Genomic DNA, 57671 nt, shown 5'->3' on the forward strand with positions numbered 1-57671 from the left:
CGTCACACCAGAGTCTCTCGTGTAAGGCATCTCTCGTCCCGAGCGTGGTCGGGTGGCTATCTGCGCCGGGATAATTGACAGAATGTCATTAACGATTTCTGCGCTGGCCCGTGGTGCAGTACCTGCTGTTATCGCGCTGGCATGCTCAGCTGTCCCCGCAAGCGCCGACCCCGGAACAGTGGTGCCGATGCGAAGCATCCTGCGCGCGTGCGATTTCACTCCGATCCCCGATCGGGCCTCGACGGATCGTGCCACGGCGTCCGCCGTCATCCACGCCGCCGGCGGGACAGTGACCGCGGAGGTGCACCTCGCAGAGCCCGGCCAGCCCAACACCCACTACGACGTCAGCCTGATCCAGGCGCCCCGGGCGTCGAACGCGCCTTGCGATGTCGCGGGGCTGGGCGTCGCGGTGGCCGGTCTGGACAGCGACGGCGCGGGAGTGGCGAACACCACGGTGCGGGACGGCCTTCGCTCCGGCACGACGGGGGTCTGGGTCTTCATCCGCCGGCCGGCCCAGTTCGCACAGAGCCCGGCCGAGTTCTACACCTCGGATTTCCCGGCGTCGGTCTAAATCGGCGTCAGACCGTGCTTGCGCTGGGTACGCCAGTGAATCTGCTTGTCGCGCAAAAGGTTCAATGACTTACGCAGTAGCAGCCTGGTCTCGTGCGGTTGGATGACGCCGTCGATGAACCCGCGCTCAGCCGCGATCCACGGGATCGCCATGTTCAGGTTATAGCCCTCGATGAAGTCCTTCTTGATCTTCTGCGCATCCGGGGTGGTCGGGTCGGGGAACCGCTTCATCAGCAGCTGTGCGGCCCCCTCGGCCCCGATCACGGCGATGCGCGCGGTGGGCCAGGCGAAGTTCAGGTCGGCGGTCAGCTGCTTGGACCCCATCACCGCGTAAGCCCCGCCGTAGGATTTGCGGATCGTGATGGTCACCTTCGGCACGTCAGCCTCCACGACGACGTTGAAGAACCGGCCGCCGCGTTTGATGATGCCGCCCTTCTCCTGCTCGACGCCCGGGAGAAAGCCCGGGGTGTCGACGACGAAAACCAGCGGCAGATTGTAGGAGTCGCAGAACCGGATGAAGCCGGCCGCCTTGTCCGACGCCTCGTTGTCGATCGCCCCCGACATGTACATCGGCTGGTTGGCGATCACCCCGACCGGCCGGCCGTCCACCCGGGCGAACGCTGTGATCATCGCCTGACCGCGCTGCGCGGCGACGTCGAAGACGTCGCCGTCGTCGAAGATCCGCAGCAGGATCTCGTGCATGTCGTAGGCCATGTTGTCGCTGTCCGGCACGATGGCATCCAGCTCGAGGTCGTCCGGTGTGATCTCCGGTTCCAAACCAGGATTGACCACGGGTGCGTCATCGAACGTGTTGGCCGGCAGGAAGCTCAGGTAGTCCCGCACGTACTGGAAGGCCGCGGCCTCGTCCTCGACAACCTGGTGGATGTTGCCGTAGCGGGCCTGGTAGTCGGCGCCGCCGAGCTCGTCGAGGCTGACGTCCTCGCCGGTGGCCGCCTTGATCACGTCCGGGCCGGTAGCGAACATATAGCCCTGGTCGCGCACCGCCACCACCAGGTCGGTCTGAATCGGTGAATAGACCGCTCCCCCAGCGCATTTGCCCAGGATGATGGAAACCTCTGGCACCAGGCCGCGCAGCAGCTCGTGGCGGCGGCCCAACTCGGCGTACCAGGCCAGCGAGGTGACCGCATCTTGGATTCGGGCACCGGCAGAGTCGTTGATGCCGATGATCGGGCAACCGACCATCGCGACCCACTCCATCAGCTTGGCCACCTTGCGGCCGAACATCTCGCCCACCGAGCCCTGGAACACGGTCTGGTCGTGACTGAAAACCGCGACCGGGCGGCCGTTGATTCTGCCGTGCCCGGTGACCACGCCGTCGCCGAACAGCGCGTCCGGGTCACCCGGTGTGCGCGCCAATGCGCCGATCTCCAGAAAGCTGCCCGGGTCGAGCAGCGCGTGAATGCGGGCACGAGCGCTCGGGAGGCCCTTTTTGTCCCGCCGCGCGATCGCCTTCGGATCACCGGGTTCCTTGGCGGTCTCCAGCTTTTCGCGCAGTTCGGCCAGCAGCTCAGCGGTGGTCTTGGTGGTCACTCGGCTTCTTTCTGCTCGGCGTGAATCTTGTTGAGCGCCTGAGTCATATGCGCACCGATTTTGGCGATGATCGGCTCGTCGATGGCCTGGATGTGCTCGCCACCGATCGGCACGACCTCCAAGTCGGCGACGTAGTCGCCCCAGCCGCCGTCGGGTTTGCGGATGGCGTAGGCGGGCTCGAAGGTGATCGCGTCGTCGTGGTAGCGGTCGGCCATGTACAGCGTGACGTGGCCGTCGTACGGCTGGTACTCGGCGGTGTCGATCGCCCGCTGGTCCAGATATGACGTGCGCTGGTGTTCGATGATCCCACCCGGGATCTGCACGCCGCTCTGCCGCACGGCCTCCAGCACGAACCTGATCTGGCCCTCGTCGTCGAGCTGTTCGAGCTGCTCGTAAGGGATTTCGGGGACCTCGACATTGAAGGTCCGCTCGGCGAAGCGCGCGTAACGGTCCCAGCGCTTGCGGGTCTCTTCCTTGGTCTGCAGGATCGGCTCCCCGGGCATCACCGCGTCGATCAACCCGACGAACGGCACGTCGCAACCTTGCTGCTTCAGCCCGATCGCACAGGCATAGGCCAACGCGCCGCCCAGTGACCAGCCGGCCAGAATGAACGGCCCGTCCCCGCCCAGCTCGCGCAGCTTCGGAACGTATTGCGCCGCACGCTCTTCTATGCTGCCCTCGACGCGTTCGAATCCGTACATCGGGGTGTCCGGCGGCAGGCGATTCAGCAACGGCTCGTAGACCACCGTCGACCCGCCGGCGGCGTGGAACACGAAAACGGCCGGCTTGGTGGAGCCTTCGGGCCTGGCCCGAATCGTGCGGACGAAACCGTCGATCTGGCCGGCCTCCAGGTACTCGCGCACGGTGCTGGCGAGTTCCTCGATGGTCCCGGCGGCCTTGACGTCGTCCACGGTGATCGTGCCCTCCGCGCGCTCCGACAGCCGCTCCGCCATCTTGGTGGCGGCGGCGTCGTCGAGTGTGCGCAGCTCGTTGAAAATGCCGCCCGGTGACTTTCCGGTGACGATCGCCCACGTCGCGAAGGTGACCCGCTCGGCTGCGTCGCGTGGCGGAATGTCGGAGTTGAGCACCGCGGCGACGGCCTGCTGGTTGAGTGCCTGCCCGGCGGCCGTCAGGTTGGGTTGTGCGGCAGCGGCCACCGGACCCGAAGGATCCGTCGGCGGCGGCGGAACCGGTGTGTCCGACTGTGTCTCGGGCTCGGCCTGGGTATCGGGCGCGGGTGCGGTCAGCGACGACGGGGTGGCCCCGGACAGCATGGCGGCCTGCTCGGCGGCGATCTCCTCGGCGGTCTGCGTCTTCTGCCGCTCGTGCAGATCCTGCACCTCGTCGCGGTGCTCGATCGCGTACTCGATCAGCTTCTCGACGTTGTAGAGGTTGGCGTCGCGGACCGCCTGCAGCTGAATCGGCGGCATGTCGAAGTCGTACTCGACGCGGTTCTTGATCCGCACGGCCATCATCGAGTCCAGGCCGAGCTCGACCAGCGGGACCTCCCAGGGCAGGTCCTCGGGCTCATAACCCATCGCCATCGACACGATGGACGCCAGCCGATCACGCACCGTCTCACCGGAATCCGGCGACCAGCGGGCCAAGGCGCCCACCTGACGGGCAGTCAGGCTGTCGGTCACGGCGCCAGCCGGGTCCGGCTCGTCGGCTGCCGGCTCGGCCACGGGCGCGGTGGTCGACGGGGCGATGCCTGCCCCGACGGCTGTCGGCAAAACCGAGGCTTGAGCCGCCCGCGACACCAGCGCGTCGTAGACCAAAGTGAAGGACTCGTCGATGCGCGCATGGATCTGCACCGCCGCCCCGCCGGGATGGCGGGTCAGCGTCGTCACCAGCCGGGCGTTGGAGGCCGGGACGGCGCGCTGCTCGGATGCCGTCAGCACCGCATCCGGAAGCACTTGGGTGGCAGCGGCTTTCACCAGGCCGGCCAGATCTGCCGCGCCGCGCGGCGCGTACTCCCACACATGCCTGCCGTCGGGCATCGCCACGTGCGTACCGGGCATCAGCACCGAGCCGTCGCCGGAGAAGTGCGCATCCAGCCAGTGCTCCTTGCGGCGGAACTTGGTTGGCGGAATGTTGGCAAAGTCTTCCGGGCCGGTCGCGCGGCTGAACAGCGTGCGGATGTCCAGGTCATGGCCGAACACGAACAACTGCGCCATCGCCGAGATCATCGATTCGAGGTCGTCCTGCTTGCGGGCCAGCGTCGGAATCAGTTGCGCGTCCGGCAATCCCGCGGCCGCAGTGGTCAGACCGATCTGCATCAGCGCGACCGGGTTCGGCGCCAGCTCCAAGAAGGTGGTGTAGCCGTTGTCGACGGCGTTGCGCACGCCGTGGGTGAAGTACACCGAATGCCGCATGCCCTTGAGCCAGTAGGCGACGTCGTGGATCGGCTCGCCACCCGGCCGGATGTACGTCCCCTCGTGCACCGTCGAGAAGATGCCGACCTTCGGGCTCGTCGGTGAAATCCCTTGCAGCTCAGCGGAGAACTCGCCCAGCAACGGATCCATCTGCGACGTGTGGCCGGCGCCCTTGGTCTGCAGTTTGCGGGCGAAGCGTCCCTCCGCCTCGGCGCGGGCGACGATCGCGTCGATCTCCTCGGGCGGGCCGCCGATGACGGTCTGGCTGGGAGCGGCGTAGACGCACACCTCCAGGCCGGAGAAGTCGGCGAACACCGTCTTGAGTTCGTCGGCGGAGTATTCGACCAGCGCCATGAACCGGATGTACTCACCGAACAGCATCGATTCGCCCTCGCCCATCAGGTGCGAGCGCGAGCAGATCACCCGGGTGGCGTCGGCGAGCGATAGCCCGCCGGCAAAGTAGGCGGCGGCGGGTTCGCCCAGTGACTGGCCGATCACCGCAGCGGGTTTCGCGCCGTGCTGGCGCAGCACCTCACCCAGCGCGATCTGGATCGCGAAGATGACGACGTTGCTGGTCTCGATGCCGTAGTCGACCGAGTCGTCGAGGATCAGCTCGAGCACCGAGTAGCCCCGCTCGTCCTGGATCAGCGCGTCGACCTTGTCGATCCACTCGGCGAAGACCTCGTGGCGCAGATACAGGTTCTTGCCCATCTTGCGGTGCTGCGCACCGAAACCGGCCATCGCCCACACCGGACCATTGGTCGCCGGCCCGTCGGTGCTGAACACGTAGGGCTTCTGCTTGCCATCGGCGATCGCGCGCAGACCCTTGATGGCTTCGTCGTGGTCGTGTGCCAACACCACTGCGCGGGAACGGCCGTGGTTGCGTCGGGACAACGCCCGGCCGATCGATTCCAGCGACGACGCCTGGCCCTCCGGGGATTCCATCCAGTCAGCGAGCTCGGCCGCAGCCACCTTCTTGCGCGACGTCAGGAAAGCCGATACCGCCAGGGGCGCCACCGGAGTCGGAACCTCTTCAGCCGCAAGCTCTTCCAGCGCCACCTCTTTGAGCCGAATGGCTTCATCGGTGATGCCGGGCAACTCGTACTCGGCTTCCGCCGGCGCAGTGTCGTCTTCGATGAACTCGCCGTACTCGTCGAAGCGCATTCCCCCAACGTGCTCGACATGCTCCTCGGCGGCGGGTGCCGCGGGAGCAGCCCCGGGCTGCTGTTCGGGCTCGCGCTCGACGACGTCGCGGGGCAGCACCTCGCGCAGCACCAGGTGCGCGTTGGCGCCGCCGAACCCGAAGCCGGACACCCCCGCAACGGCGTACCCGCCGTAGCGGGGCCAGTCGCCGACGGTGTCCAGGACGCGCAGATGCGCGGCGTCGAAGTCGATGTAGGGGTTGGGGCCGGCGTAGTTGATCGACGGCGGCAGCTTGTCGTGCTGGAGCGACAGCACCATCTTGACCAGGCTGGCCGCACCGGCCGCCGACTCCATATGTCCGACATTGGTTTTCACCGCGCCGAGCAGCGCAGGCTTGTCGGCGGGACGGCCGCGACCGATCACCCGACCCAGCGCCTGGGCCTCGATCGGGTCGCCCAACACGGTGCCGGTGCCATGCGCCTCGACGTAATCGACGGTGCGCGGGTTGATGCCGGCGTCCTTGTAGGCCCGGCGCAGCACGTCGGCCTGCGCGTCTGGATTGGGCGCGATCAGACCGTTCGACCGGCCGTCGTGGTTGACTGCGCTACCGGCGATCACCGCGAGGATCTGATCGCCGTCGCGGCGTGCGTCGTCGACCCGCTTCAGCACCAGCATCGCGCCGCCCTCGGAGCGGGTGTAGCCGTCGGCGTCGGCCGAGAACGACTTGATCCGGCCGTCCGGCGAGAGCACTTGGCCGATCTCGTCGAAACCGAGTGTCACCGCGGGCGTGATCAGCGCATTGACCCCACCGGCCACCGCCACTTCGCATTCACCGCTGCGCAACGCCTGCACGGCCTGATGGGTGGCGACCAGCGAGCTCGAGCAGGCGGTGTCCACCGCGACCGACGGGCCGTGGAAGTCGAAGAAGTACGAAACCCGGTTGGCCACAATCGAACTCGCGGTGCCGGTGATCGCATACGGGTGGGCGACGGTGGGGTCGGACATCGCCAGGTAGCTGTAGTCCATCACCGAGGTGCCGACGTACACGCCGACGGACTCGCCGCGCAGGCTGGACGCCGGGATGCGGGCGTGTTCGAACGCCTCCCAGGTCAGCTCCAGCGTCATCCGCTGCTGCGGGTCGATGTTATCGGCCTCGGTCTTGGACAGCGCGAAGAACTCGGAGTCGAAGCCCTTGATGTCGCTGACGTAACCGCCGCGGGTACGGGCGTTCTTGATGCGCTCGGCCAGCCGCGGCTCTTCCATGAACTCCGACCAACGCCCCTCGGGCAGATCGGTGATCGCGTCTCGACCCTCCAGCAGTGCCTGCCAAGTCTCGTCGGGAGTGTTCATGTCGCCGGGCAACCGGGTCGCCAGGCCCACCACGGCGATGTCGACCCGCTCGATCGGCCCGCTACGCGTCCAGTCGGTCTCATCGTCGGCGGTGTCGAGCTCGGGGTCGCCCTCCACGATCCAGGTGGCCAGCGATTCGATCGTCGGATGCTCGAAAGCGGCCGCGATCGACATGGTGACCCCGGTACGGTCCTCGATATCGGCGGCCATCGCCACGGCGTCGCGCGAGGACAGACCCAGTTCCACCATCGGCGTGGCCTCGTCAACCGCGTCGGGCGATCGCCCGGTGGCATCGGCGACCCAGTTGCGCAGCCACTGCCGCACCTCGGCGATGGTCATGTCGGTGCGAGCAGGGTTGCTGATGGGCTCAGCGGTCTGCGGGGAATCGAGGTCTGCGTCAGTCATGTTCGCGGTCAATCCGCTTGGTCGGGGAAGGAATTCGGGGACGCGGTGCCGCTGCGCAGGCTGCCGTCGATATAGGCGGCGCGGCACGCGCGGCGGCCGATCTTGCCGCTGGAGGTCCGGGGCACCGATCCGGCCTGCACCAGCAGGACGTCCCGCACCGTCACCCCGTGCCGGATGGCGATGGCGGTCCGGATGTCGTCGGCGATCGGCTGGTAGTCGAGCTTGTGCGCGCCGGGGGCACGCTCACCAACGATCACCAGCTGCTCGGAGGTGTCGTCCGGGTCGTACTTCAGTCCGGCGTGCGAGTTGTCGAACACTTCGGCGGGCAGCTGGTTGGCCGGCACCGAGAAGGCTGCCACATAGCCTGGGCGCAGCGCTCGGCTGGCTTCCTGCGCCGAGTACTCCAGGTCCTGCGGATAGTGATTGCGCCCGTCGACGATGACCAGGTCCTTGACCCGGCCGGTGACATAGAGGTGACCGTTGTGGTAGGTGCCGTAGTCACCGGTGCGTACCCACGTCCCGTCGTCGGGAGCGCCTTCGGCGCGGGACGGGTTGGTGCGCGACTTCAGAATGTTCTTGAACGTCTCGACCGTCTCTTCTTCTCGGTTCCAGTACCCGGCTCCCATGTTCTGGCCGTGCAGCCAGATTTCGCCGACCTGCCCGTCGGGCAATTCGCTGGCCGACTCGGCGTCGACGATGACGGCACGTTGGTCGACACCGATCACGCCGGCGGAAGCCTGCGCGACGGCGGTCGGTGCGTCGGCGGCCACCTCGACGAACTGCCTGTTGTTCAACGCCTCCCGGTCGACATGAATGATCGTGGGCGCCTCGTCCATCGGGGTGGTCGAGACGAACAGGGTGGCCTCGGCCAGACCGTAGGACGGCTTGATCGCCTCCTCCCGGAAGCCGTATGGCCCAAACGCCTCGTTGAACTTGCGGATCGATGCCGCCGACACCGGCTCACTGCCGTTGAGGATCGCCTTGACATTGCTCAGGTCCAGCGGCGGCTCACCGTCTTTGGGCAGGCCGCGCAGCGCTGCATGTTCGAAAGCGAAGTTCGGTGCGGCGGAGAGGGTCTGGCCGGTTTCGCCCTCCTTACGCGCGAGCTCGCGTATCCACCTGCTGGGCCGGCGCACGAAGGCGGCGGGCGTCATGAAGGTGAAGCGGTAGCCGACCACCGTCGACAACAAGGTGGTGATCAGGCCCATGTCGTGGAAGAACGGCAGCCAGCTCACACCGCGGTCGCCGTCCTGGCCTTCCATGGCGTGAATCACCTGGACCACATTCGTCGGCAGGTTCAGATGCGTGATCTCGACGCCCGTCGGGGTGCGGGTGGATCCAGAGGTGTATTGCAGATAGGCGACGGTGTCGTGATTGGCCAGCACGGGCTCCCAGGTGGTGGCGACGTCGTTGGGCACTGCGTCCACGGCGATGACGCGTGGTCGCTCCTTGGCCGGCCGGCTGCGGAAGAACTTGCGGACCCCCTCGGCGGAGTCGCTGGTGGTCAGGATCGCCGACGGGGCGCAGTCGTCGAGTACAGCGTGCAGCCGGCCGACGTGTCCCGGCTCGGCCGGATCGAACAGCGGCACCGCGATCCGGGCGGCGTACAGCGTGCCGAAGAACGCGACCAGGTAGTCCAGGCTCTGCGGGCAGAGGATCGCGACGCGGTCACCCGGCTGGGTGACCTGCTGCAGCCGGGCGCCGACCGCACGGTTACGGGCACCGAACTCGGCCCATGAGATGTCCTTCGCGACACCGTCGCGTTCGGTGGAGAAGTCCAGGAAGCGATAGGCCAGTTGGTCCCCGCGCACCTTGGCCCACTTCTCAACATGACGAACAAGGTCGGTGTTGTCCGGAAACGTGATCTTGCCGTTCACGATGAACGGGTTGTGGTAGGCCATGCCGCTCTCTCCTTCACCACGCTGCTCGGGCTAAGTCTGGGTGAGCCTCACCGACGGTGTCATCGGACTCTGGCCGACCTGCGGGGGTACCACCCTTCGCCTGCGAGAGGCTGTCGCGAAACGGCAAACCTCCCAGAGGCTACCGAGGCGCATCGAGTGCGCCGCAACGCGTGGACGCGATAGGCCGACCATAGCTGCTCTTAAAACTCTCTTAATGTTAGTGGGCGGTTCGCCGCGCACCAAATCCGAAGGTACCGCTTGTCGAAACTGTGACCTGTGACGCTGGGCCGGTCGTGTTGCATGTCCCGGTCACCCGTGTTTGGGATGGGGCGCATTTTCGATCGTGCTGTGCGTCCAATTCAACGTCCACTCGGTTGACGGCTGGCCATCCAGGCTCCAGAACTGGGTGGTGGCATACAGCGCATGCACCGGCTGGCCGGCACCACCGGCCAGAATGTCCAGCGTCCTGGGCAGATTCGCGAGGCTGAACGCCTCCGGCGGAGCCGCGCAGATCAGGTCGCCGGCCCCGCAGATCTCGTTGGTCTTGCCGTTCAGCGCACCGAAACCGCCCGGCCGCGCGCCCGTCATCGTCAAGCCGAGAGTGGACAGTACCGGCACCTCGTGCAGGATGATCTCGGCGCCCTCGCCCGGCGGATTGGGCCCGATTTCCTGACCCACGCCCTGCTGGCGGCGGCCATCGGCGATCAACGTCACACCGAGCACCAGGTCGTCGTCCACCGGTCCGCGCCCGTTGCCGACATCGCTGGCGATGTCGCCGGCGATCACCGCGCCCTGCGAGAATCCCACCAACACGTAGCCGGTCAGCGGGCATTTGACGTTCATGTCCGTCATCGCCTTGACCGCCGCTCGAGTGCCCTCGGCCCGGCTGTCGTTGTAGGAGATCTGCGGGTCGCCGCTGAGCGGGTTGTGGAACTGAGCGGTGTAGGGGACGGTGTAGGTCTCGACCCGGCTGGAGTTGAACTGCTCGCGGATCGGCCGGGTGACGTTGAGCAACAACGCCTTCGGGAACTGAACCGGGTTGAGCGGATCGTCCTGCAGCGACGATTCCCAAGTCCCGGGAATCGCGATCAGTTGCACGTCGGGGCAGCTGGAATCCTGCGAGGCCGGCCGCGGCTTGTGTGGGCGAGCCGAACCATTGCTGGCCGGCGGCACGATGCTGGGCGGCACCGCGCTCGGTGCGGTCTGGCGTTGCCGCAGCACACCGACCACCGCCAGGATGACCAGCCCCACCACCAATGCCACTGCGGCGGCGGCGATCAACGCCAGAATGCGACGGCGGCGTTTGCGCCGGGAATTCACAGCCATGGTCTCCTGCTAGCAGAGTCGGTCGATTGCACAGCCGAACTGCCGTCGAGCGGCCGTCGTGCTTGCTTCACGGTACCGGCTTGCGGCACCGCGCCCGCCCGACGAGCTAGCGGATCGCGCCGACGATGTCGCCGGACATCGCGCCCAGCTGCGAGCTCCACGAACCCCAGTCGTTGCCGCCGCCGCCCGGGAAGTCGAAGTGCCCGTTGTGCCCACCGACGTTGCGGTATTCCTGGTAGAAGAACCGGGCGTTACCCATCGCTTCGCCGGACTGGCCGATCATGGCGGCGGCGTCGCCACCCATGTTCATCGGGCTCCAGACCCAGATCCGGGAGTTGTTCTGCGCCAGCAGCGACGCGTGCACGTTCGGGTCGTGCCACTTCCACCGGCCCAGCTGCGGGGCTCCCCACATCCCGTTGCCGTCGACTCCGCCGAACTGCTGCAGCCCCGCGATGATCGCGCCGTTGGTGGTGGTGTTCGACGGGTACAGGAATCCCGACAGCGAACCGGCGAAGCCGAAGCGGTCGGGGTGGAACGTGGCCAGCGCCATCGCCCCATACCCGCCCTGGGAGGCGCCGACGGCCGCGTGCCCGCCGGGAGCCAGGCCCTTGTTGGCGGCCAGCCAGTCCGGCAGCTCACTGGACAGGAACGTGTCCCACTGCTTGCTGCCGTCCTGCTCCCAGTTGGTGTACATGCTGAACGCGCCACCGGCCGGCGCGGCCACCGAGATCCCTTTGCCGGCCAACGTGTTCATCGCGTTACCCGCGGTCACCCAGTTGCTGACGTCCGGCGCGGCATTGAAGGCGTCCAGCAGATACACCGCGTGCGGGCCGCCGGCCAGGAAAGCCACCGGGATGTCCCGGCCCATCGATGCCGACGGCACCATCAGCGTCTCGTAGCCGGCCGCGCGGGCCGAGCCGTTATGCGCTCCGACGAAGACCCCGGCCGTCAATACAGCGGCGCACACCAGCCGTAGCAGCATCGACAGACTTCTCATGACTGACCTCGCTTGTCGCTCGACCACCAATTGAGGGACACCAGATCGCCCCCGGTTCCGCAAGGTAGCTAATCACACCCCATTGGGCCGGACGCCAGAAACGGCGAACGGCGACGACCTCGCTAGGTCGTCGCCGTCAGCCGTGCTGTTCTCAGCTCAGGTGTGCTGGCCGGCCGCCGTGGCAGCCGGAGCACCCGGGCCCGGGCCACCGCCCGGCGTCGCACCGAGGTGCTGCTGCAGGTCGGGCAGCATGGCGTGCAGCTGCGAACCCCAGTACGGCCAGTCGTGCGTGCCGTTGGCGTCGAAGTTGAACACCGCGTTGTGGCCACCGGCCGCGTTGTAGGCGTCCTGCCACTTGATGTTGCTGGTACGCACGAAGCCCTCGAGGAACTTGGCCGGCAGGTTGTCGCCACCGAGGTCCGACGGCTTGCCGTTACCGCAGTACATCCACACGCGGGTGTTGTTGGCGACGGTCTTGCCGACGTTCAGCAGCGGGTCGTTACGAGACCAGGCCGGGTCCTCCTTGGGGCCCCACATGTCGGCGGGCTTGTAGCCACCGGCGTCACCCATCGCAAAGCCGATCAGCGTCGGGCCCATGCCCTGGGAGGGGTCCATCAGACCAGAGAACGAGCCGACCTCGATGAACTGGTCGGGGTGGTAGTTCGCCAGGTTCAGCGACGAGGCACCGGCCATCGACAGACCGACAGCCGCGCCACCGGTCGGCTTCACCTGCTTGTTGGCGTTCAAGTACTGCGGCAGCTCGCTGGTGAGGAAGGTCTCCCACTTGTAGGTCTGGCAACCCGCCTTACCGCACGCCGGCTTGTACCAGTCGGTGTACCAGCTGGACTGTCCACCCACCGGCATAACGAGCGACAGACCGGACTGCAGGTACCACTCGAAGGCCGGCGTGTTGATGTCCCAGCCGCTGAAGTCGTCCTGCGCCCGAAGACCGTCGAGCAGGTACACGGCGGGCGAGTTGGCGCCGCCACTTTGGAACTGGACCTTGATGTCGCGACCCATGGCAGCCGACGGCACCTGCAGGTACTCGACGGGCAGTCCCGGCCGGGAGAACGCGCCGGCGTCGGCGGTCTGACCCACGACACCGATCAGGCCCGGCAGCAGCGCTGCCACGGCAGCCCCTAGCGCGAGCCGACGCGGCAACGTCCCAGCCGCGCCGCGAAACCTGTCAACAAGCCTCATTCTTGCTTCCTCATTCATTGTCGGGCCCAACGGTGTGGGTCGGACTGCATCGCCCTAAATTGCTCAGCTTCTGCGCGAACCGCTTCTTGGCCCGCATCGTTGCTGAGCTCGCCGGCCTGGTTGTCCGGATCTCCGCTATCCATTCGGAGCCGCATCAATGCCGGACGGGCGCAGCTGTGCTTCCGTAGTCAACCACATCTTGCGGTGTGGACTCTCATCGGCGTTGGGCCGAAACCGGGTGCCGCGCGGCGTCCGGACCAGCTCAACTCGACTGCGAATCACCGCGCTGTGACTGTGCCGCCGAGCGGTCGTTGGCCGGTAAGAATGCATTTTTCGTGTTGCTGGGCGACGTTCCGACCTGCCGGCCGGGCGCCGACCAAATGGCCGGCAAAAATTCTTCTGCCGATAACCGTTCCCGGCCGGCGGTCCACCCCGGCGTTAGGGCCCGGTGGCGGGCAGACCGGTGTACGGAGCGCCGCCTGACTCCGGCACAGCCAGGCCACACCTGATCAGTTCGTAGCGCGGAACGCGGTCGATTCGGTAGCGGGTGAACTCAGCAGAGTGCAGCAGATTCGACAGGAACCGGTGGAAACTCATCGGGCCGCGTACCGAAGTCAGCATCTGCTGGGTGCCCGGGCATTGCAGCGCCGCCTCGGCCTGCTGGACGAACTTTGCATCGAGGTAGGCCGGCACACCCGGATACCACTTCACCCACGGTCCGTCGGCGATCACCCAGTCCGGGAACAGGTTCTTGTCGTGACCGATGCGGCCGTGCTGCAGCCGGGCGGTGTGCGCCGCGATCGGGTTGGCCAACCCGATCTGGTCGATCACCCGGACGTCCAGACCGACGTTCATACCCACCATGCCGAGGTTGGTGAAAAACACTGTGTGCGGGCCCTTCTGGGGCGCAGGAGGCGGGGCGGGCGGCTGCTGCGGCGGAATCGGCGGGACGAGATCCCACTGGTCGTAGTTGCCGGACGGCAGCAACAGCGCCCCGTCCGGGGTGTTGTTGAGTGCCACCAGCACCGCACGCATTCGGGGGTAGTCGAGATAGTCGGCGGCCGTCAACGGGTGCGCGTGGCCCGTCGCCTGCGCGTAGAAACGGCGCTCGTCGACGATGCCCGAGTAAGTGACCCGGGTAGCGGCGGCGCCCATCCCGGGCGAATTGGCTGCCCACAGCGCCCAACCCGCGACGGCCATCCACAGCACGCTCACCGCGCCGGCCAGCCAGTAGCCGGCCTCGCGGGAAAGCCCGGTGCCGTCGGGGAACACCACCGGCACCACCGCCACCGGCGCGAGCAGACACAGCAGCGGGACCAGCAATACCCGGCCGTGCATGAAATCTCCGCCCTGCCGGATCCAGTACAGCGCCTGCAGCAACCCGCTGACCAGGATGAATACCACGACGGCGGACGGGCTCTGCATCGACCGGGCCAGCGGCCCACCGCCTGCCGGCGCCGGAAAAGTCCCCTGGTGACCCTTGTGACCCTTGTGGCCCTTGTGGCCCGTGTGTCGATGGGCTGATGCCCACCGGACCAGGCCCAACCCGGCCAGCAACAGCGCCGGCACCCACAACGCGTATGGCTGGTTGAAGTTCGACAGATAGATCAGTCCTTGCGACCACTTGTCGCCCGCCGCGTCCTTGGCCAGCGCGGTCCCGGGAAACAGCAGCCCGTAGTAGCCCATCCGGAAGATCTGGTAGCCCACCGGCAACAGCCCGCCGGCCACCACGATCGCCGTCCGGCGCCGCCAGCCCCGCGCGACGATCAGCATCATGATCAGCGCCAGACCGCCGATCAGGGCCAACTCCGGCCGTACCAGCACGCTGCATCCGGCGACGAAAGCCAGCGCGATGATGAAAACCCGCCCGGCGGGCCGCCCCCGCCTGGTCTGTGACCAGCAGACCATCATCCACCACAGCAGCCCGAGGTAGGCCATCACCAGGCCGCTCTCCAGCCCGGAGGTGGCGAAGTCACGTGCCGGCGGCACCGCGATGTAGGCCAGCGCGCCGGCCGGCAGGATGATCGCGCGGCGGCCCAGCAGGCTGGGTGCGAACAGTCGCCCGGTGCCCAGCATCAGCAGCGCCAGGCCCAGCAGGCTCAGGCCGAGGGCCAACACCAAGGCGACATACTCCAGGCGCATCGGCCAGGTGAGCGAGCCGCCGGCGTACATCAGATACGTCCACACCACCGAGGTGTTGGCCTCGACCCGTTCGCCCTGGTTGAACACCGGGCCGTTGCCTGCCAACAGATTTCGGACGGTCCGCAGCACGATCAGCCCGTCGTCGGCGATCCAGCGGCGCTGCCAGGCGCCCCAACCGAACAGCACCGAGACCACGGCCACGCTTATCCAGAGACTGGCCCGAACCGTGATGTCGTAAGGGAACGAAGCCCGCTCCAGCACCGGCCAGCGCGACGGGGCCGGGGCCCTCGGGGCCGCCTCAGCCGAGGCCGCGTCAGCCGAAGAAGGCGGCAACACCAATGGTTCCGATCAACGCCAGGAACAGCACCTGCAGCACCCGGTCGCGCAGCGCGATGTCCTCGGGTTCGCCGGCCAGGCCACCGTCGACGTCCACCGCGTACCGCAGGATCGCGATCGTGAACGGCACCATCGACACCGCGAACCAGCCGGCCCTGCCGTGGTCGCGCTCGAATGCCCACAGGCCGTAGCAGACCACCACCGCGGTGGCCGACATCGTCCAGACGAATCGCAGATAGGTGCTGGTATAGCTCTCCAGCGACTTGCGGATGCTGGCCCCGGTGCGCTCGGCCAGTTGTAGCTCGGCGTAACGCTTGCCGGCCACCATGAACAGCGATGCAAACGCGGCCGTGAGCAAAAACCATTGGGACAGATGGATACCGGTGGCTGCCCCGCCGGCGATGGCGCGGAGCAAATACGCCGACGAGACGATGCAGATGTCAATGACCGCTTGGTGTTTGAGCCCGAAGCAGTAGGCCAGCTGCATGCTGATGTACACGGCCATCACCAGCGCCAGATTTCGGTTGACCTCCCACGCGATGGCCAGCGACGCCACCCCGAGCACCACCGCCAGCGCGTAGGCCAGCCACTCGGGCACGATGCCGGCGGCGATCGGGCGGAATCGCTTGGTGGGGTGTTCGCGGTCGGCCTCGACGTCGCGGACGTCGTTGACCAAGTAGATGGACGAGGCCGCCAGGCAGAACACCACAAACGCGAGGGCCACCTGGATCAGTACCTTGGTCCAGTCGTGGTGAACGTCGGTGCCCAACGCGGCCAACGGTGCCGCCGCCACCAGGATGTTCTTCACCCACTGCCGCGGACGCATCGCCTTGACCACGCCCGCGATCAGGTTCGGCCGGACGGTTGCAGGCCCGGTCGCCGGCGCGTTGTTCTCGAGGTTTTCCAGGTCTTCACTCATTGCCTGCTCCACGGGCTCGTGCTGGCCCACCGTCAATGCGGGCCGCGACAGCAGCGACGACGGCGCCGACCGCCACGCCGGTGGCCACGTCGCTGGGATAGTGCACGCCGAGCAGCACCCGGGACAGCGCCATCGGCGGCACCAGCATGACAGGCAGCGGCAAGCCGGTCGCCCGCGCCAGCAGTATGGCCGCCGCGGTGGTCGAGGTGGCGTGCGCCGACGGGAAACTCAGGCTGCTCGGGGTGCCGACGTTGACCGCGACCGCCGGGTGATGCGGTCGTGGCCGCCGCACCAGCCGCTTGATCAGCACGGCCGTCGCGTGCGCGGCGAACGCCCCGGCACCGGCCACCAGCCAACTGCGGCGGCGGGCCGGAGCCACCAGCGCGCCGATGGCCGACACCGCCACCCAGCCGAGGCTGTGCTCGCCGAAATGGGACAGCGCCCGCGCGACCGCCAGGGCTCCGGGGCGGTGCGCCAGCGCCGATTGCACCGCGACCAGGACCGCCACCTCGCCGCTCGGCGATGCCGAATCAGCCGCGATGTCGGCCATTGCCCGACGCATTGTCGTGGGCCGGTAGCAGCACCGTCTCCCATTTCTCCTTGCTGGACAACACCGGTAGCGCCGCACGGTAGACGCGGCGCATCTCGTCGAATCGGCGCACCAGCTGCCGTTGGCGCCGCACCGACTGCCACAGCAGCGCGAACATCTTGGCCCGGTCGCGCTGACGGTAGACAGCACCGCGCCCGTCTGCGGTGGTGACGGTGGCACCGTCCAAGGTGGCCAGCCGGAACCACCGGGCGTCGGAAGTCGGCACATTGAGCTGCGGGCGCTGATGGTGTTCTGGCTGGGCCTGTTTGAGCTGATGCAGTGTCCCGCGAATCAGCCGGTACCCGATGGACAGCGGGTTCACCGGCGGTTTCATCTCGTAGTTGCGCTGCGACGGCGACGGCAACTCATCCGACGACGGCAGCACCACCGCATCCGGGTACTGCTTGCGCATCCGATGTACTTCCGGCAGTGCGGATTCCAGTATCGAGAAGATGTGCTCCGGCCCGGCGAGGAAGTCGTCGATCGCCCTGTTCTGAATGGCGACCGTCGAATACTCAAGGCAGGAAAGGTGTTTGAGTGTCGCCTTGAAGTGGCTGCGGACCAGACCGGCGACGTCGCCGTCCCAGTGCATGGCCGCCACCACCAGCCGGTTGCGCAGGTGGAAATAGGCCTGCCAGTCGATCGCGTCGTCTTTGTCGCTCCACGCCATGTGCCAGATAGCCGCACCGGGCAGGGTCGCGGTCGGATAGCCGTGTTCGGCGGCGCGCAACCCGTAATCGGCATCGTCCCATTTGATGAACAGCGGCAACGGCTGGCCGAGCTCCTCGGCGACGTGGCGCGGGATCATGCACGTCCACCAGCCGTTGTAGTCGACGTCGATGCGCCGGTGCAGCAGCTGACTGCGAGGGTTGTTGTCGCTCAACGGGTATTCGGCGAAATCGTGATCGTATTCGGTGAACGGCGCAGCGGTCCACATGAAGTTCGCCCGGTCGACCATCTCGCCCATTATGTGCAGGTGCGACGGCTCCTGCAGGTTGAGCATTTGACCGCCCACCAGCATCGGCGTCTTGGCGAACCGGTGCATCGCCAGGATCCGCAGGATGGTGTCCGACTGCAGCTGAATGTCGTCGTCCATGAACAGGATCTGCTGGCAGTCGGTGTTTTTCAGCGCCTCGTACATCACCCGGCTGTATCCGCCGGAGCCGCCGAGGTTGGGCTGATCGTGGATCGAGAGCCGATCGCCCAGCGGCTCAGCGGCTGCCGCGAAATCGGGGTGGTCACGTACCTTCGATGTGCCTTGATCGGGAACGATCACAGCGCCGATGACCTTGTCCACCAACGGATCTGCGGTGAGCTCCCGCAAGGCGTTCACGCAGTCATCCGGCCGGTTGAACGTCGGGATCCCGATCGCGACGTTGGCGACACCCGGGGCGGGCTGATCCGCATACCATCCGGCACTGCGCAACGTCACGTCCGTGTGGGTGGTGACGTCGAACCAGATCCACCCGCCGTCTTCGAAAGGCTGGAGCCCCACCTGGAATTCGAGAGCCTCGGGTTCGCTGCCCGTCGCGGCGAAATCGCGGCCGTCGACGAAGATCCGGGCCCCGGTGGCCTTGGTGCGGTAGACGTCGACGCGCCCCTTGCCGGTCAGCTCGGTGCGCAGCACCACCGACGTGCAGGTGGTCCACCGACGCCAGTAGCTGGCCGGGAACGCATTGAAGTAGGTGGCGAACGACACTTCGGATTCGGCAGCGATCTGCAGCGAGGTCCGGTTGCTCGCATGCGCGCGCCGCGAATTTGTCGCCGACTCCTCCAGGTAAAGCTTGCGGACGTCGAGCGGCTCGCCCGGCCGCGGCAAGATCACCCGCGCCAACAGGCTCACCGCCTTGCTGGATTGCTGTGTCGCGGCTGGGTTTACATTGTCGACCGTGGTCTTACTCATCCCCGGTTGCTTCCTCTGCTGTTCTCGTCTCGAGCCTGAAGCGAAGCGCCGTCACGCAGGTGCGGCGCCAGCACGTTGTCGTACATGCTCAGTGCGCTGGCGATGGCCATGTGCATGTCGAGATATTGGTAGGTGCCCAGACGTCCACCGAAAAGCACCTTCGCCGAGCCGGTTTCGTTCGTGGCTCTGGCCCGGTAGGCGGCCAGCACCGCGCGGTCGGCCCCGGTGTTGATCGGGTAATAGGGCTCGTCATCGTGCTCGGCGAAGCGGGAGTACTCCCGCATGATCACTGTCTTGTCGGTCGGATAGTCCCGCTCCGGGTGGAAGTGACGGAACTCGTGGATGCGGGTGTAGGGCACGTCGGCGTCGTTGTAGTTCATCACCGGAGTGCCCTGAAAGTCGCCGGTCGGCAGCACGTCAAGCTCGAAATCTAAAGTGCGCCAGCCCAAGTGACCGTCAGCAAAATCGAAGTAGCGGTCCAGTGGGCCGGTGTAGACCACCGGAGCATCCGGACTGGCGGCACGTAGTTCATCACGGACGTCGAACCAGTCGGTGTCCAGCCTGACCTCGATGCGGTCGTCGGCCGCCATGTTCTGCAGCCAGGCCGTGTAGCCGTCGACCGGCAGGCCCTCGTAGGTGTCGTTGAAGTAGCGATTGTCAAAGGTGTAGCGCACCGGCAGCCGGGTGATGTTGGCCGCGGGCAGCTCCTTGGGGTCGGTCTGCCACTGCTTCGCGGTGTAGTGCTTCATGAACGCCTCGTACAGCGGCCGGCCGATCAGCGAGATCGCCTTCTCCTCGAAGTTCTGCGCGTCGTCGCTCTTGATCTCGGCGGCCTGCTCGGCGATCAGCGCCCTGGCCTCGTCCGGCGAGAAGTAGCGGCCGAAGAACTGCGACACCAGGCCCAGGCCCATCGGGAACTGGTAGGCCTGCCCGTCGTGCATGGCGAAGACCCGATGTTGGTAGCCGGTGAAGTCGGTGAACTGTCGCACGTAGTCCCACACCCGCTTGTTGGAGGTGTGGAAGAGGTGCGCGCCGTACTTGTGCACCTCGATACCGGTCGACGGCTCGGCCTCCGAGTAGGCGTTTCCGCCGATATGCGGACGCCTGTCGACGACAAGCACCCGCTTGCCGAGCTGAGAAGCCACGCGCTCGGCAACCGTCAGACCGAAAAATCCGGAGCCGACGACATAGAGGTCAAAACGACCGGAAGGAGAAGTCATCGGTTGCCTAGGGTATCCGACTGCGCGACCACAGCCCGCTTGGCGGCGGCGTTGCGCCGGAGTGAGCTTCTCGCCCGCGGCGAACAGCGACGCCGTGGGTGGCGGCAGAGCAGATTTTGGTGACGAAAGTCGCGATTGGCTCACGATTCGGTCTCGTCACTCTAGTCACACCAATCACGTCCGTACCATCGATCATGTGCCCGAAGAGCCACGAGATCGGGCACCGTGCGCGCCCCGCGCGGACGAGACCGTTTAGTCCAGATTGAGGAGACTTCCGTGCCGAACCGACGTCGACGCAGGCTCTCGACAGCCACGAGCGCGTTCGCCGCTCTGGCGGTCGCAAGTCCTTTTGCTTACATCGCTGTTTGCGACTTGACCGCTAACGCCAAGCCGGTGACCGAGCATCGGGAGTTCGTTCGGGCCGCAGGGATGACCGACCTTCCCGGTGAGCTGATGGGCGCGCTGTCGCAGGGGCTGTCACAGTTCGGGGTCAGCCTTCCGCCGATCCCGAGCCTGACCGGTGCGACCAGCCCCGACAGTATGGGCTTGCCAGGTCTTGGCAGCCCGGGGTTGACGTCACCGGGCCTCACGTCACCCGGCCTCACGTCGCCCGGCCTGACCTCGCCGGGCCTGACCTCACCCGGCCTGACCTCACCGGGTCTCACCTCACCGGGCCTGACCTCACCAGGTCTGACTCCCGGCGCGACCCCCGGGCTCACGACTCCGGGTCTGACACCGGGCGCAACGCCGGGTCTGACGCCTGGCGCAACTCCGGGTCTGACCACCCCCGGGCTGACGCCGGGGTTGACCAGTCCGAGTGCCTTTGACCCGATGACCGGTGCTGGCGGCTCGTCGAATCCGAGCGAGCTGCCGATCAGCGACCCGGTCGGATTGGACCCCGGCATGGGTGGCACCTACCCGATCCTCGGCGATCCTTCTCTCGGCGCGGCGCCGGCGCCCAGTGGCGGGCTGGTCAGCGACATGATGAGCGCGGCCAACCAGTTGGGCGCCGGTCAGGCCATCGACCTGCTCAAGGGCATGATCCTGCCGGGGCTTACGCAGGCAGCACACGGTGCCGCCGCTCCGGTTCCTCCGCCACCCAGCCCGATCCCCTGATCGGGCGCTCGGCTCGGTTTTCCCCCGAAACGGCACCGCAGAAGTGGGCCCATGGTCCGACCAGGCCCAACCAAACTCTGCGGTGCCGTGCCGTGCCCAGTTCACTTTGTTCACTTAAGTAGCGTGTCGAATCATTTGCACCACTAGACACATACGTAACATCGGTTCGTGCCGTCCCGCCGCCCCGCGCCGACGATGCTGTTCACCGCCGTCGCGGCGACCGTCGTCATCCTGCCGTGGGCGGTCGGTTCGGCAACCGGACATCGGGAGCAGTCGTCTCGGCCCACCGACACCCACCTCGCCCAACAACCGCTGGTCGGTCTCGGTGGCGGCGTCACACTGCGCCAAATCAGCCAAGCCACACCGTTTTCCATGGTGGCGCTGACCGGCGGCGACCTCACCGGCACCTCCGCGCGGATCCGCGCCCGCCACGCCGACGGCTCGTGGGGGCCGTGGTACGAGACGGAGACGCTGACCGGCAATGGCACTACGTCGGGTCCGCGCGGCACCGATCCCGTGTTCGTCGGCGCGACGACGACGGTGCAGATCTCGGTCCGCCGCCCGGCCGGCGCGCCCCGCACGTCAGCGCCGAAGACGCCGGCAACTGCCGACCTGGGCTACCTTCCGGCCAGCACCGAACAGCCGCTGGCGCAGAACATCTCCGCCATCCTCATTTCCCCACCGCAGGCACCAGCCGACACCCAGTGGACCCCGCCCGCCGCCATCGTCGCGCCGGGCCAGGCGCCCAACATCATCGCTCGCGCACAGTGGGGCGCCGACGAAGCGGTGCACTGCGGCAACCGGCCGTTCGATCAGCCCATCCGCGCCGCAGTGGTCCACCACACCGCCGAGAGCAACGACTACCAACCCCAGGACTCGGCGGCGATCGTGCAATCGATCTACGCCTACCACACCCAGATTCTGGGCTGGTGCGACATCGCATACAACGCAGTGGTCGACAAGTACGGCCAGGTGTTCGAGGGCAGGGCCGGCGCGCTGACCGGGCCCGTGCAGGGCGACCACACCGGCGGCTTCAACCGCGACAGCTGGGGTGTCGCGATGATCGGCAACTTCGACGACGTGGCGCCGACGCCGATCCAGTTGCACACCCTCGGCCGGCTGATCGGCTGGCGGCTCGGCCTGGACCACCTCAACCCGCAGGGCACCGTCACATTGCCGTCGGCCGGTGGTCCGGATACCAACTATCCCGTCGACGCGCTTGCGACCCTGCCGACCGTCTTCAGCCACCGCGACGTCGGCGCCACCGACTGCCCCGGCAACGCCGCCTATGGGCTTCTCGACGAGATACGCGAAACCGCAGCACATTTCAGCGGCCCACCCAGACCCGAAGACCTGGCGCTGTCGCTGCAGGGCGGTGCCATCTACGACCGATGGCAGACCATCGGCGGCATGAGCAGCATCCTCGGCGGGCCGACCTCCCCCGAAGCCACCGGAGCAGACGGTGCGCGCTACGCCGACTTCGAGAAGGGGGCAATGTACTGGTCCCCGGAGACCGGCCCGCAAGCGGTCACCGGAGCCATTTACGACGCGTGGGCCTCGCTCGGCTACGAGCGGGGTGCGCTGGGCCTGCCGACCAGCTCGGAAATCCAAGAGCCGCAATGGGTGAAGCAGAACTTCCAGCACGGCACGCTGAACCTCGACCGGCTCAGCGGCCGGGTCAGCCGGGTCATCGACGGCGTCGTCGAAGAATTGCCACCGCCGTCCGAGGCCGGGCCGCCGGTTCAGCTCGAGCGCTTCTCGCCCGTGGCCCCGGCCGCGTAAACGACGGCCTTACAGCCACCAACGTTCGAGCACCCGCGCCACCCCGTCGTCGGTGTTGGGTGTGGTGACCTCGTCGGCCGCCGCGATCGCGTCGGGGTGCGCGTTACCCATCGCCACCCCGAGGCCCGCGCGGCGCAGCATCGGCACGTCGTTGGGCATGTCGCCGAATGCGACGATGTCGGCGTCGGTGATGCCCTGCGGCCCTGCGATTTCGGCGATGCCGGTGGCCTTGTCGATGCCCAGCGGCACGATTTCGATCAAGCCGTTGTTGGTGGAGTAGGTGATGCCGCCCGCGATGCCGACGTGCCTGGCCAGCGCGGCGGCCATGTCGGCACTGCGAGCGCCGGCCTTGCGGACCAGGAGTTTGACGGCGGGCGCACTGAGCAGGTCGTCGATGGACACTTCGGTGTTGTCCGGATTCAGCCACGCGTGCTCGTAGCCCGGCGAGCTGACGAATTGCGGGGTGGCGCTGTCGTGCGCGCTGGCACCGATCCGCTCGACGGCCAGACCGGCGCCCGGGATGACCCGGGTGGCGATCTCGGCCAGTTCGGCCAGGGCGTCGACGGTCAGCGTCCTGGCCGAGATCACCCGGTCGGTCGCGGGGTCGTAGATCACCGCGCCGTTGGCGCACACCGCCATCGGCGCGAACCCGAGCCCGTCGACCACCGGTGGGATCCACCGCGGTGGGCGGCCGGTGGCCAGCACGAACTGCGCCCCGGCCGCGACGGCCGCGCGCACCGCCTCGCGGGTCCGCGGTGCGACCTTTTCGTCGTCGCCGATCAGGGTGCCGTCGACGTCGCAGGCGATCAGCGCTGGCAGAGTCATTTGTAGGCCACTGTGCCCAATCTTCTTTCGCGGTCGGCGATCAATGCGTTCCGCTTTGGATCTGCCCGGCCCGCGTCACGCCGTCGGTCCCGTACTTCGCAAGGCGCTCTTGCAATTCGGCCAACCGGATCGCCTGGGAGTCCTCGCGGGCCGCGAACAACGGCGGCAGCCAGTCCAGGTAGCTGGTGTGGTTCTGGGCGAGTAGTGCGCCGCCGCGCTCGGGAATGTTCTCCAGCCCGCGAAAGGTGAACTTCGTCCCGTTCATGGCCACAACCGGCGGAACAACCCACTCACCCAACCGATAAAACGGCTCTGCCATCCCAGGGGCTCCCTTTCTCGGCTATCTCGTCCCCGGCGCGGTCGTTTCGAAGCCGATAGTCGGTAGCCGCGTCAGGGGCCGTGCTCTGCCCGTCTGCGGGCGCGGTCGGCCTTCTCAGTGTCCTCAATAATTTTTGCCTCCGCCACCGTAGGTGCGCTGCCGCCCAATCGCCGCGGCACCCAAAATGCACCTTCGGGGTGCGGATACTGCTCTTGAACGCGGTGCAGCAACGAAGTCATTCCCTCCCGGAGCGCGGCGTCGAGTTGCTCGACATCACCGGACGGCGGCAACGGCGGACCCGCCGCCACGATCACCGGAATCTTGCGGCGGCCGATATTGCGCGGGTGGTCTTTGGTCCAGATCCGCTGGGCACCCCACACGATCAGTGGGACGGTCGGAACGCCGGCCTGCAGCGCCATCCGGGCCGCCCCGGTCTTGAACTCCTTGAGCTCGAAGCTGCGGCTGATCGTCGCTTCGGGCATCAGCCCGATCACTTCACCGGCCCGCAGCAGCCGGACGGCTTCGGCGTATGCCTCGGCCCCGGATCCGCGGTCGACCGGCACGGTCTTGGTGTGCCTGATCAGGAAGTTGACCACCTTCACCTGCTGCATCTCGGCCTTGATCAGGTAGCGCATCCGGCGCCCGCGGGCATGCGCGGCCAGCGCGGCAGGAAGCCAGTCGACGTAGCTGGTGTGGTTGATCGCGATGACCGCGCCGCCGGTACGCGGGATGTGCTCGAGGTGCTGGTAGGTGATCTTGGTGCCGGTCGCCATGACCAGGGCCTTGGCCGCGATCTCGAGTGTGCGGAATACCGGCTCCACGGCTTTACTCGGGGGCGTCCGCCGAACCCGCGCGTTCGCGGGCCGCCCGGGCTGCCGCTCGTTGGCCGGCTTCCTCGGCGTCCAGCCGGGCGGCCTCTGCAAGGGTCGGGGCACCGCCGCCGAGCCGGTGCGGAACCCACCATTCGCCGGCCGGATGCGGGCCGTAAGTATCCTGAGCCCTCTCCAGCAGGTGCTGCATCCGGGAGTGCAACAACGCAGTCAGCTCGGGTGCCGGCAACGTCGGCGGGATCGGCTCGCCGACCAAGACCACGATCGGCACCTTCGGGCGGAACAGTTTCTTGGGATGGTCCTTGGTCCAGATCCGCTGGGCGCCCCAGACGATGTGCGGGATGATCGGCACGTCGGCCTCGATCGCCATCCGGGCGGCGCCCGACTTGAACTCTTTGATCTCAAAGCTGCGGCTGATCGTCGCTTCCGGATAGACGCCGACGAGCTCACCGGCCCTGAGGCGGTCCACGGCCGCCTGGTAGGACGCCGCACCGCTGGAGCGATCGACCGGGATGTGCCGGCACCCGCGCATGATCGGCCCGGTGATCTTGTTGTCGAAGACTTCCTGCTTGGCCATGAACCGCACTTTGCGCGCGCGGTGCTGCCGGAAGGCGGGGAGTCCGGCAAGGGTGAAGTCGAAGTAGCTGGTGTGGTTGATGGCGATGACGGCACCGGTGTCCGGGATGTGCTCTTGCCCGACGACGGTGAAACGCAAACCCTGCACACGCCACGTCAGCCGGACGAGCGTGGTGATCGTCCCGTATACCGGTTCCACGGTGATCAAGCCTAATGTTCCCGCCTGGGTGGCTCTAGCGAGTCGGGCGTTTACCTCGGTTCTGCGGTTGCGCTTGCGATCGCCGTTAGGCTCGGGACGGCAGACCAGCATCGGGAAAATAGTTGTTGAAAGGTGTCAGTGCAGGTCACAACCGTCGGCCATGCCGGCTTTCGGATCGAGACTCCGGCAGGGAGCATTCTGTGTGACCCCTGGGTCAATCCGGCCTACTTCGCGGCCTGGTTTCCGTTCCCGGACAACAGCGGGCTGGACTGGGACGCGCTGGGCGACTGCGACTACCTCTACATCTCGCACCTGCACCGGGACCACTTCGACGCGAAGCTGCTGGCCCAGCACGTCAACAAGGACGCCACGGTACTGCTGCCGGACTATCCGGTGCCGGATTTGAAGAATGCATTGCAGCTGCTGGGCTTTCACCGGTTCTTCGAGACCACCGACTCGCAGCTGCACCGGCTCAGCGGGCCGAAGGGCGACCTGGACATCATGGTCATCGCGCTGCGGGCGCCCGCCGACGGACCGATCGGCGATTCCGCGCTGGTGGTCTGCGACGGGGTCACCACCGTTTTCAACATGAACGACGCCCGGCCGGTGGACCTCGACGTGTTGACGGCCGAGTTCGGTCCCATCGACGTGCACTTGCTGCAGTACTCCGGTGCGATCTGGTACCCGATGGTCTACGACATGCCGGAACGCGCCAAGGCGACGTTCGGGATTCAGAAGCGTCAGCGCCAAATGGACCGGGCCCGTCAGTACATTGCGCAAGTCGGCGCGACCTGGGTGGTCCCATCCGCGGGACCGCCCTGTTTCCTGGACCCCGAGCTGCGCGACCTCAACGACGACCACGGTGATCCGGCCAACATCTTCCCCGACCAGATGGTGTTCCTCGACCAGATGCGCACCCACGGCCATGACCGGGGCCTGCTGATGATTCCCGGCTCGACGGCTGAATTCACCGGCGCACAACTGAACTCGCTGCAGCACCCGCTGCCCACTGAGCAGGTCGAAGCCATCTTCAGCACTGGCAAGGCGGACTACATCGCCGACTATGCCGCTCGGATGGAACCGGTGCTGGCGGCGGAGAAAGCCGGCTGGGAGCCGGCGGCCGGCGAATCGCTGCTCGAGCCGCTGCGAACAGTGTTCGAGCCGATCATGCTGGCCGGCGACGAGATCTGCGACGGCATCGGCTATCCGGTCGAACTCATACTCGGCTCCCAACAAGTGGTGCTGGACTTTCCCAAACGCACTGTGCGAGAAGCAATTCCAGACGAAAAGTTCCGTTACGGGTTCGCCATCCCGGCCGAGCTGGTGCGCACGGTGCTGCGGGACAACGAGCCGGACTGGGTCAACACCATCTTCTTGTCTACCCGGTTCAGGGCCTGGCGGGTCGGCGGCTACAACGAGTACCTCTATACGTTCTTCAAATGCCTGACCGACGAGCGGATCGCCTATGCCGACGGCTGGTTCGCCGAAACGCACGACGACACCGCGTCGATCACGATGGACGGCTGGGAGATTCAGCGACGGTGCCCGCATCTGAAAGCGGACCTGTCCAAGTTCGGCGTGGTGGAGGGCAACACCTTGACCTGCAACCTGCACGGCTGGCAGTGGAACCTGGACACCGGGCGCTGCCTCACCGCGCGCGGTCACCAGCTTCGGAGTTCGCGGCCGTGAGCAACTACGGCTCCTACGATGACGGCCTTGTCCAGTTGGACCGGAAGGCAATCACGCTGCGCCGCTACCACTTTCCGTCCGGCACCTCGAAGATCATCGCGCTGCACAACATCCGCGGATACCGGGCCGAACCGTTGGGGTTGATGATGCACCGATTCCGCCTCTGGGGCAGCTCAGATCTGCGGCGCTGGCTGCCGCTGGACATCCGGCGGCCGTGGCGGTCGACGCTGATCACCCTCGACGTGCCCGGCACCCGTCCCAGCCCCGCGTTCACCCCGGCCGACCCGGACGAGTTCACTGCGCTGCTGGACCGGTTGCTCGACGAGCGACACTAGCGCCCGGCGTCGGCCAGTGCCTGACGGGCCGCGTTGTATCCCGGGATGAACGTGATACCCGGGCCGCCGTGGCAGCCGGTGCTGGCCAGGTACAGACCGACAATCGGAAGCGGCTGCCCGAGAAAGCCTTTCGGGCCCGGCCGGTTGGGTCCGACCTGCTGAGCGTGGAACAGACCGTGGCAGTAGTCGCCGCCGGGGGCGCCGAACATCACTCCCATGTGTTTGGGCGTGAAGGTGGTGTGCCGGCTGATGCTGCGCTCGAAGTTCGGTGCCAACCGGGTGATCTTGTCGATCACCCGCTGACCCATCTCGACCTTCGCCGCGCCGTAGTCCGCGTCGCCCTCGATAGGGAACCACAGTGCGAACGCCGACGCCGCGTGCTTGCCCGCAGGCGCAAGGTCGGGATCGTTCTGCGAGGGGACCTGAAAGACGACCGTCGGGTCAGCGGGCACGATCCCGCGGCGGCAGTCCTCCCACTGCTGCTGGACTTCTTCAGGCGTGCTGAAGATGCCGATCGACGCCTGCATGCTCGGCTCGTTGAGCGCTTCGTAGGGCGCCGCGAACACGGGTGCCTCGTCCAGCGCGAAGTGCATCTGAATGTAACTGCCGCGGTGGTCGATTCGTGCGTAGCGTTCGCGGATATCAGCGGGTACCGCCGCGGGATCGAGCAGCTCGTTGACGGTCACGTCGGGCGCGATCGCGGAGATGACGATCGGCGCGGTCAGGGTTTCGCCCGCCTCGGTGCGCACCCCGCCCACCGTGCCTTCTTTCACCAGGACCTCGGTCACCTTGGTGCGCAGCCGGACCTCGCCGCCGTCGTGCTCGAGCACCTCGACCAGATGCGCGGTGAGCGCGCCGATGCCGCCGCGCAGCTTCTTCATCTGCATGGTGTCGCCGTCGGGGACGCCCAGCCCGAAGGCGAGCGCCGCCGCGCTGCCCGGAGTCGCCGGCCCCCGGTAGAGGGTGTTTACCGCCAGCACGGTCATCGAGCCGCGCAGCGCGCCGTGCTTCTCGCGGTCCGGAAGGTAGCGGTCCAGCACGTCGGTCACGGACCCGAACAGCATGTCGTCGATGGCCGAGCGTTCGAATTCGTTTGTCGCACAGGCATACATCTCATCGAGAGTCTTCGGCGGTGCCCCGGCCTCGAACCGACCCAGGGCCCGGGTGGGCGCCTGGGCCCAGGCCATCAGCCCCACCATGCCGTTGACGGCGTCCGCCCCGTGCACCTCGTTGAGGTGGGTGAACAACTTGATCGGGTCGCTGTACTGGACCATCGGGTCGTCGCCGACACCGCGCAGCGCCACCGACATCACGTCCAGGTCGATGTTCGGCAGCGTGTCCAGCCCGAGCGCCTGCCGGACCACCGGCGCGGTCGGGAATTGCACCGAACCGGCGATCTCGAAGTGGTAGCCCTCGAACAGCTCGACGGTGGATGCCATGCCGCCGGCATAGAGCTTGGATTCCAGACACAACGTCCGCAGCCCCGCCTTTTGCAGCAGCACCGCGGCGGCCAGGCCGTTATGCCCGGCGCCAATCACGATCGCGTCGTAGTCGGTCATTTTCTCCGCCTTCCGCTCTGCTGCTGCGCAGGCTGACACGGATGGGTAAGTTTTGTCAATTATGACGAAACTTGTGCCGTCCACGTCTCGGTGATGCCGGCTCGCAGCGTCTCCAGGGCCAGGTGGCAGACGCGCGCCAGCTCGCCCAATGATCGATCGTCGCCGAGCATCCAGACCTCCATCGCGCCGAACACAGCCGCCGCGATGCAGCGCGCGGTCACCGCGAAGCGCACCCGGTCGTCCGGTGCCGGATCGGCCACCCGGCTACGCCGCTGCAGTTGGTTCGCGATGGCGTCGGCGAAGTCGGCTTGCACCTCCCGGATATGGCGGACGATCCGGCCCGGGTCGATCTCGTGATCTCGCAGTGCGGCGATTTTCGCAACGGCGTCAACGTCATACGGGAACGCGAAGATCGCGGCCTGCACCGAGTCGATGATTGATTCGGCGGCGGGCCGGTCGTCCAGCGCCGCGCGAAACCAGTGCAGCCCGGTGTAGTCGGCGAACAACAAATCGTGTTTGGAGGAGAAGTGCCGATAGAACGTCCGCAGCGACACTCCCGCGTCCGCCGCGATCTGCTCGGCCGACGTGTCCTCGACACCTTGGCCCAGGAAGCGCACCAGCGCCGCCTGACGCAGCGCCTCACGCGTGCGCTCGCTACGCGCCGTCTGCGCCGGCCGGATCACCCCTGTAAATTACCTCAGATCGCGTTATGTCAATATTGACAAAACTTCGGGGTGCGGGTGAGACTGCCGTCATGGTCTCGCTTTTCACCCACGCAATTCTCGGTATCGCGGTCATCAGCTGGCTCGTCGCGTCCAACCGTGCGGTTTTCTCCCGTCCGGCCGGCGGCTCGCTGTTCTCCCCGCTGGAAGTGCTCTACTACGTCATCGGTATCGCCTCGGTCGTGCTGGGCTGGTACTTCAATATCCGCTTCGTGCAGCAGTATTCGCAGGGCTCCAGCAACCCGCTCTGGGGTCAGCACGGCAGCTGGGCCGAATACATCCGGTTGATGTTCACCAACCCGGCGGCCAGTTCGGCCAGCCAGGATTACACGATCGCTAATGTCGTTCTGCTGCCGCTGTTTACGATTACCGACGGATACCGGCGCGGGCTGCGTCGGCCGTGGCTGTACTTTGTGTCCAGCCTGTTCACCAGTTTCGCGTTCGCGTTCGCCTTCTACTTCGCTACCATCGAGCGGCAGCGCCGGCAGGCGCACAGGCCAATGCCGGCGCCGATCGCTTAAGCGGCTACGCCGGTTCGAGCACCTCGGTGCCGACGAACGGCACCAGCGCCTCGGGAACCCGCACACTGCCGTCGGGTCGCTGGTGGTTCTCCAGGATGGCGACCAGCCAGCGGGTGGTGGCCAGCGTGCCGTTGAGCGTCGCGGCGATCTGGGGTTTGCCGCCGGCGTCGCGGTAACGGGTGGCCAGCCGGCGGGCCTGGAAGGTGGTGCAGTTGGACGTCGAGGTCAGCTCGCGGTAGGTCCGCTGGGTGGGCACCCACGCCTCGCAGTCGAACTTGCGGGCCGCCGACGAGCCGAGATCGCCTGCGGCGACGTCGATGACGCGATAGGGCACCTCGATGCGGGCCAGCATCTCGCGCTGCCAGCCCAGCAGCCGCTGGTGTTCGGCCTCGGCGTCGGCGGGGTTGCAGTAGACGAACGCCTCGACCTTGTCGAACTGGTGCACGCGGATGATGCCACGGGTGTCTTTGCCGTAGCTGCCGGCTTCCCGACGAAAACATGACGACCAGCCCGCATAGCGCAGCGGCCCGCCGGAAAGGTCCAGAATCTCGTCAGCGTGGTAGCCGGCCAACGGCACCTCCGAGGTGCCGACCAGATAGAGGTCATCGGACTCCACCCGGTATACCTCGTCGGCGTGGGCGCCGAGGAAGCCGGTGCCCGCCATCACCTCCGGGCGGACTAGCACCGGCGGGATGATCGGCACAAAACCGTTGTCGGCGGCCAGTCGGATGGCCATCTGCAACAGGCCCAGCTGCAGCAGCGCACCCTGACCGGTCAGGAAATAGAACCGCGAACCCGACACCTTGGCGCCGCGTTCTATGTCGATCAGGCCGAGCTTCTCGCCGAGCTCGAGGTGGTCTTTGGGGCCGTCGATCGCGGCGGGTTCGCCGACAACGTCGAGGACGGCGTAGTTGTCCTCTCCGCCGGCGGGCACGCCGTCGATGATCACGTTGGAGATCGCCATGTGCGCGGCGGTGAACGTCGCCTCGGCCTCGGCCTGTTGCGCCTCGGCGGCCTTGACCTGCTCGGCCAATTCCTTGGCGCGCTGCAGCAAGGCGGGGCGCTCCTCGGACGATGCGGCGCCGACCTTTTTACTGGCGGCCTTTTGATCGGCGCGCAGCGAGTCGGCGGTCGAGATCGCGGTCCGGCGGGCGGTGTCGGCGGCCAGCAGTGTGTCGACCAGCGCCGGATCCTCGCCGCGGCTGGTCTGTGATTGGCGGACGGCGTCGGGATTCTCCCGGAGCAACTTCAGGTCGATCACGGCCTAGAACCCTACGCGGGCGGCACTCACCAGCGACAACCACATTGAGTAACTTGCGCATCAGCTGTCACTGGGCGCCAGCGGCCTGTCAGAATGGGACCGATGTGGCACGAATCCGAGCGTGACGAGCGCGACCCCGCCGGGGCCGACCGGCCGGGTCGCCGGCTGCCGCGGCTCGAATGGCTGACCACTTTGAACGGCACGCTGCAAGCCTCGGCGACACGGCGGGCTCTGCTGCTCACCGCGCTGGGCGGTCTGCTGATCGCCGGGCTCGTCACCGCCCTGCCGGTCGGCGGCGGTCCCGGGCGATTGGCCGGCTACATCGACCCGGTGCCTCCGACCGGCGCAAAGGGCAACGACGCTTTCAACCGCGCCGCCAGCGGTAACTGCCTGATGTGGCCGGACCGGATGCCGGAGGCCGCCTCGATCGTCGACTGCAAGGACGACCACCGGTTCGAGGTCGCCGAGTCCATCGACATGCGCACGTTCCCCGGTTCGGAGTACGGGCCGAGCGCCCCGCCGCCGACGGCCGTCCGCATCGAGCAGATCAGCCAGGAGCAGTGCGAGTCGGCGGTGCGCCGCTACCTGGGCGCCAAGTTCGACCCGAACAGCAAGTTCGTCATCAGCATGCTGTGGTCCGGGGACAAAGCATGGCGACAGTTCGGCGAGCGACGGATGCTGTGCGGCGTGCAGCTGCCGGGGGCGGGCAACCAACAGATCGCGTTCAAGGGCAAGGCCGCCGACGTCGACCAGTCCAAGGCGTGGCCGGACGGCACCTGCCTGGGCATCGACCCGTCGACCAACCAGCCCACCGATATTCCGGTCGACTGCGCCGCGCCGCACGCGATGGAGGTCACCGGCACGGTCAATCTGCTGGCCAGGTTCCCCGAGGGCTTACCGCCGGAGCCCGAGCAGGACGGCTTCATCAAGGACTCCTGCACCAAACTGACCGACGCCTACCTCGCGCCGGTGCAGTTGCGCAGCACCACGCTGACGCTGATTTACAGCACGCTGTCGTTGCCCAGCTGGTCGGCCGGTAGCCGCCAGGTGGCCTGCAGCATCGGGGCGACGCTGGGTAACGGCGGCTGGGCGACGCTGCTCAACAGCGCCAAGGGACCGCTGAAGATCAACGGCCAACCGCCGGTTCCGCCGCCGGACATCCCGCAGGAGCGGCTCAACCTGCCGCCGATCCCGACGGGCCCCACTGCCGGCGGAGGCGGTAGCTCGTCGGCCGGATCGAGCGGTTCGTCGGGATCGTCCGGCTCTTCCGGCTCGAGCGGCTCAAGCGGTTCGTCCAGCCAACGGCAGGGCAACCAACACCTTCCGGGCCAAGCTCCGGCACCCGCCCCGCAACCGCCGGCGCCCGAAGCGCCACCACCGGCTCCCGAACCGCCGCCGGGACTGCCCCCGCCGCCACCTCCGGCCGAACCCCCGCCGCCCGCCCCGGCCGGACCTCCGCCGCCCCCCGCACCCGGGCAGTAGCCGGGTGGCCGTGCGGATGGATTCGCACCGGTTCGACGAGCTGGTGTCTGATGCTCTCGACCTGATCCCGCCGCGGCTGGCCGCCGTGATGGACAACGTGGTGGTGCTGGTCGCCGACCGCCACCCCGACGAGGACGATCTGCTCGGGCTGTACGAGGGCGTGGCGCTGACCGAACGCGATACCCACTACGCCGGGTCGCTGCCGGACACCATCACGATCTACCGCGACGCGCTGCTGGACATCTGCGACGACGACGAGCAGGTGGTCGAGGAAGTGAAGGTCACCGTCATACACGAGATCGCCCATCACTTCGGCATCGACGACGACCGGCTGCACGAACTGGGCTGGGCATAGTTGGGCATAGGGCGCGGGCGCTTTGACGCCGAGATCGACGGCAGCGTGAGGAATGGCGAGAGGGCGGCACGCCGGCGTCGATCTGGATGCCGTCCGCGCCCCCGTAGGGCGCGGCATCGCGGATCTGTCGGCGAAGAGTGCTAAGAACAGCCCATGAACAACTGCCGCGATTGCCGTGCAGGCTTGGAGCACTGCCACGGCACGCTCATTCGCCATTGGCTTCACCGCTCGGAATGCACCGACGAGGACTGCACCAGCCCCGAGCTACTGCCGCACGCGTTCGTCGTGGACTGTGACGCGGTCGGCTGCGACTGCGCCCACCTGGACGCACCATCGGCTGTTGCGATCTGAGCCGTCAGCCCATCGGGTCGGAGCTGGATTCCACCGCGTCTTCCACCGGAGTGGCATCCGGCACCGGATAAAACGGCGGCGTCAGGGCTCCCCACCGCGCGCAGCTCCAGCGCCCGTCGGCGTCCGGCGTCAGCACCACCGACTCGGTATTGGTCAGATGATGGTCAAGCACGAAACTGCTTGCAACTTCTGCCAATACGGCCGCCGTCAGCCGGATCGCCGCGCCATGGCTGACGACGACGATGTCGCCGGTCCAGTCCGCGTCGTCGAGATAGCTCGCCCGTAGCTCGGCCAGCACCGGCAGGTAGCGGTCCAGCACCTGGTTGCCGCTTTCGCCGCCGGGCATCGGCACGTCCCGCTCGCCCTCGAGCCAGCGTTGGTAGACGACGTTGAACTCTTCGACCGCTTCGTCGTCGTTGCGGTTTTCCAGGTCGCCGACCTGCACCTCGTGGATGCCGATCACCTCGCGGGCCGGCACGTCGACCACGGCGCTGATCTCCGACGCGGTCTGCACCGCGCGGGTCGCCACCGAATGCAGCAAAATGCTCGGCCGCGACGCGGCGCCGCGCGCGAATTCCCGTGCCTGCTCACGGCCCAACGGCGTCAGCTCCGCCCCCGGCGGGCGGGTATCCAGACGTCTATCGACGTTGCCGACGGACTGACCATGCCGGACCAGCACCAGCCGTCCGCTCATCGCGACGGCCCGTCGTCAGCCGGACCCGCGCGCAGCTGCGCCAGCCAGCGCGCGGCGGCATCCGACTGCGGCGGCGGTGCGCCGGCAGCCTCTCCCGTCGGCCAGGAACCCAGATAGCGCACATCGGTGCACCGCTGATGCAGCGCCTTGAGCGCCTCGGCGACCGCGTCATCGTCGATGTGGCCCACGCAGTCCACGAAGAACACGTAGGTGCCCAATTCGGTTCGGGTGGGCCGGGATTCGATACGGGTCAGGTCGATACCGCGCATCCCGAACTCGGTCAGCGCCGACACCAGCGCGCTGGGCGCATTGTCGATCCGCAAAATCACCGACGTCCGATCGGCGCCGGTGCGGGCTGGCGGCCGCCCCGGCCGGCCGACCAGCACGAAGCGAGTACGCGCGTTGGCTTCGTCGACGACGCCATCGGCCAGCGTCGACAACCCGCGATAGGTGGCGGCCAGCGGGGAACTCACCGCCGCGTCGACAGCTCCGTCGGCGACCTGTTGTGCCGCATCGGCATTGGAGATCGCCGGGCGCAGCTCGGCAGCGGGCAGATGGGTGGCCAGCCACTGCCGCACCTGTGCCGCGGCCACCGGGAAGGCGGCCAGCGTGCGCACGTCGGCGGCCGTGCGACCGGGCTTGACGGCGATGCTGAAGGCGACGTCGAGCGTCAGCTCCGCGAACACCTGCAGCGGCGTCCCGATCGCCAGGCTGTCCAGCGTGGGCATGATCGAACCGTCGATCGAATTCTCGATCGGCACGCAGGCGAACTCCGCGACGCCGTCGCGGACGGTGTCCAGCGCCGCGATGGTGCTGTCGACTGGCATCGGCTGCCATTCACCCGCGCCCCGTTGCGGAACCATGCCGGCATCGGTCATCTGCAACAGCGCCGCTTCGGTGAACGTCCCCGCGGGACCGAGATACGCGATGCTGGCCACGATCAAAACCCTATCGGGTCGTGCGTCTTGCGCCCGCCGATCGTTGCTAGTTAAGTTAGCCTTACCTCACTTGATGGGACGGTCGACGATGACACTCGCTGGATCTCCGGCTCCGACCACGGCCGAGCGAATCCGCAGCACCTGCGTTCGCGCTGGTGATGCGCTGCTCGCCGTCGAGAGCGCCGAGCCGCTCACCACCCCTTTGCACCATCTGCTCGCCGACGGTTCGTTCGCCGTCGGCGTCCCGATCGGTGGCCCGGTGGCCGAGCAGGTGATCGACCGCGACGCCGCGGGGGCACCGGCCGTGCTCGAGCTCGCCGACTATGCGCCGCTGGCACTGCGGGAACCGGTTCGCTCGCTGGTGTGGATACGCGGGCGGCTGTACCAGGTGTCGCCGCCGTCGCTGCCCGCGATGCTCGACCTGATCGCCGCCGAGCACCCGCACCCCGCACTGCTGCAGGTACAGACGCCCCGCTCCGGTCCACCGGCTTGCGGCGACACCCGCTACCTGCTGGCGCGGCTGGAGATCGAATCGGTGGTGGTGACCGACGCGACCGGAGCCGAGGCCGTCGACGCGGCGGCCCTGCTGGCCGCGCGCCCGGACCCGTTCTGCGAGTTCGAATCATGCTGGATCAAGCACCTGGACGCCGCGCACCGCGACGTGGTCGCGCGGCTGGCCACCCGGCTGCCGGCGCGGCTGCGGCGCGGTGATGTCCGCCCGCTCGGCATCGACCGCTACGGCATGCGGCTGCGGGTGGAAAGCGCCGACGGCGACCGCGACGTCCGGCTGCCGTTCCGCAAACCGGTGGACGACCTCACCGGGCTGGGCCAGGCCATCCGGGTGCTGATGGGCTGCCCGTTCGTGAACGGCTTGCGAGCACGCCAGGACTGAGCAGCCGCGCGGTGGCGGTTACCGTGTCGGGGTGATCGCGCCTGCCAGTGCCGCCGACGACCGGGCGGCCGAACGCCGGCCGCTGCGCGTCGAGCTCGCAATCGTGCTGAGCGTGACGTTCGGTCTCAGCGCTGTGATCGCGATCCTGCAGCTGGCCGACTCGGTCTTGCGCGGCTTGAGCGCTCAGCGGATTCCGCTCAACCCGAAGCGGTCGTACTTCGACCTGATCGACCTCGGCCTGAACGCGACCGTCGTGACGCAGTTGGTCGCCTGGGGCGGCCTCGGCCTGTATCTGCTGTGGCGCACGGAATTACGCCCCGCCGCCGTCGGGCTGGCCCGCCTGCAGTGGCGCCCCGACCTGCTCGGCGGCGTCGGCCTGGCCGCGTTGATCGGGCTGCCCGGACTGGCGCTCTACCTCGCGGCGCGGGCTTTGCACATCAACGCCTCGGTCATCCCGTCCGGCTTGGGTGACACCTGGTGGCGCGTGCCGATGCTGATTCTCACCGCCTTCGCCGACGGCTGGGCCGAGGAGGTCGTCGTGGTGGGTTACCTGCTCACCCGGTTGGGCCAGCTGGGCGTCGGTCCCCGCGCCGCGTTGGTGTGGTCGAGCCTGCTGCGCGGCGGATATCACCTCTACCAGGGCTTCGGCGCCGGGCTGGGCAACCTGGTGATGGGCCTGGTGTTCGGGTATGCCTGGCAGCGCACCGGGCGGCTGTGGCCGCTGGTGATCGCACACGGGCTGATCGACACCGTGGCGTTCGTCGGGTATGCCCTGCTGGCCGGCCACTTGCGGTGGCTGCATTGACCATGCCATCCGACCATCTGTACGGCGACCGCGCCGCGCCCCGACGCCGGCGGCCCCCGCCACCGGGCACGACTCCGCCGCCCAAGCCGGTGACGCCCCGGCGCCGCGCCACGCGGCTAGGTCGCGACCGACCTCGGGCACCGCGGCGCAAACACGCTGGGGTACAGATGGTTTCGTTGAGCCTGGTGATCGTCGTGCTGCTGAGCTGGGCGGCGGTCCTGGGTGGCGCGCTGTGGCTGGAGACCGCGCTGCACCGCGAGGCGGTGCTGGCCGACTACCCGGGCCGTCCGGCGTCCGGGCACGGCAGTACCTGGTTGCTGGTCGGCTCGGACAGCCGCCAAGACCTCACCTCCGAGCAGCAGCAGGCGCTGGCTACCGGCGGTGACACCGGCAACGGCCGGACCGACACGGTCCTGGTGGTACATGTGCCCGCGTTCGGGTCGGGCACCGCAACAACGATGGTGTCCATCCCGCGCGACTCCTATGTGCCGATTCCCGGGTACGGCCGCGACAAGGTCAACGCGGCGTTCGCGATGGGCGGCGCGCCGCTGCTGGCGCAGACCCTCGAGCAGGCCACCGGTCTGCGGATCGACCACTACGCCGAGATCGGGTTCGGCGGGTTCGCCGCGCTGGTCGACGGCCTCGGCGGGGTCGCCGTCTGTCCGGCCGCACCGATCCACGACCCGCTGGCCGGCATCAACTTGCCCGCCGGCTGCCAGACGCTGCATGGCCGCGACGCACTCGGCTACGTGCGCAGTCGAGCGACCCCACGTGCCGACCTGGATCGGATGGTCGACCAGCGGCGGTTCATGACGGCGCTGCTGCACCGGGCGGTCAGCCCGGCGGTCTGGCTCAACCCGTGGCGGTGGTACGCGGTGCCACACGCCGCGATCGGCGCGCTGACCGTCGACCACGGCGACCACGTCTGGGACCTGGCCCGGCTGGGCTGGGCGTTGCACGGATCGACCACCGCGTTGACCGTGCCGATCGGCGAGTTCACCAGCGGTGACTCGGGCTCGGTGGTGGTGTGGGACCACGAGAAGGCCGGCACGCTGTTCGATGCGCTGGCAGCCGACGAGCCAGTTCCGTCGGCCCTGCTCGGCGAACAGCCATAGGCCGATTAACGCGAGCCGGAATTTTGCATTCAGGGCCGGCGAAAATGGCGCGGATAACTAATGCAAACGTAGGCTTCCTTAACTTAGGAAAAGCTGACCTCAGTAAGTATTACCTTGGATGACAACGCGGTTTGACCTGCGGTAGCGTGGCCCACATGAATGATCACGATGCCCAAAAAACAAAGTTTCACGCATTATTGCAGGAGCAGGTCTATCACGAATTTACCAATGCCCAGCAGTATATTGCGATGGCCGTTTATTTCGACGGTGCCGACCTCCGCCAGTTGGCGAAGCACTTTTATGCTCAGGCCGTCGAGGAACGCAACCACGCGATGATGCTCGTGCAATATCTGCTCGACCGCGATGTGCGGGTCGAGGTCCCCGGTGTCGACCGGGTGCGCAACGCGTTCGACACCCCACGCGACGCGCTGGCCTTGGCACTCGATCAGGAGCGCATCGTCACCGAGCAGGTCAGCAGGCTGGCCGCGGCCGCCCGCGATGAAGGCGACTACCTCGGCGAACAGTTCATGCAGTGGTTCCTCAAGGAGCAGGTTGAGGAGATGGCGCTGATGACCTCGCTGGTGCGGGTCGCTGACCGCGCCGGAGCCAACTTGTTCGACCTGGAGAACTTCGTCGCGCGGGAAGTCGACGGGCCGCGCGGCGTGGCTGACGCCCCCGCCGTCGCCGGGGGCCGGCTCTGAGGCTGATGGCCCGTCTAGTGTGAGTCGGCGCCGGTCAGGCCGTCTTCCAGCCAGGCTTTGACGCGGCCGGGGTGGTTGGTGGCCAGCCAGGCCACTCCCACGTCGCGGCAGAATCGGACGTCCTCGTAGACGTCGGGCGTCCAGCAGTACAACGCCCGGCCCTGCGCGGCCGCCCGGTCGACTAGCTCGGGATGGTCGCGCAGCGTGTCGATCGACGGCCCGACCGCGGTGGCCCCGACCGTGCTGGCCGCGCTGCTGGCCAGGTATCGATGACTCCTGCCGAGCAACACCGTCGGCAGCAGCGGCGCCGCCCGCCGGACCCGCCACAACGCCGCCGCTGAGAAGGACATCACCACTGCCCGGGATCGGTCAGCAGATGCCGGCGCGGCGATGCCGTACCGGTGCAGCAATGCCAGCAGTTTGCTTTCCACCAGCGCGCCGTAGCGAACCGGGTGCTTGGTCTCGATGAAGATCTTGACCGGCCGCTTCCAGTCCAGCACCAGCGTGACAAGGGCGTCCAAGGTCAACAGGCTGGTATCGCCGTGCCCGCCGTCGGCACGCCAACTGCCGTGCCACGCGCCGTATTCCAGCTCGCGGAGCTCGGCCAGCGTCATCGTGCTGACCAGGCCCGCGCCGCTGGACGTCCGGTCGAGTTTGCGGTCGTGCACGCAGACCAGGTGTCCGTCGCGGGTGAGCCGCACGTCGCATTCGACGCCGTCGGCGCCCTCCCGAAGGGCGAGATCGTATGCCGCCAAAGTGTGTTCCGGCCGGGAAGCCGACGCGCCGCGATGGGCCACCACGAACGGGTGCCGAGAGACCACCTCCTCGGCCCGCGTCATGTCCCTATGCTGCCGGTACTGCACCCGTCAACTCAACTGCTGCAGCGGATCCCGACTCATCGGCTGGGACTTTTGAGTCCTCGGCGACCACCACCCAGCGGTGGGCCGGCCGCTCGACCGGCTTTGCCTCAAACCCCTCGAAGAGCTTCGCGGTCGCCAGGACTGCCACCAGCGCCAACAGGTAAGCGACGATCATCGCCACGGTGTTGTTGGCAATGCCCTGGGCGTCCTGCGCCCCGCTTGTGACCGATGCGAAGATCGACGTCACGCTGCTGAGCAGCCACAACAGCCACCATCCCCAGATCACCGAGCGCAGCCGGGCGTAGTGGTCCTCGGTTTTGGCCAGCTCGATGACATAGACCAGCACCCAGATCGCTGCGACGAGCGGCAGACAGCAGAACGCGATGCTGGCGGCCATCAATGCCCAGCTGGCCGCATGTCCGGTGGTAGCACCAACCACGGCGAACGTGATGGCCAGCGCCATTGCGGCTGTCGGCGGCAGCAGGGTGCCGGCCCACAACGCCCGGCGCGAACGGGATTCCGGCCGTACCGCGTACTCGAACGCCGCGGCACGACGGGCGATCAACCATCGCGTCAACACCAGCGCGCAGGTCATCACCGCCGCGATCGCGGCCAGGCTCGCCAACACGCTCAGCAGCCCCGCCGCGTCAGCCACCAGCCAGTTCAGCAGCGTGTTGCGGTTGACGACCAGCAGCAGGTACCGCACCAGGTGCACCAGCGCCGCCGCACCCAGCGCCACCGCGGAAACGAAGAGCACCGTACGAACACGGTCGGCCGGTGGCGCCTGCCGAGCGATCCGGCCCGGGCCGGTGCCGTCCGCATCGACGTGGTCCATCAGGCCCCAGCGCGGTATCGCCAGATACCGCGGGGTCGGTCCGAGCGGGCGGCGACGACGGCGAGGCGGGGGCGGCGGACCCGGACGCACCGCGATCCATCGGTAGCCCGGTGGCAGCCGTGGCGCGCTGCGCGGGCCGGAGCTCCAGCCGGAATCGGCGCCCCCCGGCTGCGGCGCCCCGGTTGCCGACGGCGCCAACAGGGTTCCGTTGCATCGCGGACACCACGAACGCTGCTTGTCGCGGACGTTCCAGCGTGTGCCGCACTGGGAGCACACTTGGATCATCTGCGCCGCTCCTCCTCATCGCTGCGCTCTGCATCGTCACCGGCGGGGATCACTTGCGCCGGTCCTCCTCATCGCTGCGCTCTGCATCGTCACCGGCGCGGATCATCTGCTCAGACTAACCGGGCCGGCGAATCGGCTGCTAGCGGCGACGGCGCGGTCGGTCAGATGCTTCCGGCGCCGCCGTCGTCGGTGACCACCGGGCGCCCGGACTCGGCCCACGCCAGCATCCCGCCATTGACGTTGATGGGCTCGTACCCGTGCTGGGCCAGCAGCTGGGCGACCTTCGCCGACCGCCCGCCGGCCTTGCAGACGACGTACAACGTCGCCGACCGATCGATCTCGTCGAACCGGGCCGGCACCTCGCCCATCGGGATGTGCCGGGCGTCCGCGGCGTGACCGCGGCTCCACTCATCGTCTTCACGGACATCCAGCAACACCGCCGCCGGTCCGAATTCGGCGGGCAGCCCGCCGACGTCTGTCTGCGCGATCACCGGTTCACCGTCCACGCGTTCGATCTTGGCACGCCCGGCCCGGCGACGCTAAGGCCGGCATCCAGCTACCACCGGGTATCCACAGTTTCCACAGGTTTATGCACAGGCCACGTCGGCGCGCTTTCGCGCATTCGTGCAGGTTCACGCGGTCGAGGCGGGCGGGCAGTTGTGGATAACACGGGTCCGTTACCGCTTCGTAATCGACAGCCCGACCCGCCCCTCAGCGAATTCTTAGCCGAACTCACGGTCTTCGCATCGCGTCCGCTATGGGGGACGTCACAGTCAAAAAGGCCGTGTCGCTGCTCGATCGCGCCGCGCACGCGGTCGTTGTTTGGCACGCGACCAACACCGGCTTCAGCAACAATGCGCTGGTCAGCGGGTCGTGGCCAGCTGAATTTTTCAGGCGGTGCACAAGAGGTTATGATCGCGATCACCAAGGTGTTTTGTGACTCATCTCACTGGGGGAACAGTTGGACGAGCAAGTCGGGAAGGTGCGATGACAACGCAACCGATCGGGCCGCCGTCGGCGAGCTCTACGTCGCACTGGTACACCACGTCGGCCACGTGCAATCGCTCGTACTTGCTCGCCGGCTTGCGCGCCGGGCTGATCGCGCTGATTTTGCTAGCGGTTCTCGCTGTCATCATTTGGTTCTGAGCCCACCTGGCTGGGTATCCCGGCTACGCGCTCGTTCTTGCGGCACGCGCAGCGATGGAGCAGGGTTACATACGACAGACCCGCGTCGCTCACAGCCTGCGAGTGGAGCGTACGACTAGATCGGAAACGATCATCACCAGGAAGGAACCTCGTGTCTGATTACACCTTGCCCGATTTGGACTGGGACTACGGAGCGCTGGAACCCCATATCTCGGGTCAGATCAACGAACTTCACCACGACAAGCACCACGCCACCTACGTCAAGGGCGCCAACGACGCGCTCGCCAAACTCGATGAGGCGCGGTCCAAAGACGACCACTCGGCGATCCTGCTGAACGAGAAGAACCTGGCTTTCAACCTGGCCGGCCACGTCAATCACACGGTGTGGTGGAAGATCTTGTCCCCCAACGGCGGTGACAAGCCGACCGGTGATCTGGCCGCCGCGGTCGATGACGCATTCGGGTCATTCGACAAATTCCGTGCCCAGTTCACCGCCGTGGCCAACGGCATTCAAGGGTCCGGTTGGGCAGTCCTTGCCTATGACAGTCTCGGCGACAAGCTGCTGACCTTCCAGGTGTACGACCACCAGACCAACTTTCCGCTCGGCGTCGTCCCGATCCTGCTGCTCGACATGTGGGAGCACGCGTTCTATCTGCAGTACAAGAACGTCAAGGCCGACTACACCAAAGCCTTCTGGAATGTCGTCGACTGGGCCGAGGTGCAATCCCGTTACGCGGCAGCGACCTCGAAGACCAAGGGTCTGATTTCGGCCTGATCGCAGGTTCACGTTTCGGGGCGTCGCGCCATTCGCGCGGCGCCCCGAACACTATTTTGACCGCGCTTCTTTTCGACTTCGTCGCCGTCGATTGCTCGTGTCAGCTTGCGGGCGTTGCCGGGCTGCCGCATGCTGATCGAATCGACCCACCCGCGTATCGCTGGATACCCGAGTATGGCGGAGGGCGAATTGGACACTGGCTCAGGCCGGGCCATCGAAGTGGCCCCCTTCCATTCCCGTGGTGCCCTGAAAGGCTTCGTTATCTCTGGGCGCTGGCCCGACTCGACCAAAGAGTGGGCGCAGCTGTTGATGGTCGCGGTCAGAGTGGCGTCGCTTCCCGGATTGCTGGACACCACAACCGTGTTCGGTGTTCGTGAGGAATTGCCGGACGCGCCCGCTCCGGGGACCGTGGGACTGGTCTTGGCGGAGGGCCCGGTGGTCGGCGAATCCGCCATCCAGCCAGGCTATTTCGCCCATCATCAGCCGCCCGCATTGTTGATGCTGCATCCGCCGTCCGAGACGACACCGTCGCTGCCCGAGTGCAATGGCGCCGCGTCGGGCTGCGTACTGCTGCCCGGTCTGCCCTATCTGGGACTCGAACACCGCGCGGCCTGGGTAGAGGCCGAGGCGGACGGCACCATCACCTCGATGGTCAGCCGCGTCGGCGTCGACCCGATCAGCCACCCAGACACAGCAATCTTGGCCATGCTGCTTGCCGCATAGGTTTCCCGACATCCGGAAGTAGTCCGGCCCGCGCGCAGGCCGTGTCTGCTGAGACGTCGAGCAGATTGACCGGCGATCTGGACGATCCGGCCAACCTACGTCCGATTTCGGCGCGTGCCGCGCCGGCGAAAGTGGCCTCACAGCCAGCTCCATGGCGCTCTACAGCAAATTGACCTCGCGCCGCGGCCGCGTGCCGCGCAGGTTGCCGTGGACACACACGCTCGCAACTAGCCGGCCGACCTGTCGCGGCCATTAGTCCTCGAAGCGAGGAATCGCCGCACAATTCCCTTGGAACTTCATGTGTATTCACTGCATTGCGCGTTCGGTACAAATCGACGGCAACGCCGCCTTGCACAAATACCGTTGGCGTCAATTCCTCTGAAGTTTGCACTTGGTTGCGGCGATAACTCTGGCTACGATGATCAGCAAATACTTTGAAGCAGTCTTGCGATCTGCCAACCCGGTGGAGGTCCTATCGATGAGCACGACGTTTTCCGCCCGCCTGAACCGCCTGTTCGACACGGTTTACCCGCCCGGACGAGGGCCGCACACCTCCGCCGAAGTCATCGCGGCGCTGAAGGCTGAGGGAATTACGATGTCGGCTCCGTATTTGTCGCAGCTACGTTCTGGCAACCGCACCAACCCGTCGTCGGCCACCATGGCCGCCCTGGCGAACTTCTTCCGGATCAAGCCGGCCTACTTCACCGACGACGAGTATTACGAGAAGCTCGACAAAGAGTTGTCGTGGTTGCTGGTCATGCGCGACGAGGGCGTTCGGCGGATCGCGATGCGCGCCAGCGGACTGTCCCCCGAGGCGCAGCAGGACGTCGTTCAGCGCGTCGACGAGCTCCGGCGTAAAGAACAGCTGGACGCCTGACGGCAGTCGGTCCGGCCGGCCCGGTTAGGGTTGGCCCATCGATGCCGCACAGGCACCGCGTTAGTCGACGAGATTCCGGGGAGGCGGCCGCGAATGGGCCTGTTCGGCAAGCGAAAAACCCGCGCGACGCGTCGCGCCGAAGCTCGTGCGATCAAGGCCAAGGCCAAACTCGAGGCGAAGCTGTCGGCGAAGAACGAGGCTCGTCGTCTCAAATCCGCGCAGCGGGCAGAGACCAAGGCGCTCCGCGAGCAGTTGAAGGCGCAACGCGCCAGCGACCAAACGGCGCTGAAGGTGGCCGAGACCAAGTTGAAGGCGGTGCGCGAGGGCAAGGTGCTGTCGCCGACGAGGATTCGCCGACTGCTGACGGTGTCTCGGCTTCTTGCTCCGATCGTGGTACCGCTGGCCTACCGGATCGCGACCGCCGCGCGCGGGCTGCTCGACCAGCGACGCGCCGACCGGCTCGACGTTCCGCTGGCCCAGGTCGGACAGTTCTCCGGACACGGCGGCCGGTTGTCCGCGCGTATCGCCGGCGCCGAGCGATCGTTGCGGACGGTGCAGGAGAACAAGCCGAGGGATGCCGAAACCCAACAATTCGTGGCCGCTATTTCCGAGCGGCTCGCCGACCTTGCGGCCGCCGTCACCGCCGCGGAGAACATGCCCACCACCCGCCGTCGCGGCGCCCACGCCGCCATCTCCGGACAACTCGATGAGGTCGACGCCGACCTGATGGCCCGGCTCGGATTGAGCTGATCCCCGACCCTTTCCAGACAGGACGCGATCCCGATGTCATCTCACCGCAGCATCGTCAAGCGCACGCTGATCGGAACCGTCGCTGCGACGCTGCTCTATCTCGGACCGGCCGCGGCGATCACGACGGCGTGGGCGCACGTCCAGGCCAGCAGCAACGACGCCGCCCGAGGCGCCTTCGCGACGGTCAGCTTCCAGGTGCCCAACGAGTCGACCGCCGGCGCGGCCACCACCGCGGTCACGGTCGACCTGACCAAAGTCTCTGCCGTACAGACGGAGGAGAAGCCGGGATGGTCCGCCAAGGTCGACCGCGATGGGGGCACGGTTCGCTCGGTGACGTGGACGGCGGGGCCCGACGGCGGAATTCCGGTGGACCAATTCGGGGTCTTCCGGATATCGGTGAAGCTTCCCGACGCCGACACGGTCAGCTTCCCGACGACGCAGACCTATGCCGACGGCCAGGTGGTCAAGTGGGACCAGCCGCCGGCGCCCGGCGGGGCCGAGCCGGAACATCCCGCGCCGACGCTGATGCTGAATTCAGGCTCGACACCGTCGCCCGCCCCGCAGATCACCCCGACCAAGTCCGCCGCACCGACCGCCACCGCTGCACCGGCGGAACCACAGCCCCGGCAGGTCGTTGACAACACCGCGCGCATCCTCGCCGGAGCCGCGCTGGTCGTCGGCGCTCTCGGTGTCGGTGTCGCACTGATCGTGCGGCGAACATGAGCCGCCGCGCACCCGTCGTCGTGGTGGCACTGCTGGCGGCAGTCGCGTTCGCGGCCACCTGGACCGCCGGCGCCGCCGGCGCGCACGCCGCACGGGTGTCGGCCGACCCCGCGGACAATGCCGCGGTCAGCACCGGTCCGGTCCGGGTCAGCGCGACCTTCAACGAGGATCTGCAAACCACGTTCGCGGCGATGACGGTGGTCGGTCCGGACGGCAATCTATGGTCGGCCAGCGCGCCGCAGGTGCGCGGCACCGTCGTCAGCGTCGGGGTGCGCCCCTTGGGTCCGGCCGGCACCTACACGGTCAACTACCGGGTGACGTCGGCCGACGGGCACGTGGTTGCCGGGTCGTGGTCGTTTCGGCTGACGACAGCGGGCACGGGCACACCCGGTCCGACGGCGCAGCCCGCCAACGACTCGACCGACGACGTCCCGATCTGGCCGTTCGTTCTCGGCGCTGTGGTGCTGGTTGGCGCCGGAGCGATATGGGCTACCAGGAACAGGCCCTGAGCAGCCGCAACGTGGGGGGCTCACCCCTTCGGCGGCCCTGGCATGATGGATTCCACGCCACCGGGCCGGTGTACGCGACGAGAAACGGCAAAGGAGCAGCCGGATGGCAGACCCGCAGGATCGACCGAACGACACGCCCGACCCCGCGCCTGAACCACCCCTGAGCACGCCCCCACCGCCCGACCCGCCCCCGCCGCCGCAGCCCCCTGCGGACGAGGCACCCCCGGCGCCGGCCGGCAAGGAACCGCCCAAGCCGGCGAAGAAAGCCCCGGCCAAAAAGGCAGCGGCCAAGGCCGCGAAGAAAGCCGCGCCGGCAAAGGCCGCCAAGAAGGGCGCCCATCCGGCTCCCAAGAAGTCGGCGGCCAAAAAGGCAGCCGCCAAGAAAGCACCCGCGAAAAAAGCACCCGCGCACAAGGCGCCCGCCAAAAAGATCGCCCCGCCGGCGCCGGACACCAACGGTCAGCTCGCCGCCGCAGCCAAAGATGCCGCGGCACATGCCAAGTCAACCGTTGACGCGGCGCGCAACCCGCTGCCGGCAGAGCCAGACGCGGACTCCAGCGTCCGTTGGCCGGTCCCGGTCGCGGTGGCGATCGCGATCAGCGTGCTGGCCCTGCTGCTGATCCGCCAGCTCCGCCGAGACGATGACTAACCTGGCCCGGTGACTGTGATATTCCGGGCAACGGCCGACCTGGTGGACGATATCGGGCCCGACGTGCGCAGCTGCGACGTTCAATTCCGCCAGTTCGGTGCGCGGACGCAGTTCGCCGGCCCGATCAGCACGGTGCGGTGCGCGCAAGACAACGCCCTGCTGAAATCGGTCCTGGCGAGGCCCGGCGATGGTGGCGTGCTGGTGATCGACGGCGGGGGCTCGCTGCACACTGCGCTGGTCGGCGATCTCATCGCCGAGTTGGCTCGGTCCAACCACTGGGCGGGGCTGATCGTGCACGGCGCGGTTCGCGACGCGGCGGCGCTGCGTGGTATCGAAATCGGAATCAAGGCGCTGGGCACCAATCCGCGCAAGAGTGGCAAGACCGGAGCCGGTGAGCGAGACGCCACGGTCAGCTTCGGCGGAGTGGAGTTCGTGCCCGGCGACATCGCCTATAGCGATGACGACGGCATTGTCGTCGTCGCTGCGGCCGGCTAAACCGCTAAACCGTTAGGGCAGCAGGCTTTTTGGCGAACTGCAGGGCCTCGTCGTCAACTTTGCCGCGGCGGATCAGCTGCAGGTCCATGAAGTAGTTCTGCTTGAGCCGCCATGGCGAGACGGAACCCGCCTTCGGCAGGTAGTCCAGTGCCCGCAACACGTAGCCCGGGGTGAAGTCCATCAACGGACGCTCGTCAACCGAATCGCCCGGGTGCTGCGGTACGACGGTGTCGTAGCCGTTCGAGTCCATGTAATTGATCACCCGGCAGACGAACTCGGACACCAGATCGGCTTTCAGCGTCCAGGACGCGTTGGTGTAGCCGATGGTGAATGCCATGTTCGGCATGCCGGTCAGCATCATGCCCTTGTAGGACATCGTGTCGGTGAGCTCGACGGGTGCGCCGTTGCGCCGGATCTCGGCGCCACCGAACAGCTGTAGGTTCAAACCCGTTGCGGTGATGATGATGTCGGCGTCGAGTTTTTGATTGGAGCCGAGCTTGATCCCGGTCTTGGTGAACCGGTCGATGGTGTCGGTGACGACGTCGGCCTGGCCCTTGCGGATGGTTTTGAACAGATCGCCGTTGGGTGCCAGGCAGAGTCGCTGGTCCCACGGCTTGTAGCTCGGGCCGAAGTGCTTGTCGACGTCGTAGCCCTGCGGCAGCCGCCGCTTGGCCATCGTCAGCAGGGTCTTGCGCATCTGGCGCGGGAACTTGCGGGAGAACTGGTATTGGAATGTGCTGAACGCGATCCACTTCCACCGGTTGGCGGCGTGCGCGAGCTTGGTCGGCAGCCACTTGTTGGTCTGCTCGGCGAATGGGTCGCTCAGCGGCAGCGAGCCGATGTAGGACGGCGAGCGCTGCAGCATCGTGACGTGGCCGGCGCCGGAATTCACCAGCGCCGGAATCAACGTGATTGCGGTGGCGCCGGAGCCGATCACCACGATCTTCTTGCCGGCGTAGTCGAGATCCTCCGGCCAGTGCTGCGGGTGAATTATGGTGCCGTCGAAGTCGTCGTAGCCCTCGAACTTCGGCAGGTGCCCCTCGTCGTAGTTGTAGTAACCGCTGCAGGCGAACAGGAACGAGCAGGTGAGCTCTTGTTGCTGACCGTTGTTGTCGACGGTGAGCGTCCATCGGTTGTCGGCGTCCGACCATTCGGCACCCACTACCCGGTGGCGATAGCGGATGTGGCTGTCGATGCCGCTTTCGGCCGCGGCCTCTCTGATATAGGCCTTGATCGACGCGCCGTCGGCGATGGACGTCGACGACTCCCAGGGCTTGAACCGGAATCCCAGCGTGAACATGTCCGAGTCGGAGCGGATGCCGGGGTAGCGGAACAGATCCCAGGTACCACCGAGGTCGTCGCGGCGCTCCAGCACCGCGTAGCTCTTGGACGGGCAGCGGTCCTGCAGGTGCCAGGCCGCGCTGATGCCGGAGATGCCGGCACCGACGATGACAACGTCGAGATGTTCAGTCATGGCGCCACGGTATCAACACCGTGTTGAGTGCGTCAACACAGTGTCGAATTTCTCGACAGCATGTAAAGTACCGGATGTGACGACCGTCAGCTCCAGCCGCGCCTCGAGGGGCCGGCGTTCGGGGCGCCCGTCCGGTGACGACCGCGAGCTGGCGATCCTGACCACCGCCGAACAGTTGCTGCAGCATCGTCCACTCGCCGACATTTCGGTCGATGACCTGGCCAAAGGCGCCGGGCTGTCCCGGCCGACCTTCTACTTCTATTTCCCGTCGAAGGACGCGGTGCTGCTCACGTTGTTCGAGCGGGTGATCACCGAAGCCGACTCGGCGCTGGACAGCATGGTCGCCAATCCGCCGGCCGACCTGAAGTCGCTGTGGCGCATCGGCATCAATGTCTTCGTCGAGACGTTCGGCTCGCACCGCGCCGTCTCGCTGGCCGCCGAGTCGGCGCGCACGAACAAGGATCTCCGCGAACTGTGGTCACGCTTCATGCAGAAGTGGGTCGGGCATATCGCGATGGTGATCGAGACCGAGCGCTCCCGCGGCGCGGCACCGGTGACGCTGCCCGCCGATGAACTCTCAGCGGCGTTGAACCTGCTCAACGAGAAGTTGATGCTGAGCTCCTTCGCCGGCGATCGCCCGTCGGTCCCCAAAGAACGGTTGCTCGAGACACTGGTCCACATCTGGGTCACCAGCATCTACGGGGAACAGCCCTAACCCGTCACACATCGATGCGAACATATGTTCGTGTCGACCGAGGCGTCCATTCTGCACGCGGACCTCGACTCGTTCTATGCGTCGGTCGAGCAGCGAGACGACCCCGGCCTCCGCGGCCGGCCGGTGATCGTCGGCGGCGGCGTGGTGCTGGCCGCCAGCTACGAGGCCAAGGCCTACGGTGTCCGCACGGCGATGGGCGGCGCCCAGGCGCGCCGGCTGTGCCCGCAGGCCGTGGTGGTCCCGCCCCGGATGGCCGCCTACACGCGGGCCAGCGGCGCGGTCTTCGAGGTGTTCCGCGACACCTCGCCGCTGGTGGAGCCGATTTCGGTGGACGAGGCGTTCCTCGACGTGGGTGGGCTGCGCCGGGTTTCCGGGACACCGGTCGAAATCGCGGCCCGGCTGCGCGCCGACGTCCGAGACCGGGTCGGGCTGCCGATCACGGTCGGCATCGCGCGGACGAAATTCCTCGCCAAGGTCGCCAGCCAGGTAGCCAAACCCGATGGCCTGCTGCTGGTTCCGCCCGGACACGAGCTCGCGTTCCTGCATCCGCTGCCGGTGCGGCGGTTGTGGGGGGTCGGCGCGGTGACCGCCGACAAGCTGCATGCGCACGGCATCGAGACGGTCGCCGACGTCGCCGAGCTCAGCGAGTCCATGCTGGCTTCGCTGGTGGGCGGGGCGATGGGCGGCCGGTTGTATTCCCTGTCGCACAACGTCGATCCGCGTCGGGTCTCGACGGGTGTGCGTCGGCGTTCGGTGGGAGCGCAGCGCGCGCTGGGCCGCGCCGGCAACACCATGTCGGCTGCCGAAATTGATGTGGTGGTGATCGGCTTGATCGACCGGATCGCCGGCCGCATGCGCGCCGCCGGGCGCACCGGCCGGACCGTCACATTGCGGTTGCGGTTCAACGACTTCGGCCGGGCTACCCGGTCACACACCCTGCCGTGGGCCACCGGCTCGACGCATGCCCTGCTCGGCACGGCGCGGCGGCTGGTCGCCGCGGCCGGCCCGCTGATCGCCGAGCGGGGACTGACGCTGGTCGGGTTCGCGGTCTCCGGGATAGACCGCGATGGCACCGAGCAACTGACACTGCCGCTCACCACGCGAGCCGAGCCCGGTGCCGTCGATGCGGCCGTCGACCAGGTGCGTCGTCGCTACGGAAAGTCGGCACTGACCCGGGGAGTACTGGTCGGCCGCGACCCCGGGCTGGAAATGCCGCACCTACCCGACTGATGCCGTCCATTCCAGCAGCGTGTCGACCGGCCAGGTGTTGATGATGCGATCGACGGGGACGCCGGCGTCCAGCGCACGCTGGGCGCCATAGCCCAGGAAGTCCAGTTGACCCGGCGCGTGGGCGTCGGTGTCGATGCTGAAATCGCAACCGATTTCCAGCGCGAGGTTCAGCAGCCGGGTGGGCGGATCACGGCGCTCGGGGCGGGAGTTGATCTCCACCGCGGTGCCGTGTTCGCGGCAGGCGGTGAATACCGCTTCGGCGTCGAACGACGACTCCGGCCGGATGCCCCGATTGCCGGCGACCAGCCGGCCGGTGCAGTGGCCGAGCACATCGGCATGGCCGTTGCTCACCGCGGCCACCATCCGGCGGGTCATCGACGCGGAATCCATCGACAGCTTGGAATGCACGCTGGCCACCACGATGTCGAGACGATCCAGCAACTCCGGTTCCTGGTCCAGGCTGCCGTCGTCGAGGATGTCGACTTCGATGCCGGTCAGGATGCGCATCGGCGCGAACCGGTCGCGCAGCCCGTCGATGACGTCGAGCTGTTTGCGCAGCCGTTCCGGCGAGAGCCCGTTGGCGATCGTCAAGCGTGGCGAATGGTCGGTCAGCGCACAGTACTCGTGGCCCAGCGACGCCGCGGTGGCCATCATCTCCTCGATGTCCGCCGAGCCGTCCGACCAGTTCGAATGCAGATGCAGATCACCGCGCAGCGCCGCCCGGATTTCACCGCCGCCGAGATCCTCAGCAGCCGAACGTAATTCGACGAGAGAGTCCGGTTCACGCCCGGACCAGGCCTGGGCGATCACCTTGGCGGTCTTGGGCCCGATGCCCGGCAGCGACTGCCAGCTGTTTGCCTGGCCGTGCCGCTCGCGTTCTGCGTCATCGAGGCGCTCGACGATGTCGGCGGCGTTGCGGTAAGCCATCACCCGCCGGGAGTCCTCGCGCGCCCGATCTTTGTAGTAGGCGATCTGTCGCAGAGCGGCTACCGGGTCCATTCCTCCAGTGTGCCGTCGCGAGCTAATACTGTCCGGCGACGAAGCCGGCAAGAAGCACCCCGAAGCCGCCGACCTCGCCGAGAACCAGCGCAACCATCCCGGCCTTGAGTGCCCGATCGGGGTGCGCGAACTGGTTGTCGGTGTCGCGCCGCAGCCCATGTTCGATGTAGCTGAGGATGGCCGCGACGAAGAAGAACACCAGGACCATCGACGCGGTCAGGTTGACCCACACCGGCCAGGCGCTGAATTGAACGAAGATCGCCACCAGCAGCGTCGCGAAGGAGTACAGCAGGGCCGCACGGTGGGCGATGTCGACGTAAACATGCGCGCGGTGATCCGGCGACGCCAGTATCTAGCGGTACTTCCACACACCGAGCACCAGGGCGAGCAGGAAGATCAGCCCGGCGGCCAACAGGGTGATCCGGACGTCGATGCGCAGCGTGCTGCTCATTGTTGGATCGGCGTGCTCGCGTGCGTCACGCCACGAGTCGACAACCTGGACTACCGTCGGGCTCATGCGATTTGCGTTCAAAACCTCTCCCCAAAACACCACCTGGGCACAGATGCTCGCCGTCTGGCAGGCCGCCGACGACATCGACGTCTACGAGTCCGGATGGACCTTTGATCACTTCTACCCGATCTTCAGCGACAGCGCCGGGCCTTGCCTGGAGGGCTGGACCACGCTGACCGCGCTGGCGCAGGCGACCAAACGACTGCGGCTGGGCACCCTTGTCACCGGCATTCACTACCGCCACCCCGCGGTGCTGGCCAATATGGCTGCGGCACTTGACATTGTCTCCGGCGGCCGACTCGAACTGGGAATCGGCGCCGGATGGAATGAGGAAGAGTCCGGCGCCTACGGCATCGAGTTGGGCAGCATCAAAGAACGCTTCGACCGGTTCGAGGAAGCCTGCGAGGTGCTGACCAGCCTGCTCAGCAACGAGACCACCGACTTCGACGGCACGTTCTACCAGTTCAAGGACGCCCGCAACGAGCCCAAGGGCCCGCAGCGTCCGCACCCGCCGATCTGCATCGGCGGCAGTGGTGAGAAGCGCACCCTGCGCATCACCGCCCGCTATGCGCAGCACTGGAACTTCGTCGGCGGGCCACCGGATGTCTTCAGACACAAGCGCGACGTGCTGGCGTCCCATTGCGCCGACATCGGCCGCGACCCGAAGGAGATCATGACGTCGGCACACCTTCGGCTGGAGCCTGACCTCGACTACGCGAAGGTCGTCCAGGACGCCGCCGGACTGGCCGCCGAGGGCCTCGACCTGGGCATCGTGTATCTCCCGCCGCCGCACGACCCGGCCGTGCTGGAACCGCTGGCCGAGGCGATTCGGGATTCGGGGCTGGCCACCTGAATCGTGGCGGGCGCCAGGGTCACGAAATGGTCACATCGAGCAAACGTTCGCCGTTATCAGCGGACCATCCCGAACGACAGTCAGACGCCGAAGCGCAGCAGCTCGTCCGCGGTCACCAAGCGCTCATGTTTTGCGGGGAATTCGCGGCTCTTGACCGGGTGTCGGAACCATGACCAGGCGATTCGCCCGACCCGGGAACGGGTCATCGGGTTCATATACACAGCGCTTACTCCTGCGGTCGATCAGCTCAACCGGGCACCACACCCCGCGGCGCCCGTATCGAACCTATTAGACAGCCTTCGGCTGGCAAACAGTGTAAGACTCGCCGTCTAATTTATCAAATGTTTCTGATGTTACGAATGTGACTAGCGTTGCGGAGCTGTAGTCGGGACAATCGGCGCCGGCAGGGCGGTCTCGCCCATCAGGTACCGGTCCACGCCCGCGGCCGCAGCCCGGCCCTCGGCGATCGCCCAGACGATCAGCGATTGGCCCCGGCCCGCGTCGCCGGCTACGAAAACACCCGGCACCGACGTCTCGAAGCTGTTGCCGCGCGACACATTGCCGCGATCGCTGAGCTCCACGCCCAGGTCCGTCAGCAGACCCGGTTGCTCCGGGCCGACAAAGCCCATCGCCAGCAACACCAGATCGGCGTCGATTTCGAAATCGCTGCCCTCGGTTTTGACGAACTTGCCGTCCTGCATCGTCACCTCGTGCACTTTGAGCGCAGCGACATGCCCGTCGCGGCCGACGAATTCCTCGGTGTTGACCGAGAAGACCCGCTCGCCACCCTCGTCGTGCGCGGCGGAGACCCGGAGCATCAACTCGTACGTCGGCCACGGGGTGGACGGCGCGCGGGTGTCCGGCGGGCGGGGCATGATCTCGAACTGGTGCACGCTGGCCGCACCCTGACGGTGCACGGTGCCCAGGCAGTCGGCGCCAGTGTCACCGCCGCCGATGATGATGACCTTCTTGCCCTTGGCGGTGATCGGCGGCTCACCGTCCGGGCCGAGCACGTCGTCGCCTTCCTGCACGCGGTTGGACCACGGCAGGTACTCCATCGCCTGGTGGATACCGTCAAGTTCGCGGCCAGGGATGGGCAGATCGCGCCAGGCGGTCGCGCCGCCGGCCAGCACCACCGCGTCGAAGTCGGCGCGTAGCTGCTCGGCGGTGACGTCGACGCCGACGTTGACACCGGCGCGGAATTCGGTGCCTTCGGCCCGCATCTGGTCCAGCCGACGGTCCAGGTGGCGCTTTTCCATCTTGAACTCGGGTATGCCGTAGCGCAGCAGCCCGCCGATGCGGTCCGCGCGTTCGAAGACCGTCACGCTGTGCCCGGCCCGGGTGAGCTGCTGTGCGGCGGCCAGCCCGGCCGGGCCGGAGCCCACCACCGCCACTGTTTTGCCGGTCTTCCGGTCCGGCGGCAGTGGAACCACCCAGCCTTCGTCGAAGGCGTTGTCGATGATGTCCAGCTCGATCTGCTTGATCGTCACCGCAGGCTGGTTGATCCCCAGCACGCACGACGATTCGCACGGCGCGGGGCACAGCCGACCGGTGAAGTCGGGAAAGTTGTTGGTGGCGTGCAGCCGTTCGATCGCGTCGCGCCAGCGACCGGTCCGGACCAGGTCGTTCCATTCCGGGATCAGATTGCCTAGCGGACAACCATTGTGGCAGAACGGGATTCCGCAGTCCATGCAGCGCGCGGCCTGCTGCTGCAACGTCGTGTGCGGGAAGTCTTCGTAGACCTCGTTCCAGTCGCGCAAGCGCAGATCCACCGGCCGGCGCTTCGGCGTCTCGCGGTGGGTGTATTTCAGGAAACCCCTGGGATCAGGCACTGGCGGCCGCCATGATCGCCTTTTCGGGATCGGTTCCGGTGCGCTCGGCCTCGGCCACCGCCTCCAGCACCCGCTTGTAGTCGCGTGGCATCACCTTGGCGAAGCACTGCTGCTCGCCGGCCCAGTCCGCCAGGATGCGCCGGCCGACTGCGGAGTCGGTGGCATCGACGTGTGCCTGCAGCATCCCGTGCAGCCATTCCAGGTCGTCCTCGTCGAGCGCCTCGAGTTCCACCATCTCGGAGTTGAGGTTGGCTTCCAACACGTCCTCGCGGTCATAGACGTAGGCGATGCCGCCGGACATGCCCGCCGCGAAGTTGCGGCCGGTGCTACCCAGGATCGCCACCCTGCCGCCGGTCATGTACTCGCAGCCATGGTCGCCGACACCTTCGACGACCGCATGAGCGCCGGAGTTGCGCACGGCGAACCGCTCACCGACCGCCCCGCGCAGGAACGCCTGGCCGCTGGTGGCGCCGAACAGGATGACGTTGCCGCCGATGATGTTGTCTTCGGCGACGTAGTCCGCCGGTGCGTTGTCGGGCGGGCGCACCACGACCCGGCCGCCGGACAATCCCTTGCCGACATAGTCGTTCGCGTCGCCGCACACCCGCAGCGTGATGCCCTGCGGCAGGAACGCGCCAAAGCTGTTGCCGGCCGAGCCCTCGAAGGTGATGTCGATGGTGCCGTCCGGCAACCCTTGGCCGCCATAGGCTTTCGTCACCTCGTGGCCAAGCATCGTGCCGACAGTGCGGTTGACGTTGGCGATGGTGGTGGAGAACCGAACCGGCGTCTGAGAATCCAGCGCCTCGCGGCTCATCACGATCAGCTGCTGGTCCAGCGCCTTGTCCAACCCATGGTCCTGCTTGGAGCTGTTGTACAGATCCTGGTTCATGAAGGCCGATTCCGGTTCGTGCAGCACCGGCGAGAGATCCAGCTTGTGTGCCTTCCAGTGTGCCCGGGCCAGCGTGGTGTCCAGCGATCTGACCTGACCCACCGCCTCGTTGACGGTGCGGAAACCGAGCTGCGCCATGTATTCGCGGACTTCTTCGGCGATGAACAGGAAGAAGTTCTCCACGAACTCGGGCTTGCCGTTGAACCGCTCGCGCAGCACCGGGTTCTGAGTGGCGACGCCGACCGGGCAGGTGTCCAGGTGGCACACCCGCATCATGATGCAGCCCGAAACCACCAAAGGTGCGGTGGCGAAACCGAATTCCTCTGCGCCGAGCATGGCCGCGATCATCACGTCGCGACCGGTCTTTAGCTGGCCGTCGACCTGGACCACGATCCTGTCCCGTAATCCGTTGAGCAGCAACGTCTGCTGGGTTTCGGCCAGCCCGAGCTCCCAGGGCGCACCGGCATGCTTCATCGACGTCAGCGGGGTGGCTCCGGTGCCACCGTCGTGTCCGGAAATCAGCACGACGTCGGCGTGCGCCTTCGATACGCCGGCGGCGACCGTGCCGACACCGTTCTCGGAGACCAGCTTGACGTGGATCCGGGCCGACGGGTTGGCGTTCTTCAAGTCGTGGATCAGCTGCGCCAAATCCTCGATCGAGTAGATGTCGTGGTGCGGCGGCGGGGAGATCAGGCCCACGCCCGGGGTGGAGTGCCGCACCTCGGCGATCCACGGGTAGACCTTGCCGGCTGGGAGTTGGCCGCCCTCACCGGGTTTGGCGCCCTGGGCCATCTTGATCTGGATGTCCGAGCAGTTGCTCAGGTAGTGCGACGTGACGCCGAAGCGGGCCGAGGCGACCTGCTTGATCGCACTGCGGCGCCAGTCACCGTTGGCTTCGCGCTCGAAACGGGCGACGTTCTCGCCACCCTCGCCGCAGTTCGACCGGCCGCCGAGCCGGTTCATCGCGATGGCCAGCGTCTCGTGTGCCTCGGCGGAGATCGAGCCGTAGCTCATCGCCCCGGTCGAAAAACGTTTGACGATCTCGCTGGCCGGCTCCACCTCGTCGAGCGGCACCGGCGGGCGAACCCCGTCACGGAATTTCAGCAGGCCGCGCAGCGACGCCATCCGCTCGCTCTGGTCATCGACCAGACGGCTGTATTCCTTGAAGATCTGATATTGCCCGGTGCGGGTGGAGTGCTGCAGCTTGAACACGGTGTCCGGGTTGAACAGGTGGTATTCGCCTTCACGGCGCCACTGGTATTCCCCGCCCACCTCGAGCTCGCGGTGCGCCCGTTCATCGGGCCGGTCCAGGAAGGCCAGCGCGTGCCGGGTCGCGACGTCGGCGGCGATGTCGGCGAGGTTGATTCCGCCCGTAGGACAGGTCAAGCCGGTGAAGTACTCGTCGAGGATCTCCTCGTCGACGCCGACGGCCTGGAACAGCTGGGCGCCGGTGTAAGACGCCAGCGTCGAGATGCCCATCTTGGACATCACTTTCAGCACGCCCTTACCGGCAGCCTTGATGTAGTTCTGCAGCGCTGTCTCGCGGT

The 57671-nt window shown here is 67.1% G+C and carries 48 protein-coding genes and 3 pseudogenes (1 of these 51 running past the window's edge); 23 read left to right on the forward strand and 28 right to left on the reverse strand.

Going from position 1 to position 57671, the window contains the following annotated elements; genetic code table 11:
- Window positions 1-82: 82 nt before the first annotated feature.
- Window positions 83-571, forward strand: coding sequence for a hypothetical protein (locus VGG53_RS19730; protein ID WP_331519774.1), 489 nt, complete (start codon window positions 83-85; stop codon window positions 569-571).
- On the opposite strand, the gene VGG53_RS19735 is transcribed toward VGG53_RS19730, so the two are convergent.
- From VGG53_RS19735 to glf, 11 genes are all read right to left on the reverse strand, one after another.
- Window positions 568-2121 carry an acyl-CoA carboxylase subunit beta gene (locus VGG53_RS19735; RefSeq protein ID WP_331519775.1) on the reverse strand — a complete coding sequence of 518 codons (1554 nt, stop codon included), beginning with the start codon at window positions 2119-2121 and terminating at the stop codon, window positions 568-570. The genes VGG53_RS19730 and VGG53_RS19735 overlap by 4 nt on opposite strands.
- Entirely contained in the window at window positions 2118-7394 is a 5277-nt protein-coding gene (gene pks13, locus VGG53_RS19740) for a polyketide synthase Pks13 (RefSeq protein WP_414689008.1), read from the reverse strand. The genes VGG53_RS19735 and pks13 overlap by 4 nt, the downstream gene beginning before the upstream one ends.
- An 8-nt stretch (window positions 7395-7402) precedes the next feature.
- Window positions 7403-9295: a long-chain-fatty-acid--AMP ligase FadD32 gene (fadD32, locus tag VGG53_RS19745; protein ID WP_331519776.1), complete on the reverse strand. Its 1893-nt coding sequence runs from the start codon at window positions 9293-9295 to the stop codon at window positions 7403-7405.
- A gap of 309 nt (window positions 9296-9604) precedes the next feature.
- Window positions 9605-10621 (reverse strand): cutinase family protein, encoded by a 1017-nt coding sequence (locus tag VGG53_RS19750; protein WP_331519777.1) that lies wholly within the window; start codon window positions 10619-10621, stop codon window positions 9605-9607.
- Window positions 10622-10727: 106 nt separating this feature from the next.
- Window positions 10728-11618, reverse strand: a complete 891-nt coding sequence (locus VGG53_RS19755) for an alpha/beta hydrolase family protein (protein WP_331519778.1) — start codon at window positions 11616-11618, stop codon at window positions 10728-10730.
- 156 nt (window positions 11619-11774) lie between these two features.
- A complete protein-coding gene (locus VGG53_RS19760) occupies window positions 11775-12818 on the reverse strand; it encodes an alpha/beta hydrolase family protein (RefSeq protein ID WP_331519779.1) in 1044 nt (347 codons plus the stop codon).
- Between the two features lie 438 nt (window positions 12819-13256).
- On the reverse strand, window positions 13257-15296 hold the full coding sequence (gene zomB, locus VGG53_RS19765; protein WP_414689009.1) for a flagellar motor control protein ZomB: 2040 nt from the start codon (window positions 15294-15296) through the stop codon (window positions 13257-13259).
- Window positions 15274-16122, reverse strand: a complete 849-nt coding sequence (locus VGG53_RS19770; RefSeq protein WP_331519839.1) for a decaprenyl-phosphate phosphoribosyltransferase — start codon at window positions 16120-16122, stop codon at window positions 15274-15276. Before VGG53_RS19770 ends, zomB begins: the two co-directional genes overlap by 23 nt.
- Before the next feature lie 85 nt (window positions 16123-16207).
- Entirely contained in the window at window positions 16208-16765 is a 558-nt protein-coding gene (locus VGG53_RS19775; protein ID WP_331519780.1) for a phosphatase PAP2 family protein, read from the reverse strand.
- Entirely contained in the window at window positions 16746-18707 is a 1962-nt protein-coding gene (locus VGG53_RS19780; RefSeq protein ID WP_331519781.1) for a glycosyltransferase, read from the reverse strand. The genes VGG53_RS19775 and VGG53_RS19780 overlap by 20 nt, the downstream gene beginning before the upstream one ends.
- Window positions 18704-19927: a UDP-galactopyranose mutase gene (glf, locus tag VGG53_RS19785; protein WP_331519782.1), complete on the reverse strand. Its 1224-nt coding sequence runs from the start codon at window positions 19925-19927 to the stop codon at window positions 18704-18706. The genes VGG53_RS19780 and glf overlap by 4 nt, the downstream gene beginning before the upstream one ends.
- Window positions 19928-20203: 276 nt before the next feature.
- Between glf and VGG53_RS19790 the strand changes: the two genes are divergently transcribed.
- Together VGG53_RS19790 and VGG53_RS19795 are read left to right on the forward strand one after the other, a co-directional pair.
- Window positions 20204-21043, forward strand: coding sequence for a hypothetical protein (locus tag VGG53_RS19790; protein ID WP_331519783.1), 840 nt, complete (start codon window positions 20204-20206; stop codon window positions 21041-21043).
- A gap of 168 nt (window positions 21044-21211) precedes the next feature.
- Window positions 21212-22825: an N-acetylmuramoyl-L-alanine amidase gene (locus VGG53_RS19795; RefSeq protein ID WP_331519784.1), complete on the forward strand. Its 1614-nt coding sequence runs from the start codon at window positions 21212-21214 to the stop codon at window positions 22823-22825.
- A 9-nt stretch (window positions 22826-22834) separates the two neighbouring features.
- Here VGG53_RS19795 and VGG53_RS19800 read toward each other — a convergent pair whose 3' ends face one another.
- The 4 genes and pseudogenes from VGG53_RS19800 to VGG53_RS19815 form a co-directional block, all read right to left on the reverse strand.
- A complete protein-coding gene (locus VGG53_RS19800) occupies window positions 22835-23650 on the reverse strand; it encodes an HAD family hydrolase (protein ID WP_331519786.1) in 816 nt (271 codons plus the stop codon).
- Between the two features lie 142 nt (window positions 23651-23792).
- Window positions 23793-23969: pseudogene (locus VGG53_RS19805) on the reverse strand (1-acyl-sn-glycerol-3-phosphate acyltransferase); the annotation flags it as partial.
- A 71-nt stretch (window positions 23970-24040) separates the two neighbouring features.
- Window positions 24041-24742 (reverse strand): lysophospholipid acyltransferase family protein, encoded by a 702-nt coding sequence (locus VGG53_RS19810; RefSeq protein ID WP_331519840.1) that lies wholly within the window; start codon window positions 24740-24742, stop codon window positions 24041-24043.
- A 52-nt stretch (window positions 24743-24794) separates the two neighbouring features.
- Window positions 24795-25574: a 1-acyl-sn-glycerol-3-phosphate acyltransferase gene (locus tag VGG53_RS19815; RefSeq protein ID WP_331519787.1), complete on the reverse strand. Its 780-nt coding sequence runs from the start codon at window positions 25572-25574 to the stop codon at window positions 24795-24797.
- 138 nt (window positions 25575-25712) lie between these two features.
- Here VGG53_RS19815 and VGG53_RS19820 point away from each other — a divergent pair, with 138 nt between their 5' ends.
- Together VGG53_RS19820 and VGG53_RS19825 are read left to right on the forward strand one after the other, a co-directional pair.
- Window positions 25713-27263 carry a Rieske 2Fe-2S domain-containing protein gene (locus VGG53_RS19820; RefSeq protein ID WP_331519788.1) on the forward strand — a complete coding sequence of 517 codons (1551 nt, stop codon included), beginning with the start codon at window positions 25713-25715 and terminating at the stop codon, window positions 27261-27263.
- On the forward strand, window positions 27260-27598 hold the full coding sequence (locus VGG53_RS19825; protein WP_331519789.1) for a hypothetical protein: 339 nt from the start codon (window positions 27260-27262) through the stop codon (window positions 27596-27598). The genes VGG53_RS19820 and VGG53_RS19825 overlap by 4 nt, the downstream gene beginning before the upstream one ends.
- On the opposite strand, the gene VGG53_RS19830 is transcribed toward VGG53_RS19825, so the two are convergent.
- A complete protein-coding gene (locus VGG53_RS19830) occupies window positions 27595-29157 on the reverse strand; it encodes an NAD(P)/FAD-dependent oxidoreductase (RefSeq protein ID WP_331519790.1) in 1563 nt (520 codons plus the stop codon). The two genes, VGG53_RS19825 and VGG53_RS19830, sit on opposite strands and share 4 nt — an antisense overlap.
- Before the next feature lie 59 nt (window positions 29158-29216).
- Window positions 29217-29840 carry a TetR/AcrR family transcriptional regulator gene (locus VGG53_RS19835; protein WP_331519791.1) on the reverse strand — a complete coding sequence of 208 codons (624 nt, stop codon included), beginning with the start codon at window positions 29838-29840 and terminating at the stop codon, window positions 29217-29219.
- 71 nt (window positions 29841-29911) lie between these two features.
- On the opposite strand from VGG53_RS19835, the gene VGG53_RS19840 reads away from it, so the two are divergent.
- The gene (locus VGG53_RS19840) at window positions 29912-30400 is read left to right on the forward strand and encodes a DUF2834 domain-containing protein (RefSeq protein ID WP_331519792.1); all 489 of its coding nucleotides are present in this window, start codon (window positions 29912-29914) and stop codon (window positions 30398-30400) included.
- A gap of 4 nt (window positions 30401-30404) precedes the next feature.
- On the opposite strand, the gene serS is transcribed toward VGG53_RS19840, so the two are convergent.
- The gene (serS, locus tag VGG53_RS19845; protein ID WP_331519793.1) at window positions 30405-31661 is read right to left on the reverse strand and encodes a serine--tRNA ligase; all 1257 of its coding nucleotides are present in this window, start codon (window positions 31659-31661) and stop codon (window positions 30405-30407) included.
- 93 nt (window positions 31662-31754) lie between these two features.
- Here serS and VGG53_RS19850 point away from each other — a divergent pair, with 93 nt between their 5' ends.
- Both VGG53_RS19850 and VGG53_RS19855 read left to right on the forward strand, forming a co-directional pair.
- Complete coding sequence (locus VGG53_RS19850; protein ID WP_414689010.1) at window positions 31755-33143, forward strand: septum formation family protein; 1389 nt, start codon at window positions 31755-31757, stop codon at window positions 33141-33143.
- Window positions 33144-33147: 4 nt separating this feature from the next.
- Window positions 33148-33498: a metallopeptidase family protein gene (locus VGG53_RS19855; protein ID WP_331519795.1), complete on the forward strand. Its 351-nt coding sequence runs from the start codon at window positions 33148-33150 to the stop codon at window positions 33496-33498.
- 355 nt (window positions 33499-33853) lie between these two features.
- Here the strand turns inward: VGG53_RS19855 and VGG53_RS19865 are convergent, their stop codons facing one another.
- Entirely contained in the window at window positions 33854-34543 is a 690-nt protein-coding gene (locus VGG53_RS19865) for a histidine phosphatase family protein (RefSeq protein ID WP_331519797.1), read from the reverse strand.
- Window positions 34540-35481 carry a prephenate dehydratase gene (gene pheA / locus VGG53_RS19870; RefSeq protein ID WP_331519798.1) on the reverse strand — a complete coding sequence of 314 codons (942 nt, stop codon included), beginning with the start codon at window positions 35479-35481 and terminating at the stop codon, window positions 34540-34542. Before pheA ends, VGG53_RS19865 begins: the two co-directional genes overlap by 4 nt.
- An 88-nt stretch (window positions 35482-35569) precedes the next feature.
- Between pheA and VGG53_RS19875 the strand changes: the two genes are divergently transcribed.
- The 4 genes from VGG53_RS19875 to VGG53_RS19890 all read left to right on the forward strand — a co-directional run bounded on the left by VGG53_RS19875 (window position 35570) and on the right by VGG53_RS19890 (window position 38994).
- On the forward strand, window positions 35570-36373 hold the full coding sequence (locus VGG53_RS19875; protein WP_331519799.1) for a DUF2470 domain-containing protein: 804 nt from the start codon (window positions 35570-35572) through the stop codon (window positions 36371-36373).
- Between the two features lie 31 nt (window positions 36374-36404).
- Window positions 36405-37178 (forward strand): type II CAAX endopeptidase family protein, encoded by a 774-nt coding sequence (locus VGG53_RS19880; RefSeq protein WP_331519800.1) that lies wholly within the window; start codon window positions 36405-36407, stop codon window positions 37176-37178.
- Between the two features lie 167 nt (window positions 37179-37345).
- The gene (locus VGG53_RS19885; RefSeq protein ID WP_331519801.1) at window positions 37346-38293 is read left to right on the forward strand and encodes an LCP family protein; all 948 of its coding nucleotides are present in this window, start codon (window positions 37346-37348) and stop codon (window positions 38291-38293) included.
- A 155-nt stretch (window positions 38294-38448) separates the two neighbouring features.
- Complete coding sequence (locus tag VGG53_RS19890; protein ID WP_331519841.1) at window positions 38449-38994, forward strand: ferritin; 546 nt, start codon at window positions 38449-38451, stop codon at window positions 38992-38994.
- Window positions 38995-39008: 14 nt separating this feature from the next.
- Here VGG53_RS19890 and VGG53_RS19895 read toward each other — a convergent pair whose 3' ends face one another.
- The 3 genes from VGG53_RS19895 to VGG53_RS19905 all read right to left on the reverse strand — a co-directional run bounded on the left by VGG53_RS19895 (window position 39009) and on the right by VGG53_RS19905 (window position 41465).
- Window positions 39009-39833, reverse strand: coding sequence for a glycerophosphodiester phosphodiesterase (locus VGG53_RS19895; protein WP_331519802.1), 825 nt, complete (start codon window positions 39831-39833; stop codon window positions 39009-39011).
- 4 nt (window positions 39834-39837) lie between these two features.
- A complete protein-coding gene (locus VGG53_RS19900) occupies window positions 39838-40974 on the reverse strand; it encodes a DUF4328 domain-containing protein (protein WP_331519803.1) in 1137 nt (378 codons plus the stop codon).
- A 161-nt stretch (window positions 40975-41135) separates the two neighbouring features.
- Window positions 41136-41465, reverse strand: coding sequence for a rhodanese-like domain-containing protein (locus VGG53_RS19905; protein ID WP_414689012.1), 330 nt, complete (start codon window positions 41463-41465; stop codon window positions 41136-41138).
- 806 nt (window positions 41466-42271) lie between these two features.
- On the opposite strand from VGG53_RS19905, the gene VGG53_RS19910 reads away from it, so the two are divergent.
- The 8 genes and pseudogenes from VGG53_RS19910 to rraA all read left to right on the forward strand — a co-directional run bounded on the left by VGG53_RS19910 (window position 42272) and on the right by rraA (window position 47621).
- Window positions 42272-42895: a superoxide dismutase gene (locus tag VGG53_RS19910; protein WP_331519805.1), complete on the forward strand. Its 624-nt coding sequence runs from the start codon at window positions 42272-42274 to the stop codon at window positions 42893-42895.
- Between the two features lie 189 nt (window positions 42896-43084).
- Window positions 43085-43618 carry a peptidase gene (locus tag VGG53_RS19915; RefSeq protein WP_331519806.1) on the forward strand — a complete coding sequence of 178 codons (534 nt, stop codon included), beginning with the start codon at window positions 43085-43087 and terminating at the stop codon, window positions 43616-43618.
- Between the two features lie 478 nt (window positions 43619-44096).
- The gene (locus VGG53_RS19920) at window positions 44097-44495 is read left to right on the forward strand and encodes a transcriptional regulator (RefSeq protein WP_331519807.1); all 399 of its coding nucleotides are present in this window, start codon (window positions 44097-44099) and stop codon (window positions 44493-44495) included.
- Window positions 44496-44588: 93 nt separating this feature from the next.
- Window positions 44589-45245, forward strand: a complete 657-nt coding sequence (locus VGG53_RS19925; protein ID WP_331519808.1) for a DUF6474 family protein — start codon at window positions 44589-44591, stop codon at window positions 45243-45245.
- 33 nt (window positions 45246-45278) lie between these two features.
- On the forward strand, window positions 45279-45968 hold the full coding sequence (locus VGG53_RS19930) for a YcnI family protein (protein WP_331519809.1): 690 nt from the start codon (window positions 45279-45281) through the stop codon (window positions 45966-45968).
- The gene (locus VGG53_RS19935) at window positions 45965-46477 is read left to right on the forward strand and encodes a copper resistance CopC family protein (RefSeq protein WP_331519810.1); all 513 of its coding nucleotides are present in this window, start codon (window positions 45965-45967) and stop codon (window positions 46475-46477) included. The genes VGG53_RS19930 and VGG53_RS19935 overlap by 4 nt, the downstream gene beginning before the upstream one ends.
- A 310-nt stretch (window positions 46478-46787) precedes the next feature.
- Window positions 46788-47126, forward strand: a pseudogene (locus VGG53_RS24095) (nucleoid-structuring protein H-NS); the annotation flags it as partial.
- 9 nt (window positions 47127-47135) lie between these two features.
- Window positions 47136-47621 (forward strand): ribonuclease E activity regulator RraA, encoded by a 486-nt coding sequence (rraA, locus tag VGG53_RS19945; protein WP_331519812.1) that lies wholly within the window; start codon window positions 47136-47138, stop codon window positions 47619-47621.
- 4 nt (window positions 47622-47625) lie between these two features.
- Here rraA and VGG53_RS19950 read toward each other — a convergent pair whose 3' ends face one another.
- Entirely contained in the window at window positions 47626-49095 is a 1470-nt protein-coding gene (locus tag VGG53_RS19950; RefSeq protein WP_331519813.1) for an NAD(P)/FAD-dependent oxidoreductase, read from the reverse strand.
- Between the two features lie 76 nt (window positions 49096-49171).
- Here VGG53_RS19950 and VGG53_RS19955 point away from each other — a divergent pair, with 76 nt between their 5' ends.
- Window positions 49172-49810: a TetR/AcrR family transcriptional regulator gene (locus tag VGG53_RS19955; RefSeq protein WP_331519814.1), complete on the forward strand. Its 639-nt coding sequence runs from the start codon at window positions 49172-49174 to the stop codon at window positions 49808-49810.
- 24 nt (window positions 49811-49834) lie between these two features.
- Window positions 49835-51040, forward strand: coding sequence for a DNA polymerase IV (gene dinB, locus VGG53_RS19960; protein ID WP_331519815.1), 1206 nt, complete (start codon window positions 49835-49837; stop codon window positions 51038-51040).
- On the opposite strand, the gene VGG53_RS19965 is transcribed toward dinB, so the two are convergent.
- Entirely contained in the window at window positions 51029-52039 is a 1011-nt protein-coding gene (locus tag VGG53_RS19965) for a PHP domain-containing protein (RefSeq protein ID WP_331519816.1), read from the reverse strand. The genes dinB and VGG53_RS19965 overlap by 12 nt on opposite strands.
- A 22-nt stretch (window positions 52040-52061) precedes the next feature.
- A pseudogene (locus tag VGG53_RS19970) lies at window positions 52062-52490 on the reverse strand (hypothetical protein).
- Between the two features lie 64 nt (window positions 52491-52554).
- Between VGG53_RS19970 and VGG53_RS19975 the strand changes: the two are divergent.
- A complete protein-coding gene (locus tag VGG53_RS19975) occupies window positions 52555-53403 on the forward strand; it encodes an LLM class F420-dependent oxidoreductase (protein WP_331519817.1) in 849 nt (282 codons plus the stop codon).
- A gap of 365 nt (window positions 53404-53768) precedes the next feature.
- Here the strand turns inward: VGG53_RS19975 and VGG53_RS19980 are convergent, their stop codons facing one another.
- Together VGG53_RS19980 and gltB are read right to left on the reverse strand one after the other, a co-directional pair.
- Window positions 53769-55235, reverse strand: a complete 1467-nt coding sequence (locus VGG53_RS19980) for a glutamate synthase subunit beta (RefSeq protein WP_331519818.1) — start codon at window positions 55233-55235, stop codon at window positions 53769-53771.
- Window positions 55228-57671, reverse strand: partial view of a glutamate synthase large subunit gene (gene gltB / locus VGG53_RS19985; protein ID WP_331519842.1) — the 3' portion only. It continues 2140 nt past the right edge of the window; only the last 2444 of its 4584 coding nucleotides appear in the window; its start codon lies beyond the right edge, outside the window; the stop codon is at window positions 55228-55230. The genes VGG53_RS19980 and gltB overlap by 8 nt, the downstream gene beginning before the upstream one ends.

The sequence above is a fragment of the Mycobacterium sp. genome, assembly GCF_036490025.1.
Classification (GTDB): Bacteria; Actinomycetota; Actinomycetes; order Mycobacteriales; family Mycobacteriaceae; genus Mycobacterium.

Excerpts from the sequence above, each read along its gene's own strand:
- VGG53_RS19890 (WP_331519841.1), top strand. The coding sequence starts at position 38,449 with ATGAATGATCACGATGCCCAAAAAACAAAGTTTCACGCATTATTGCAG.
- VGG53_RS19900 (WP_331519803.1), bottom strand. The coding sequence starts at position 40,974 with ATGATCCAAGTGTGCTCCCAGTGCGGCACACGCTGGAACGTCCGCGAC.
- VGG53_RS19895 (WP_331519802.1), bottom strand. The coding sequence starts at position 39,833 with ATGACGCGGGCCGAGGAGGTGGTCTCTCGGCACCCGTTCGTGGTGGCC.
- VGG53_RS19950 (WP_331519813.1), bottom strand. The coding sequence starts at position 49,095 with ATGACTGAACATCTCGACGTTGTCATCGTCGGTGCCGGCATCTCCGGC.
- VGG53_RS19830 (WP_331519790.1), bottom strand. The coding sequence starts at position 29,157 with ATGACCGACTACGACGCGATCGTGATTGGCGCCGGGCATAACGGCCTG.
- VGG53_RS19930 (WP_331519809.1), top strand. The coding sequence starts at position 45,279 with ATGTCATCTCACCGCAGCATCGTCAAGCGCACGCTGATCGGAACCGTC.
- VGG53_RS19865 (WP_331519797.1), bottom strand. The coding sequence starts at position 34,543 with ATGAGCGGACGGCTGGTGCTGGTCCGGCATGGTCAGTCCGTCGGCAAC.
- pks13 (WP_414689008.1), bottom strand. The coding sequence starts at position 7,394 with ATGACTGACGCAGACCTCGATTCCCCGCAGACCGCTGAGCCCATCAGC.
- VGG53_RS19935 (WP_331519810.1), top strand. The coding sequence starts at position 45,965 with ATGAGCCGCCGCGCACCCGTCGTCGTGGTGGCACTGCTGGCGGCAGTC.
- VGG53_RS19875 (WP_331519799.1), top strand. The coding sequence starts at position 35,570 with ATGACACTCGCTGGATCTCCGGCTCCGACCACGGCCGAGCGAATCCGC.
- VGG53_RS19730 (WP_331519774.1), top strand. The coding sequence starts at position 83 with ATGTCATTAACGATTTCTGCGCTGGCCCGTGGTGCAGTACCTGCTGTT.
- VGG53_RS19840 (WP_331519792.1), top strand. The coding sequence starts at position 29,912 with ATGGTCTCGCTTTTCACCCACGCAATTCTCGGTATCGCGGTCATCAGC.
- dinB (WP_331519815.1), top strand. The coding sequence starts at position 49,835 with ATGTTCGTGTCGACCGAGGCGTCCATTCTGCACGCGGACCTCGACTCG.
- glf (WP_331519782.1), bottom strand. The coding sequence starts at position 19,927 with ATGACTTCTCCTTCCGGTCGTTTTGACCTCTATGTCGTCGGCTCCGGA.
- fadD32 (WP_331519776.1), bottom strand. The coding sequence starts at position 9,295 with ATGGCCTACCACAACCCGTTCATCGTGAACGGCAAGATCACGTTTCCG.
- VGG53_RS19780 (WP_331519781.1), bottom strand. The coding sequence starts at position 18,707 with ATGAGTAAGACCACGGTCGACAATGTAAACCCAGCCGCGACACAGCAA.
- VGG53_RS19850 (WP_414689010.1), top strand. The coding sequence starts at position 31,755 with ATGGGACCGATGTGGCACGAATCCGAGCGTGACGAGCGCGACCCCGCC.
- VGG53_RS19800 (WP_331519786.1), bottom strand. The coding sequence starts at position 23,650 with ATGACTCTGCCAGCGCTGATCGCCTGCGACGTCGACGGCACCCTGATC.
- VGG53_RS19775 (WP_331519780.1), bottom strand. The coding sequence starts at position 16,765 with ATGGCCGACATCGCGGCTGATTCGGCATCGCCGAGCGGCGAGGTGGCG.
- VGG53_RS19965 (WP_331519816.1), bottom strand. The coding sequence starts at position 52,039 with ATGGACCCGGTAGCCGCTCTGCGACAGATCGCCTACTACAAAGATCGG.
- VGG53_RS19750 (WP_331519777.1), bottom strand. The coding sequence starts at position 10,621 with ATGGCTGTGAATTCCCGGCGCAAACGCCGCCGTCGCATTCTGGCGTTG.
- VGG53_RS19810 (WP_331519840.1), bottom strand. The coding sequence starts at position 24,742 with ATGGCGACCGGCACCAAGATCACCTACCAGCACCTCGAGCACATCCCG.
- VGG53_RS19760 (WP_331519779.1), bottom strand. The coding sequence starts at position 12,818 with ATGAGGCTTGTTGACAGGTTTCGCGGCGCGGCTGGGACGTTGCCGCGT.
- VGG53_RS19770 (WP_331519839.1), bottom strand. The coding sequence starts at position 16,122 with ATGCGTCCGCGGCAGTGGGTGAAGAACATCCTGGTGGCGGCGGCACCG.
- VGG53_RS19925 (WP_331519808.1), top strand. The coding sequence starts at position 44,589 with ATGGGCCTGTTCGGCAAGCGAAAAACCCGCGCGACGCGTCGCGCCGAA.
- VGG53_RS19885 (WP_331519801.1), top strand. The coding sequence starts at position 37,346 with ATGGTTTCGTTGAGCCTGGTGATCGTCGTGCTGCTGAGCTGGGCGGCG.
- VGG53_RS19975 (WP_331519817.1), top strand. The coding sequence starts at position 52,555 with ATGCGATTTGCGTTCAAAACCTCTCCCCAAAACACCACCTGGGCACAG.
- VGG53_RS19920 (WP_331519807.1), top strand. The coding sequence starts at position 44,097 with ATGAGCACGACGTTTTCCGCCCGCCTGAACCGCCTGTTCGACACGGTT.
- VGG53_RS19755 (WP_331519778.1), bottom strand. The coding sequence starts at position 11,618 with ATGAGAAGTCTGTCGATGCTGCTACGGCTGGTGTGCGCCGCTGTATTG.